We start from the raw sequence: 57,671 nt of genomic DNA, 5'->3' as shown, positions 1-57,671 counted from the left end.
TATTATAAGGTCCAAGATGTTTATTAGTACGAGTAGGATCATAATGTCCACCTGCTGCGCCACCCATTACACCGTCTTTCATGCCACATGAAGGATTTTCATGCACATGAAAACCGTGCAACCCCTGTGGTAAATTGAACAAATTTGGTGTAAAAATCAAACCATGTGTGTTTTCTTCAATTTTAATTATGCCAATAGCTTTTTGTATATTGTTTTGCTCTAAGGCATAAATCTTTACTTTAATAGATTTTGCTAATGCAACAGAATAAGAATTGAAAGTTACCAATAATGATACGAATATAAATATAAGTTTATTTAACACGTTTTTTCTACTTATTATCTAGTTAAACTATAAAATTATTTTCTGAATTGTATTTTATAAAACAGCATTATAATTGATAGATAAATATGATTAAGAAAAAGACTCTATAGTATTCAAAATACATATTTCATAGTACTTTAAGTTTACTAAAAACTTATCTCTTAAAAATTTCAAAAACAATGCGCACTTTATGGACCGGTATATATAGTTCTTCTTCATTTTTTCAAGAGGAGATTCTCAATAAAAAACAGATTTTTAAAGCACTCGTGAAAAATTAAGTAAGAATTTTTTTGATAATTTAGTACATATTATCATCGATAATATGGTACAAAATACATAAAAATCAGCAAGTTATAATGAGTTGTTTTTTTCTTATTATGTATACAAATCTTCTATAAAAGCATAAAATGTACCGACCAAAATACCTATTATTGATCCGATCATTGCACCAATGATCATTCCAATGGAAAATGCTATACCTATACCCATGGTAATAATTGGACCAAATCCTGGTAGAGCAATATAACCATAAGTTGCTAGAACGGCTGCGATTAACCCTGATAGAGTACCATTTAAACTTCCAATAAAAGCAGGCTCTTTAAGAGAATGATAGGTTCTTTTGAAAAAAGCTCTCTCACAATGATAAGAGCCAATATTGCTATCAGTTTTAAAATCAATCATATTTTTTTCTTTTATTTTGAATGCTAACGGTTCCAGAATAATCAACTGATATGAGAAAATGACTTCTTTTAAATTCTACTAAAGCACGCCAAATACCCTTATCATCTAAGCGTAATCGCTTAATATTTGTAAAACCATTTTGCATAAGACAGTTTTTAATTTGCGAAGCAGTAAACGAATTTTGTCCTTGTTTAGTAATGTCTTTTGTGAAGCTATATGCAGAAACTTGACAATAGGGAGCATAAAAAAAACTTTTTATTGAAGCCATAACTATAGATGATAGGCATATAATCATCATAAAAAAAATACTGGATTTTAAAATTTTACTTAATTTCATCTTGTTGGCATCTGTTGAAACAATACTTCATTAACTCTCGTATTGCTAACAAGTTCCCAAGGCTATAAGTATTTGAAATATTATAGTTAATGAAGAAATGATGGATTAAAATCGTTTTTTCTTTTATTCTCTTAAAGTGCAAGATATGATTGACAAAAATGTCTTACCGCTATGGATTTTATGAGATCATTTATAACTAATCTTATTCTGTCGATTACTTTTTATCAGTATATCTCACTTTTTATATTTATATAGAGCTCTAAGAGACATTTCCTTAATATTCTTTGTGAGGCTGTATCTTATTGTTTTAACTTTATCAGTACCATCTATTTTTATTATATCAATGGAGCCGTGTAGGTAATTTGGTTTGGAATATTTGCATAATTTCTTTAAGGCCGTAACCAGGATGCATTCCTTCTCGCATAAATAGATTACGTAATGGTGAGCAATTACGTAATAATCCAAGTCCTACACTTCGTATAATATGAATAGGCAACATATTAGAAAGTAAAGAAAAGTTGAGCATATGAACAGATCCACTTCGGATTAATATATCAGGTCGGCGGCATTTATTATAATTTGTAACAATCATTTTGCAGTGAAAATCAGATATTTTTTTAGGTAAAATATCAATCAAAGTTTGCACATCACGAAATCCTAAATTTAATCCCTGAGCTCCAATAGGAGGAAAAACGTGGGCTGCTTCACCCACTAAAATCGTCCGATTAGCAGCAAAACAATGAGATATAAGTCCTGAAAGTGGCCAAGCTTGAATTGATGTTTCTAATGTTAGTTTTCCAAGCATTGATTGCATTTGGTTTTCCATTACTTTTTCAGTTTCTTTTTTCTCCATATTTAATAATTCTTCGGCACGAGAGGGATGAACGACCCATACGAGACTTGATCTTTTTCCTAGGAGTGGAACCTGTGTAAATGGACCATGTTCTGTATGAAATTCAGTTGATGTATTTTGATGAGAAAAATCATGGGAAAAATTGAGAACAAGTGCTTTTTGTGGATAATTCCACCGTCTAGTACCTATACCTGCAGCAGTTCGTGCTAGAGAGTGGCGCCCATCGGCAGCTACAACAAGAGATGTTTGAATAAGCTGCCCATCTGTAAGAGTAATACATATATGGCTGTTTTGCTGTTGAAAAGACTTTGCCGAAGAGAGAAATCTTATAATATTAGGCATATGTGTAATAGAGGAAACTAAAGTGTTGTTCAGCTCTACATTCGGGATATTATAACCAAAAGCCTCCTCACCAATTTCAACAGAAGAAAAATTCACACTAGGAGCATGCACAATTCTAGAAGTTATATCTATAATTCTAATGAAAGATAAAGCTGCTGCGTGCCTTTTAAGATTATTCCAAATATTAAGTTTTTCAAGGGTACGTACTGCTGGCATCATAAGAGCAGTGGTTCGTAATTCATCCGCATGAGCAGGTGGCCCAATAAGGTAAACAGAGTAGCCCTTATGTGCAAGACAAAGCGCTGCCAACATACCGACTGGACCAGCACCAATAACAGCAATATTTTTGTACTCATTTTTTTCACATGTCACAATGACTTAAACCTTTTCCCATTTATTAATTTTAACATTTCTAAATCTAAAATCTCTTTTTGTTATATGAAGTTTTTCTATTATATTATGTAATCAGTGATACGATATAAAAAAGTAACTTTTTTGTGATTTTTTTTACGATAAATTATACCATAAATAAAAAACAGTGTGTTGGTAAATGAATAAAGACTTTAAAAATGAGGCTAAGAAAACTTTGAAACGTAAGCTAACAAAAAAAATAAAAACAAATGCTGATCTTTTGCGTCACAAAAAAGTAACAATGCCACAAGCAAAGGCCTTTTCGGTTCATTTATTAACAGCTTCAGGCTCATTTTTGGCATTTCTTTCTCTCATATCAGCATCTCAAAAAGAATGGACGGCTATGTTTTGTTGGCTTGGGCTTGCACTTCTTGTTGATGGTATAGATGGTCCAATTGCACGCAAACTTGATGTTAAATACGTACTTCCGACATGGTCTGGTGAGCTTTTGGATAATATTATTGATTATGTCACTTATGTCTTAATTCCGGCTTTTGCACTTTATCAAAGTGGTTTAATGAGTTCAGGATTATCATTTTTATTGAGTGCTATTATTGTCATTTCATCAGCTATTTACTACGCAGATACTGGAATGAAAACAAAAGAAAACTTTTTTAAAGGATTTCCTGTAGTTTGGAATATGATGGTTTTTATTCTTTTTGTCATAAAGCCTGGAGAGTGGATTACTTTTACTATTATTGCCTTATCGGCAATTATATCTTTTTTACCAATTTATTTTATTCATCCAATAAGGGTTATCCGTTTGCGTAAACTTAATTTTTCAATTTTTCTCTTATGGTGTTCTTTTGCTGTTGCTGCATTTTTTTACAAACTGAATGCTCCTTGTTGGGTTAAGATAGGGATTTCAATTACAGGAATTTATATCTATTCTATTGGTGCTATCATGCAAATATTCCCCCAATTAGGAGTAAAAAAATGTGATAAAATAAATAAGTAGATATTTGAAAACAGGAATAATTTATGCAAATTGACTTTGGAGCAGGTGGGGACATTTCTTTTACAAAAAAAGGGCGTGCTGGTATTATAAAGCTTACACGCCCTTCAGCATTAAACGCTCTTAATCGACGAATGGTTTTTGCTCTTAAAAAAGCTCTCAGTACATGGGAAACAGATAATGATGTATCTTGTGTCCTCGTTGAAGGAGAGGGGCGTGCTTTTTGTGCTGGTGGAGATGTTGTAGAAATCTACCATATGGGGAAAAAAACTTCTTCTTATCAATACTTTAGTGATGAATATCGCTTAAATGCTTATATTAAACGTTTTTCAAAACCTTATATTTCTTTTTTGAATGGTATTTGGATGGGAGGAGGGGTAGGTATTTCTTTATACGGATCACATCGGATTGTTACAGAAAATACACTCTTTGCTATGCCAGAGGGCGCTATTGGTTTTTTTCCAGATGTTGGTGCAAGCTTTTTCTTACCATCTCTGCCCAATCACTTTGGTATTTATCTTGCCTTGACTGGTGCACGTATAAAATGGGGAGATTGTTTAAATTTAAGGTTAGCAACTCACGCGGTTCCTGAAATTGAATTAGCCTCTATTAGAAAAGCTATTATTGAGCAAGGAGATCCTAAATTAGCTTTAGATAAGCGAGCAATTACAAAAGACTATGAAACAAGTCATGAAATACGCTGTGTTATCAACGCATGTTTTGGTACCAATAGGTTGGAGGAATGTCTTGAACTGCTTCATAAAAAAAGTAATGAAGGTGTTTTATTTGCTAAAGAATGTTATGATATTTTGCTATCACGTTCTCCTACAAGTTTAAAAGTTATCTGGAAACAAATGAAACAAAATCAAAAAACTTTAGAAGATTGTATGAAAATGGAAAATCGCATTGCACATCATATGATTAATTCACATGATTTCTATGAAGGTATACGTGCAATGTTAATTGATAAGGATAAGACACCGAAATGGCAACCAAATAAACTTTCAAATGTAACAGATCAAATGATAGATATTTATTTCCAACCTGTTGAAAAAGAATTATTATTTTGAAAAATAATCGTCCAAAACAAATTTCAAAAATCACATTAATTTATAATTGTTATTTGCGATTTTTAGCGCTTATTTGCTTAAGTTTAAGTATTTTTTATTGGATACGTCTTGTTGGTATAGTGCCTGGTGCTTTATGGCGTTTTGATCTTATGCCATGGCATTGGCAGTTTGCATCAGCTACATTGGCTATTGTTTATCCTATCGCCTTAATTGGTCTCTGGATGTATTCGCTGTGGGGAATTGTTTTATGGTGTATTGCAGCATTTATAGAAACATTAACGATGTATTATTCTAATTCTATTGACCAATCCTTTGTACTATTATTTCATGGAATATTGTTTTTGATTTTTGTAGTGTTACAAATCACGATATTATTAAAGAAACCATAAAAAAGACTACGAGATTAAAAACTAGAAAACTATTGCAATTAAGTTTTCGAGTCAATTTCTTGACCCGAAAACTTCAATTTTAAAAGGTTTTTCTTAACAAAAAGGCACCCACCACAAATCCCAAGGACTAGTCGCTTTTGCGGAAAATATCCATAATAATGATGCTACTGCTCCCCAAATTGCTGCTGCAGTCATAAAATATACCTTTCTATATCTATAAAAGTTCCATAATATATATTATGCGATAATATGACTAAGAAGGTTAAGAAGGTCACGACCAAATATATGAACAATATGAACCATACTTTAGACATGTTAGTCATATTAATGACGCATATGCCTATATATAAACAAAATTATGGCAATAATTTGTTAAAAATTTTTATCTATTTGAATAATATAGAAATTTAGCTTTAAGTAAAATTTACTTAAAGCTAAAAAAACGATTTGATATAATAAATGAAAAAAATTATTGTGGTAATTTACAACGTTTCACACGTGCGAGATCACTCAAAACAATATTACGGTTGTTTAAAGCTGAAATTTCATTGCTTTCACTTGACTTTACATCCATAAAAAATAAAGCAGGTAAAAATACAACACCTGCTGCTGCTAAGGCTGCGTTTTTGCTTCTTGCTTTAGAACGTTCTCCAATTGTATCATTAATCTGGCGTTTATTGGCGTAAAACTCTCGTTGAATATCGGCGCAGCTCATTGCTCCATCATGTAATGTTGTAACTGAAATATTTTTTTCTAAGCGCCCTCCGCATGCTGACAAAGAAGTAGCTAAAACTACAATACATATTCCCCGCTTCAAATATTTATACATAAAAAAAACCTCTATTTAAACATAAAAAAGACATAATTATAACAAATGGAATACAAAGAAAAGATAAGATTTTTAGAGAAGCTTTTAGTCAACAAAAAATATTTGATTATAAGGCTTTTACATCTGTTTCAAAAATGAGACCTTGATATGCAGGCTTAACATGGGGTGGAACATAGTTTGCCACTTTATTGTAATCCAGTGATCTATCCATATGTGTAAGGATTGCTTGTTTTGGCTGTAAGTATTTTATCCATTGTAATGCTTGATCAACAGAAAAATGGCTTGGATGTTTTTCAAATTGAAGAGCTTCAATAATGAGAACATCCAAATTCATAAGTTTTAGTAATGTTTTTTCAGGAAATTTACTCACATCTGTACAGTAAGCAACATTACCAATACGAAAACCTAAAGAATGAATATTACCGTGACATTGTAAATGTGTACTGACAGCTATTGCTCCACCCTGCCCTTGAATGATGAATTGACTATCTTCATTGATGATATGTGCTTTTAAAATGGGTGAATAAGAGGAACCTTTTGGTGTTTGGAAACAATATCCGAAAGCATTTTTTAAATGTTTTAGAGTGAATATATCTGCATAGATATCTATTAAACATTTTTGTGCAAGTGCATAACTGCGCAAATCATCAATACCGTGAATATGATCCGCATGAGAATGTGTATAAAGTGCGGCATCAAGATGGTTTACGTGAGCATTGATCATTTGTGATCTAAAATCTGGACCAGTGTCAATAACCACTGTTGTTTTTTTCCTGATGGTTTAATGCGTTCAACTAACAAAGAACTTCTATAGCGTTCATTCTTAGGGTTGTTTGGATCACAAGCTCCCCAGTCACCATTGGGGCGTGGTACTCCTGGAGAGGGACCACAACCTAATATCGTGAATTGGTACCGATCAGACATACCTTTTGCCTTATTTCATTTTGTTAAACAAACGAAAAGCATTACGCGTTGTAATTTGAGCGATCTCTTCCATGCTTAAACCAATTGTTTCAGCCAAAATAGCTGCTGTATAGCATACAAAAGATGGCTCATTTGTTTTACCTCGATGAGGAACAGGGGCTAAAAATGGTGCATCCGTTTCCACCAATAGATACTCATGCGGTACAATTTTTGCTATCTCACGAATTTCAAGCGCATTTTTAAAAGTCAAAATCCCTGAAAAAGAAATATAACCACCAAGTTCAATACCAACACGAGCAAGTTGCATCCCAGATGAATAACAATGAAGGACAAATGGAAAAGTAGCTTCTTTTATTTGCTCACGTAATATTCTTTCCATATCTGAGTCGGCATTGCGTGAATGTATAACAAGAGGAAGCTGTGTTTCTCGAGACGCAATAATATGTTCTTGAAAAACCTTTTTTTGTTCTTCTGGTGAGGAATAATCGTAATGATAATCAAGGCCAACCTCTCCAAAAGCAACAATTTTAGGATGCTTTGAGAGGTGGATAAGCTCTTTAGCGGTAATATTTTGTTCTTCATGGGCATGATTTGGATGCGTGCCAACGGAACAAAATACTTGGTCATAGCTTTGTGCAATTGCCAACAACTTATCTAATTTACGGACATGCGTAGAAATTGTTATCATACGTTCAACACCAACATCTAAAGCCCGTCGAATTACATCATCCAAGTCTTGTGAAAAATCTTCAAAATCAAGATGGCAATGTGTATCAATCAGCATGATGTATCTCATCTTTTCTTAAGATATAACGGGGAAAGATTGGTTCCGGTGGCGGAATATCAAGACCTTCTTGAATTCTTGTATGACTGATATGATACAGTAACCTCTTATCTTCAGCAATCGCAAGGCTATCGAGAAGCTTGCTTGCTGACTGTGGTATGAAAGGCAAAAGCATAATTCCTATGCGCCGAAGAATTTCTACAGTTGTATAAAGAACCGTACAAAATCGCTCTGGATTATTTTTTCGTAAACTCCAAGGCTGTTCGCTAGCAAAATAACGGTTAACGTCTGCTATGAGTGAAAAAATAACTGAAAGTGCTAAATGTATCCCGTGAGAAGACATCGCTTGGCGCACAAGTGAAAGCGTTTGAAGAGACTGTTCTAAAAGCTGCTTATCTTGAACTAAAAAAGCTGCAGGTTGGGGAACTTTTGCATGGCAATTTTTGGCAATCATAGACAAAGAACGCTGTGCTAAATTACCAAGATCATTAGCAAGATCTGCATTAATGCGATTTACAAAACCATCATGGCTATAACTGCCATCTTGTCCAAATGGTACTTCTCGAAGCAAAAAATAACGAAACTGATCAAGGCCATAATGATCAACCATTTCAAAAGGATCAACGACATTTCCAATGGACTTTGACATTTTTGCACCGCGATTGAGTAAAAAACCATGCGCAAAAATATGTTTAGGCAATTCAATTCCAGCGGATATTAAAAATGCTGGCCAATAGACCGCATGAAAACGAAGGATATCTTTACCAATAATATGCGTATTTGCAGGCCAAAAATTACGTTTTTTTGAATTTTCATCAAAAAAACCAATAGCTGACAGATAATTTGTAAGCGCATCGACCCAAACATACATCACATGCTTTGGATTATTGGGAACAGCAACACCCCAATTAAAATTTGCCCGCGAAATAGAAATATCTTTTAAACCTGATTTGATAAAACTAATGACTTCATTACGTCGCTCAAGGGGAGCAACAAAATTAGGATGTTTTTCATAATGTTCTAGAAGAACTTTTTCATAGCGTGAAAGCTTAAAAAAATAACTTTCCTCTTCATTCCATTCAACAGGAGAGCCTAACTCCTTTTCGCGGCGGACATTGTCTTCTCCAATTTCAGTATCTTTCTCTTCATAATATGCTTCTTGGCGAACTGAATACCAACCCGTATAACGACCAAGATAAATATCGCCATTCGCTTCCATCTTTTTCCAAATTTCTTGACAGGCTTTATAGTGGCGCTCTTCTGTTGTGCGGATAAAATCATCATTAGAACAATTTAAAACTGCAAGCATTTTTTGAAATACAGCGCTATTACGATCTGCAAGTTGCTGAGCTGTCATACCCAACGCTTCTGCCGTTTGTTGCATCTTTAAGCCGTGCTCATCTGTACCAGAAAGAAAAAATACATTTTTCCCATCTAATCGTTGAAAACGAGCCAAAACATCACTTGTAATTGCACTATAGGCATGTCCAATATGTGGAGTGCCATTAGGATAAAAAATTGGAGTTGTTATATAATATGTGTCACGCATGTCATACTCATTGTAAAACGCAATAAAAGATTACACTGAGACATAACGTCTGTTAATGGCATTGTCACGGAAAAAGCTCACTCATTGTGAATGACCTTATGAACTTTTAAAAGCAAATTAATCATAAATTGCTTCTTATCAAGATTAAATGATTGCATTTCTTCTATTTCTTGATGAATCTCCTGCCACGCTTGCGCACATTTCTTTGAGAGAGCTAACGCTCCTCTTTCAGCAAATAGGATAGCTTTTTTTTGAATTTTATCAAGAATTTCATCACAAAATTGTTGAAACTGAAGTGTAGAAGAAAGGGATGAAAGTGTTTGTGCAAGAGTGTGTACAACAGCAAAGTTACAAATAGATTGCTCTAAAAAAGTATCAATGGTTTTAATAATTTCAAAACCACCATGGCACATAAGTAAAGCAGCTTTTCGAGGGCTTCCTTTGGATCTTTCAATAATCATTTCAATGATTTCTTTATCAGGTAAATTCTGATTTGAAAAAATATGCGTAATGACTTGTTTCATCTCATCATCATGTAATGGCCGCAAAGAAATCTGTTGGCATCGTGAACGAATTGTTGGAAGCAATTTTCCTAAAGAGTGTGTAATAATGATGAATAAAGTCTTTGCAGGAGGTTCTTCAAGCGTTTTGAGAATTGCATTAGCTGCACTTCTATTCATATCCTCTGCAGGATCAATGATAACAATACGCCATCCATTATCTTGCGATGTTTGGTTTAAAAAATGCATCACATCGCGGATATCATCAATGAGTATACCTGTTTTGAACTTTTGTGTTTTAAAATCAAAGCGGCGCGAAATATGCAAAAGACCAGGATGACAGCCTTGCATAATTTGATTCCATGTAATGGAATTATGCTCTGGCTGCAAAAAACTGCCCTTTTGAGAGCTTAGAATATTCCAAGCAAGATGAAATGCTAATGTAGCCTTTCCAATTCCATGTTTTCCTTCAAATAACAATGCATGGTGCAAACGTCCCTCTTCACGCATGCACGCCAAAAGATGACGGGCATCCTCATGACCAAAGATGACATTATTCTGTGAAGGTGATAAAACTGTATCAATATCATCATATTGGTGTAGAATATTTACGTCACTCATGAGCTTGATCCAACAATAGCTGATGACAAATATTTTTTATTTTTTGTGCAATAATTTCTATTGCAGCTGTGGCGTCAATCACTCGGAATCTATTAGGCTCCTGTTTTGCTAATTGCAAAAAAGCTTGGCGCCTTTGCTCTTGAATCTTTAAATTATCTTTTTCAAAATAATCAATCGTTTCTGTTTTTTTTCTTCGCACTTTTGCGCGTTCCATACCATATGTTGCTGGTATATCTAATAAAAATGTTAGATGAGGTATTATCCCATTGAGAGCAACAGATTCTAAAATGGTAAGAATAGAAGAATTGACCCTATCATTGAGTCCTTGATAAACGCGCGTAGAATCAATAAAGCGATCACATAAAATGATTTTGCCTTTTTGCAGCGCTGGTATAATAATTTCGCTAACATGATCAGCACGTGCGGCTGTAAATAAAGCTGCTTCAACGAATGCCCCATATTGTTGGGCCTGACCCGACAACAAAATATAACGTATTGCTTCAGCACCTTCTGTTCCACCTGGCTCTCGTGTTGTAATAACATTGTAGCCTTTGTTAGAAAGATACTGAGCGAGCAAAGAAATTTGCGTTGTTTTCCCTGCCCCTTCCCCCCCTTCAAATGTAATAAAATAACCTGACACGTATAAACCTCAACCCTTATTGAGCACACACTATAAATATTTCTGTAACCAGCCAATTGTTAATTCATAGAGTGCGTTTTTTACTTTTATAAAAAAGCTTCCTTCCTGAACATTATTTCCAGCAAAAACTGTTTTTTCGAGAAGAATCTTTTTATCTTCTAAAATTTGCAAAACACCAACCGGTTGTCCTAAAATGATCGGAGCTTTTAAGGGGCCATGATATTTAATTTTTGCTTTAACATTCATTTTTTTTCATTCGAAAGCATAAGATTTATAGGCTCTTTAACAATAACAGAAACAGAATTTTGCATCCCACCATAAACAGAAGCATGGCCAATAGTCTCTCCTTGTGTGAAAATCGTTTTAAAATCAAAAGCTGTCATACCCCATTGAAGAATACGCTCTATTTCTTTTGTGTGTCCTTTACCATCTCGCAAACCATTTATTGCCAAAAAAAGACGCCGATGATTTTTATAAACAGAAACAACCATCGAAAATCCTTCATCTTTACTGTAACCAAAAGTAAATCCTTCTACACCAATTTCTTTGGAAATGAGAGGATTTTTGTTACGTTGAAAAATATTATTCCAAGTAAAATGAGGTTCGCTGTAAAGCGTATAATAATCGGGATATTCATGAACAATATGACGCGCTAATATGATCATATCGCGCAATGACACAAATTGTCCTTCTTCAGGAAACCCCGTCGCGTTTACAAAGTGACTATGCGATAGCCCAAGTATTTTAGCTCGTTGATTCATGAGTTTTGCAAAATTAGCCTCGCTTCCCGCTATGCCCTCAGCAAGAGCAATCGCCGCATCATTTCCATTGACAATAATTAAACCACGCAAAAGATCAGAAACACTAATTTCTGTCTTTACTTTTGCAAACATAGTGGTGGTACCAGAAATTGCTCCACCTTTGTGCCAAGCATTTTCACTAATCTTGAATTTTTGTGTACTGCTTAATAAGCCTTCTTTTAATTGATGAAATATGACTTCAGCGGTCATCAATTTTGTTAATGAAGCTGGAAAAAAAGTAATATCGCTTTGTTTTTCAAAAAGTATTGTATCTGTATCATTATCAAGTAGCAGTATTTGTGATGCAGAATTTTGAAAATCTTGCGCTCTCCCCCACCCGTCTAATGTCAACATCCAAACTAAGGTGAATAAAACCCTTAATGTCGTGTGCATAGCCGCTCCTCTCATATTTGGAGAAACAGCATAAAGAATCTTCTTATACAAGAAAAGACTTGTTTTTCTGCCGACTAAGAATCATATCATGAAATTAAAACAGGTTTCTATTTTGATTCAGTATCATCAAAATAAACCAATATATTTTTTCTTTTATTTCTCATGTGGGATTTATTTCTTATGTTCTAAGATAGGCAAAGCATCATACTGCTTTAGAATAAGAATTAATCTTACTTTTTTACAGGTAATGAAGACCTTATTATAGCAAAAAATCCTGATCATCTATAGTCTTTAAATTATAGATGATCAGAAACAAATATTATTTTTCTTTCAATAGCTGCAATTAGTTAACTGTTATTTTTTAGTTAGCTTATTTAGTAAAGCGACTTGCTCAAATAATGTTGGCTTATTAAGCAAAAGCGGACCACTTTCTGGCAATCTTACTAAAGAATTTTTATAAGACTGCTTTTGTACAATAATAGAATCCCTTGATCCTTTTAGACTATTTGTAGCAAATCTTTTTAGCATGGTATTTTCTTTTTCTTTCGAAATATCTGCCAAGGCGCGTGAGGATGATGTGTTATTCCCTGATGTATAAGAAGCCATTAAATAAGCACCATCATAATAACCAACAGGTGCTTCAGAAACATATTCCACTTTAACATTTGCTACACCTGCATTGGCATAACCAAGTATTTCCGCCGCTTGTTTTGATAAATCAATAATTCTATCTTTCATAAAAGGACCGCGATCATTCACTCTAACAATGAGTGAAGAACCATTTTTTAGATTTGTAACACGCGCATAACTAGGTAAAGGCATTGTGGGATGAGCAGCAGTCAAGAGATTCATATCATAAATCTCACCGTTTGCTGTTAGACGTCCATGAAAATCTGAACCATACCATGATGCCTCTCCAACACGCTGATAGGTTGGATCATTTTGGGGATAATACCATCTCCCTTTTATTTGGTAAGGTTTACCGACAACAGCTCGCCCATTTTTTTTCTTTTCTTTTGACTGATTTTGCTCACTTGGATTTTTTTTAGAAAGAACAGCAGTTTTTGCGTCAGCCTCTTTATTATTGTAAAAACTTTTCATGACAAAATGTGCTGTTTGGCTTGCACAGCAAGATACTAATAACTGGGATACAACGACTATAGAAAGAAATTGAAATGTTGAATTAAGAATGAAAGTAAGTTTTCTTTTGCTATTTAAAAGCATTTGTCAGCCCGCTTATTTCTCATTGAGTATTTACTGTAAAAAATCACATCGCATCTTCTGTATACGATAAGGAAATTCACATTTTTTGATGATTCCCCTCACGGCGGCTATAATAAACCTAAAATTAACCATTTATCAAGAATTAATATATCGTTAATATTTTTATGTTTCCACAAAATATGTCTGTCATAGAAATGATGAATGAATTTTAAAAAATAAAAAAATCAATATCTTTATAAAAAAGATGTTTTCTATAAATGCAATGAATCATAAATAGCCAGTTATTTTGATTAATGAGAGAACAACTATATTCTCACAGTATTACTTTATACTCAAAGCGCTGAAAAAATGCTTAGAATAGAATCAATAAAACATTAAAAAATTATGCGATAAATAGAAAAGTAAATTTAAAGAATCAAAGCAACAAAAATTCCTAAGTTTTTGTATAGCTAATTGATTTCATTTAAAGTTGGTGAGCGCGCAGGGATTCGAACCCTGGACCTACTGATTAAAAGTCAGTTGCTCTACCAGCTGAGCTACGCGCTCCCACAAAAGCTATTCTGCTCTGTAGAAAGTTAACGGAACATACGGTTGACTTTTCATTTGGTCAACACCTTTTGAAAAAAAAATTATTATTCCGTTTAAGTTATCAATAATTTTTTTGCTTTTTTCCTTTCTCGATCACTGTAGATACAATTTTTTTTCCATTCTAATTTCGAATAAGAAAGAATTTAGACATAAAAGACCTCATAACTTTTCAAACACGAAAGAGTGCATATTCTCAAATTATGAGAAGAACTGAAAATATATAAAAAAACGGTAAACTATGGTTAATCAATACCGTAAAAACAACAATATGCTCCATTACTAAGTTTAATGAATAGAGCAAAAGAAAAAAATACATGGGCTGGAAGTGAGGTTATTATATCCTATTGCTAGAAATATAATTACCTATTCTTATATTTTTCTCACTTTTAAATATGAGTGCAGCTCTGATAAAGCACAATGGATATATAGAAAAAATCTATCATTATAGAGAAACAAAGCAAAGATAAACCGGAAGTTTAATACAAATTGAAAAATATTATTCATGAAAATAAAATTGTCGCTCAATGTTTTATTTTTAGATAATTATCGTGGAATAATATGTAATGTGCTACCGTTTCTAGCAAATAGGCAGAAGATCATGTACTTGGGCTCTTTATGGTAGAAATTACGAAATAACTTATTCTTTTTAAAAGTTTTTCTCTCAACAAATCACATAATTTATTTTGAGTTAATGCATTTTACAAAAGCGAGAAAAACATGTTTAAAAAACTCATTTCTTACGTATAATATTTATATATGGCATCTAATATAATATAAATATTTTAACATAGAAAAATAAAAATTATATTATAATATAATATATAATTAATACAAATAAAAATTATTACTTTATTAAAATTATTTATGAAATAAAAATAAATAAAATATTTTTATTTTATCTTATGATAAATTATATCATAAGTATAAACACGTATATTTTTTATTCTTTTGATTGGAATATTGAATGCTAACATGTAAACAGTATGAACTACTTTTGTTCATTCATAATCATATGAAAGCAACTGGTATTCCCCCTTCCTTTGATGAAATGAAAATAGCATTAGAACTTTCTTCAAAGTCTGGGATTCATAAGCTCATGATAGCCTTAGAACAACGAGGTTTTATACGTCGTTTACCAAATCGTGCCCGTGCAGTAGAAGTGATTCGACTTCCCGATAAAATAACATTTAATCTTTCTTTAGCGCGTAAAATTTCTCCTAGTATGATAGAGAAAAATAAAAGAAAAATATCAAAAAACTTTGGTGAGCTTGATAACTTTGAGGAAGAAAAAACAAAAAATGTCACTCTTCCTATTATGGGCCGCATTGCTGCAAATATACCCATCTCCGCACTATTGCAACAAATAGACACGCTCTCCTTACCAGCAGATATGATTAATTCAGGCGAGCACTACGCATTAGAAGTCAGAGATAATTCTATGGTTGAAGCTGGCATTCTTGATAAGGATATTATAATTGTCAAACGTCAGAATACAGCAACATCAGGTGAAATTGTTATTGTATTTATTGATAACAAAGAAGCAGCTTTAAAACGTTATCGACGCAAAGGAGCTTTTGTAGTACTAGAAGCAGCAAACCCTCATTATGAAACGCGAATGTATGAATCTGAGCGTGTACAGATACAAGGTAAACTTATTGGACTTATTCGCAAATATTAAAAAATAAAAAAATTATTCAGTACATTCGCACACTGAGTAAAAAGTTATTGGGTATTTTATTTGTATTGTGGCACATTTAGTAATAAAACGTATGTACACGTAAAACAATTTAGTAAGAAAAAATAGCTTTGTAATAAATTCTATTGCATATGTATCAAAAAATTAAAGACCATTTTTAATTTAAAACAGCAAATAACAATTTAATCATTATGATTTTGCAGGATTATTATGACAGCACCTCGTATTAGTTTTGTCTCCCTCGGATGTCCAAAAGCACTGGTAGATTCTGAACGAATTATTACCAAACTCAGGTCTGAAGGTTATGAAATCTCACGGAAGCATCAGGGTGCTGATGTTGTTATTGTAAATACTTGTGGTTTTCTTGATTCTGCACGCAATGAATCATTAGCGAATATTGATGAAGCCCTCAAAGAAAATGGCAAAGTTATTGTGACTGGCTGTCTTGGTTCTGATCCTGACATTATTCGTCAAACCCATCCTCATGTATTAGCCATTACGGGGCCACAAGCTTATGAAAGTGTTATAGAGGCTGTTCATGCCGCAATTCCTCCAGTTCATGAACCCTTTATTGATTTAGTTCCTCCACAAGGAATTCGTTTAACACCTCGCCATTATGCTTATTTGAAAATTTCTGAAGGATGTTCTAATCGATGTAGCTTTTGTATTATTCCTACTCTACGTGGTAATCTTATTTCACGTCCTATCAGTGATGTTCTTCGCGAAGCTGAAAAACTTGTACAAGCCGGTGTAAAAGAGCTTTTGGTTATCTCACAAGATACGAGTGCTTATGGTATTGATCTTAAATATCTTGAAAATCCTTGGAAAGACCGTAGCGTAAAAACCAAATTTTTTGATCTTTGTCGTGAACTCGGTGATATGGGTATTTGGATACGTATGCATTATGTCTATCCTTATCCTCATGTGGATGAAGTTATTGAGCTTATGGCTGGAAAAAAATTCTTCCTTATCTGGATATTCCTTTTCAACATGCGTCACCCGTTGTTTTACGTAATATGAAACGTCCTGCTGTTATGGAAAAAACAAATCGTAGAATTGAAAAGTGGAGAGAAATTTGTCCAGATCTCGCTTTACGATCAACATTTATTGTTGGCTTTCCAGGCGAAACAAATGAAGATTTTAATATGCTTCTCGAATGGCTAGAAGAAGCAAAAATTGAACGCGCGGGATGTTTTAAATATGAAAAAGTAAAAGGCGCTGTCGCTAATGATTTGGGACTAGAAAATGTTTCTGAAGAAGTAAAAGAAAGTCGCTGGCATCGCTTTATGGCAAAACAACAACAAATTTCTACCCATCTTTTAAAGAAGAAAATCGGAAAAAGACTCCAAATCCTCATTGATGAAAGCCAAGGGAAAATTGCTAAAGGCCGTAGCCAATATGATGCTCCAGAAATAGATGGTGTTGTGCACATATCATCACGACGACCACTGCGTGTCGGTGAATTTGTCACAGTAAAAATTGAAAAATCAGATGCCTATGATCTTTATGGTATTGCTGTTTAAAGATAAAATTTAAGACCTAACGATGCTTAATTTAGCTTGATAATAAGTTTGCAAAATCAAAAAAATTTTTATCAAGTAAATGGCTTGGACGAACATTTGTTAAGGCACGAATCATAGTGTCTTTACGTCCTGGCATTCTTTTTTCGATATCTTTTAGCATTTCTTTCATTGCATTGCGTTGTAAACCATCTTGGCTGCCACAAAGATTGCAAGGAATAATAGGAAACCGCATTGCTTGTGAAAATTTTTCCATATCTTCTTCAGCAGCATAAACAAGAGGGCGCAAAACAAAAAGATCTCCCTCGTTATTTATAAGCTTTCCAGGCATGGCTGCTAATCGACCACCATGAAATAAATTCATAAAAAACGTTTCTAAAACATCATCACGATGATGCCCAAGAAGCAATGCTGTACATCTCTCTTCACGAGCAATACGATACAAATTACCGCGTCGCAACCGAGAACAAAGCGAACAATAAGTTTGTGTCTCTGCTAATTTATCTGTAACAATGGAATAAGTATCCTGATACTCAATGCGATGTGGAATTTGATAAGAATTTAAAAAATCCGGAAGAATATGTTTTGGAAAGCCTGGTTGTCCTTGATCAAGATTACAAGCCAGAATTTCAACAGGTAAAAGTCCCCGCCATTTTAAATCTAAAAGAAGTGCAAGCAAACCATAAGAATCTTTTCCACCCGATAAAGCAACAAGCCATTTTTTTCCTGAAGAGAGCATAGAAAAATCATCGAATGCTTGTCGTATATGGCGTAAAAGCCTTTTACGCAGCTTATGAAACTCTACAGTTGAAGGAGCCTCCCGAAAAATCGGATGACAATCATTAACCTCCCTCAGCAAAGAATTCTTGTTATCTCCATTCTCTTCGATTGCTTGATACTTGACTGAAATATTATCCATAATAGCACAATTCTGCACAATAAATAGCTTCTTCTGCAAGAATGACAGAAACAATAACAAGCATCATACAGCTTAAAAAAAGATATGGAGCTATAAAATGAGATAAGCAAAAAAGAAATGAAGCTACACAAGTAATATTATTATAAATATAAAAACAAACTTGATATAGCGCCATTCATAAAAATTACTTGTTAACTTTAAAGACTATAAAGAAGCGATCTTCTTTGAAGATATAATAGAACAAAAGAGAGCAGCATACCCCTATAGCGAATTTAACGAGAATAAAACTCAACAACCAAATTCGGTTCCATTTGCACAGCATAAGGAACATCTGCAAAAGCAGGAATACGCGTAAATATTGCTTTCATCTGTTTATGATCTGCTTCAATATATTCAGGGACATCACGCTCTGCTAGCTGTACAGATTCCAGTACCAGAACAAGCTGTTTTGATTTTTCACGAACCTCAATAACATCACCTGGTTTACAACGATATGATTGAATATTTGTGCGACGCCCATTTACATTAACATGACCATGATTGATAAATTGACGGGAAGCGAAGATTGTAGGCACAAATTTCGCACGGTAGACAACAGCATCCAAACGCGCTTCCAAAAGGCCGATGAGGTTTTCACCAGTATCACCACGACGACGAGCAGCTTCTTCATAAGTTTTACGGAATTGCTTTTCTGAAATATCACCGTAAAACCCCTTTAATTTCTGCTTAGCCCGCAATTGCACACCATAATCAGAAAGCTTTCCTTTACGGCGTTGCCCATGCTGTCCTGGACCATAATCACGGCGATTAACAGGAGATTTTGGACGGCCCCAAATATTCTCTCCCATACGGCGGTCAATTTTATACTTTGTTGTTTCACGTTTACTCATCGCATTTCCTTTAAAAATAAAAAAACAAGATCTCACAGTAAGATCTCAAGGAAACGCGCCCTCCTCTGCCTTCGGATATAAAGACTGACAGGATATTTTTACATATTATATAGGCAAAACTACCCACGGGACACGTCAATTATTGCTATTTTCTTGAGAGAAAAAGCCAAAAATGTTTTTATTGATCTTACACCCCAAAGTCAACTCCTTTCATAATATTTAAGTAAAATTCTTTTAACAAACGTTCCGTTGAAGAAGTTATATTTTGCGATGTAAATACAGCAAAATCTTTATGTTTCTTTATGATGTTTTTGGAATGCATTCTTTTTGGTAATAATGAGCGTGTGTGTTTGGCTATAGCTTTTGCTGGATCAATCCATTCAACAGTCCATAAAGCTTGTTGGCGAAAAAAGTTAAGCAAAAAAGGATAATGCGTACAAGCTAAGACAATAATATCGGTATATTTACCATTTTTTTTAACAAAGCACGGAAGAATTTCATGACGTAATTCTTTCAAATCTATAGGCTTTCCACGTAAATAATCTTCAGCAAATCCAGCAAGTTTTTCACTGCCAACAAGCTGAACATGACATTGCGCCGCAAAAGAATTGATTAATTCATGTGTATAAGCACGCTTAACTGTTCCAGGAGTGGCTAATACTGAAATAAAACCAGATTTGGTTTGTTCTGCTGCTAATTTAATTGCAGGAACGGTTCCTACAAAAAGAGTATGTGGAAATTTTTCTCGTAAATCTGTCATCATCAGTGTAGAAACGGTATTGCATGCGATGACACATAAGGTAGGATTATAGAGCGTTAAAAGATTTGTAAAAATCTTTAAAATTCTGTCTTTTAAGACATTTTCTTCCCAATTTCCATAAGGAAATCCAGCATCATCAGCAACATAAATAAATTGCATTTCAGGAATAAGAATGCGTACTTCCCTTAACACTGTTAAACCGCCAATACCACTATCAAAAAAAAGAACAGGCCGTTTATCCATCAATTTTCCTATTTTTTTTAAATTTTTTACGTTCACGATCTGCAGGCGCACCACTTCCTCGCGGTAATTGAGGAGAAAAATGATCTAATGAAGAAATAACACCCCTTAGTAAGCGAACCTCAGACTCACTAAAATGAGCACGCGTAAAAACAGAACGCAGATTTGCAACCATCACTTCTTTGCGTTCTCGTGGTCTAAAATATCCACGAATATCCAAAGCTTCTTCTAATTGAGATAAAAAACCATGAAATGTTTCTTTATTGGCTGGTTCCATCTCTATAGCACGAAAAACGGTATCGCTCACATTCTCCAAACCTGACTTCATCCATTCGTAAGACATCAGCAAAACCGCTTGTGCAATATTGAGAGAGGCAAAAGCAGGATTAACTGGAAAAGTGATGATTTCATCAACAAGACTGATTTCATCATTTTCTAATCCCCACCTTTCTCTTCCAAATAAAATACCCGTCTTATGCCCAATATTTTCATGCTGACGGAGTATTTCTGCTGCCTCAACAGCACTTTTTACGGTTTTAAAGCCACATCTTTCACGTGCTGTTGTGGCAAAAACATAATGCAAATCTGCAACAGCCTCACGCAATGTATCAAAAATGACCGTATGATTAATGACATGATCCGCTTTACTCGCCGCTGCTCTGGCTTTTTCATTTGGGAATGTTTCTCGAGGCGCAACTAACCGAAGTTTAGAGAGTCCAAAATTTGCCATCGCCCGTGCTACCATACCAATATTCTCGGGCAGTTGTGGTTCGACTAAAATAATAATTGGCCCCTTGGTTAAATTTTTACGATTCTTATTGGTTCCAGCCATCAATCCTACCTAATTCTATGCGTTATGCTCCTATAGCTGATTTTTTTAAACGCAACCTTCTAAAAGAATACTCCCCAAAATAACCTTTTTCATAACACATTGTAGCCCATATTGTCTTTCCATTTAGAGTTTATGATGAAGATGATTAATAATAAATTGTGTAAGAAAAAAACTTTTATTTTCAGCTCTTCGAGCAGTTATGCAAAGCGCCTTTAATGTTAACGGTGTATTCTTAAATGCTATAATATTTGCAAATCACAATCTGAGTTGAATTATACAATCATACATTCTAGGATAAGGAATATGTTTTTTATTCCAAAACTTTTTCCTGCAAAACTTATCCGTCGTTATAAACGTTTTCTTGCGGATATTGAATGGGACGATCAACAGATCTCTACCGTATCAGTCCCTAATACAGGATCGATGCTTGGATTAATAAAGCCAAACTCTAATATTTGGCTTTCATATCATAACAGTTCGAAACGAAAATATGCATATCAATTAGAAATTGTTGAAGCAAATAATACTTTGGTTGGGATCAATACAACTCTCCCAAATAAGCTTGCATTAGAAGCAATTCAAAATGGACTATTGCCGGAGTTAAGCACATACAAAACAATTTTCAAAGAACAATATTATGGAACGCAATCACGGATTGACTTTCTTCTGTGTGATGGCATCTTCCCTGACTGTTATTTAGAAGTAAAAAATGTTCATTTTATGCGCAAAAAAGGGTTAGCAGAATTTCCTGATACCGTGACGAAACGTGGTGCACGTCATCTTGAAGAACTTATAAAAGTCGTGCAACAAGGAAAACGAGCCGCTATGCTTTATATCATTCAACGAGAAGATTGCTCATCTTTTACAGTCTGCCATGAGCTTGACCCAACATATGGACGCAAATTTGATTTAGCATTAAAATCAGGGGTAGAATTTTATGCCGTAAAATGCCACGTAAGTGTAGAAGGTATTTTTCCGATTCACCGAGTGAAAATAGAAAACAGAAAAAGCAATGACTGACTATATTGAATATAATAAGATACCCTTAAAATTTAATGGACAAATCCGCATTTTTGATGAGTATGCTTTTGCTAAAATGCGTGAAGTTGGTCAGATTGCTGCGGAATGCCTTGATGCACTTGCAGATGTTATTAAGCCTGGTGTTACTACTCAAGAAATTGATGATTTTGTCTTTATTTTTGGTGCCCAAAAAGGCGCTCTTCCTGCAGATCTAAATTACCATGGATATAGTCATTCATGCTGTACATCCATCAATCATGTTGTGTGCCATGGTATTCCCAACAAAAGAACTTTGCAAGAAGGCGATATCGTTAATGTTGATGTGACCTTTATTCTCGATGGCTGGCATGGAGATTCAAGTCGCATGTATCCTGTTGGAAAAATTAGACGTGCTGCGGAACGTCTGTTAAAAATAACCCATGAAAGTCTTATGAGAGGAATTGCTGTCGTCAAACCTGGTGCCACAACAGGTGATATTGGTGCAGCTATTCAAAACTATGCAGAAGCTGAGCGATGCTCAATTGTAAGGGACTTTTGCGGACATGGAATTGGTCAGCTTTTTCATGATGCACCCAATATTCTCCATTATGGAAATCCTAGAGAAGGAATAGAACTAAAACAAGGTATGATGTTTACCATTGAACCAATGATCAATCTTGGAAAACCACAAGTTAAGATTTTATCTGATGGCTGGACTGCTGTTACACGGGATCGTTCTCTTAGCGCACAATACGAACATACAATTGGTGTCACAAATGAGGGATGCGAAATTTTTACACAATCTCCTAAAAATATTTTTTATATTCCAAGCTCAAGTGCGTAAATAAATGTAGAAATGTCATGGCTGAAAAAATAAATAAAAAGGGAGACATAAAAAATGATCACTTTGCATTGATATCAACTTCACCACTTAATCCAATATCAGAAATAAAAACGAAAAAGCTGCAAAAAAATACACAGATACAAAAGCATTACCAAGGACATCGTGAACGTCTCCGTAAGCGCTATTTAAAATCCAAAGGAAATGCAATTGAAGATTATGAATATCTTGAATTATTACTTTTCCGTACGATTCCTCGAGTAAATACAAAACCAATAGCAAAAAGCTTACTAGCGCGTTTTGGTTCATTAGCAGACGTATTGGGTGCTGATATTCATCGACTTCAAGAGATTCAAGGATGTGGGCCAGCAACTGCGATTGATTTAAAAATTATTTCAGATGTTGCTGGACGCCTTGCTCGTGCAGAGTTGTTTAAACGCGATATTTTTTCATCATGGGATAAAGTATTGGCTTATTGTAAAGCCGTTATGGCTCATGAAACACGTGAACAATTTCGTATTTTATTTCTTGATAAAAAAAACGGCTTGCTTGCTGATGAAGTGCAACAAACTGGAACCATCGATCACACCCCTGTCTACCCGCGTGAAGTTATATCTCGCGCTTTAGAATTATCCGCATCAGGACTCATCCTAGTGCATAATCACCCTTCTGGTGATGCAACACCTTCTAAAGCAGATGTAACAATGACACATATGTTAAAAGATGCAGCAAATGCACTCGGAATCACCATCCATGATCACCTTATAATCGCGCGAAACGAATACACGAGCTTTAAAGCATTAAAGCTCATATAAACCTAATTACATTAAAAAGGGATCTATCCAATTCCCCATAACGAATCAACTTCCTAAATCAATATCCAATATGGCCATTGAGAAATTATAAGATAATTCATCCTCATCTTCATCTCGATAGATAATACCTAAAAACTCATTCCCAATGTAAAGCTCACAAGAATCATCCTTTTTAGGCCGTGCTTTTACTTGCAATGCTGAATTTTGGAATATGTTTTTAAAATAACTATCAAGTTTTTTTATTTCATCAGCATTCACTATGCTCTCCTGTCTCTTAAGACTCTCAAATTAAATTCTGAAAGGCAAATAAGGTACTCCTAAGGCTCTGTAAAGATAGTAAATCTTGGTTTCAATTTTTAATTATATTATCTCTACCTTAAATAACACTATCTCAACATATTTACTAAAGCACCTTTACTAAAAGGGTCTATCATTGCTAAATATAACGTATAGATTGAAAAGTAAAAAAACAGTTAGCAGATCATAAATTTTAAACAATTTTTATTTTATCTGCAACTTCAGCATTTGTGCTTACAAGCATATTCCGATAAAAAATTGACTGAAAACTTATATTTTTTTCTATTAAAAAATAGAGTTCTATAGAATAGAGCTACACCCCTCTTGTACAGTTTTCTTTTTTGCTGAAAAATGATGTTCAATAATTAAAAAAGAATTATTTTAAATTTATTCATTGTAGTATAGTCGGTTTATATAAGAAAGAAACTTTATTCCTAATACAAGATACAGTAATGAAACTTATTAATTATTAAATCTTTTCATAAAGTTTCACAGCAAAATAACCAAGTTTTTGAAGATGCTTTTCATCTTATTCAAAATGAGAAATATTGAATATTTTTATAAGCTCTCAAACCTATGAATAATTTTCAATGATAGGATAACGAGAAAGAAAATCAATAACGCCCTTTTTATAAACTTTATCTCCCACAGCAAGCATATGATCTCGACCAGGAATCGACAATGCTTCACCACAAGGCAATAAAGCTGCTAATGGCTCTGCTTCACCGCTAATTTCATCTAGAGAACCAACAGCAACAAGCGTTGGTTGTTTAATTTTGTAAATCTCAGACGCTGTTAACTCTTGTTTTGATGTCACAATACAAGCAGCCAAAGCACGTCTATCGCTTTGCGTGTGATCTGCAAATTTACGAAACATCAAACCACGTGGATTATTAATAGTAGAAATGTCTTCCGCCAAAAGTGCTTCTGCAACAGGTTGCCAATTTCCTGCTCCTGTCACCATGCCAATACCTAAGCCACCAAAAATAACGCTGTGCACATATGTTGGATATAAAAGAGCCATAAATGCGCTAATACGAGCTCCCATAGAATATCCCATAACATGTGCTTTAGATAAGCCTAAATGCTGCAATAATCTCACCGCATCACCAGCCATAGCTTGAGGCGTATAAAAGTCAGGATCATAACTTTTTACTGAATTTCCATGTCCGCGGTTATCAAGAGCAATAACACGATATCCAGCTTCAGTAAGAGTACGAAACCAACCCGTCGCATACCAATTCACACGCGCAGAAGATGCGAAACCATGAATCAATAAAATAGGTGTCCCATGCCCCTCTTCTCGATAAGCAAATCGCAAACCATCATATTCAAAAAAAAGAATATTTTCCGCTGTCATTTTGTATCACTTTCGCATTTTCCGCAAATTTCAGGATGAAGAAAACGCTGTCCTTTCTCTATTTTTTTTTCAGAAACTTCACCAGCATTAACTTCAATGACAAAAGTTGCAGGTACTCTCGATGAAATAACATCTGTTGAAAATGGAGAGGTTTTTTCAACAATCGATACGATAATTCCTTCAGCATTCAAAAAAATCATGTCCAAGGGTAAAGGTGTATTCGCCATCCACATAAACATTTTCTGCTCATCATTGCTTGCCTGATTTCTAAAAATCATTGCGCGATCACGTGGAAAATTAGTACGGTACATTAAACCAGCCGCCGCCTGAGACGGCGTAAAAGCAATTTCTACCCTGTAAGAGATTACACCTTGCTTTGTCTGTATTTTTAAAGGAACAGGATGAACAGGGATTTCCATAGGTTTCTTCGCTACGGCTACACTCACTTCTAAAATACAAAAGAGTGCTAATATAATAATGATCCCTCGTCTAAAAAGCTTTAACATTTTTATCTCCATTACAGCAAAATTTTTAATTTTATTGTATAAAATAAAAAGCATCAGAACTTAAAAATGAAATATAAAAAGCGATATTCTTATTACTTTCAATGCAATATTAGGCAACACTGACTATCTGCTTTATTTGATTTAACAACTTTATAGATAGATTCCGCTGGTCATGTCACTTTAGAGCTACTTCTGCTTACCCCCATGCGAAACTCTCTTTTTAAAAAAGAGAGTCGACAAGACTACAAAAGCGCAATTTAGTGTGTAGCAAACGGAATCCCTATATCCGGATAAATTTCCGCTGTCATCAAGCCCTTTTCTCCCTTACCAAAACGCACAAGAACAACTTGACCAGAACGAAGCTCCGCTAGACCAAAACGGCGCAACGTCTCCATATGAATAAAAATATCTTCTGTTCCCTGCCCACGGCTGAGAAAACCAAAGCCTTTATCGCGATTAAACCATTTGACAATTGCGCGTTCTAAACCACTTTCCGGAGTAACAACAACATGCGTACGGGCTGGAATTTCCGACGGATGAATTGCTGAAGAACAATCTATAGATTTCACTTGAACACACTTTAATCCCCGTTCAGTTTTTTCCACAGCACAGATAACTTTAGCACCCTCTAAAGCTGTTTGAAAACCATCCCTACGCATCACCGTAACATGCAATAATATATCAGGGAAATGAGGCAAATCAGGGACAATGAACCCATAACCCTTACTACCATCAAACCACTTAATGACACCGCTAATTTCAATAATCTCACCACAAGCGCCTATACTGTCCTCAGCTAGGGAACAATCTCTTAATGTATCCTTACTTGTCATAATAAAACGTGATCCTGTAGCTCTAAATTTACGAATATTGATTCTCTGCTTTTAAGTAAACATTGCTCTTGCCTCAACACGCAAGCCCCAAGATAAGATTTCCCCATATTGTCGTATCCCTTAATGTTAATATCAACATAAATATTGACAAAAATGTCTGATCCTATACTCCAATATCTTACAGCAAGCACTCAAGAAATTATATAACAGGTTTTTCACACAATGATATTTTCATGAATGTGTAACTTGCATGATGAAGAGGTTCAAGATAAAGTGCAAAAATCACAACTAATTTAAGGAAAGTGCATAATGCAATTGAAGAGAATCCTTACTACGCTCGCAGCTGTCATGGCACTTGTAGCAAATGTCTATGCGAGTGAACCTATTAAAATTGGTGTTTACCTCCCATTAAGTGGTCAAAATGCATTTGGAGGCCAGCTTGAAATTAGAGGTATAGAGTTGGCACATAAAAAAGTTCCAGAGATATTAGGGCGTAAAGTGGAACTTATTATTATTGATAATAAGTCTGATAAAGTAGAAGCTGCAAATGCTGTTATGCGTTTAACTGCAAGTGAAAAGGTGAATGGAATCATTGGTAGTTATGGCTCTTCACTCTCATTGGCTGGTGGAGAAATATCTGAAAAGGCAAAAACTCCAAGTATTGCGACGTCTTCAACAAGTCCACTTGTTACACAGGGTAAAAAATATTACTTCCGCACTTGCTTTATTGATTCCTATCAAGGTATAGGCATCGCAACTTATGTGAGCCAAAATTTACATGCAAAAAAAGCAGCTATCCTTAAGGATATATCGAGCGATTATGCGATTGGCCTTGCTAGTTATTTCACACGTGCCTTCAAAAAATTAGGTGGCGAGGTTATCTCCAATTTGAACTATAATTCTGGAGATCAGGATTTTTCAGCAGTTCTTACACAGATTATAGCACAAGAACCTGATGTCTTATTTATTCCATCTTATTTTTCTGAAGGTGCCATCATCATGAAACAAGCACGCGAATTAGGTGCAAAGTTTAAAATCATGGGTGGAGATGCTATGGATAATCCTGAAACTATTGCAATTGCAGGAAAAGCTGCTGAAGGTTTTTTACATACGACCCTTCCCTACAGTGAAGACATGCCAAATATGTCAGCAGCTGCACAGGAATTCACAAATGAGTGGAGAGCAGCTTATCCTGATAAAGAACCAAATATCAATTCTGTTTTGGGTTACACGAGTTATATGATGTTTATGAAAGCTATTGAAAATGCTGGCAGTGCTGATCGTGAAAAAATTACCATTGCACTTAGCCAGTTAAAAGATTTTCAAACGCCTTTTGGCAATATGTCTATGGATGAAAATCATAATCCTAAAATTCCTATTGGTATAATTGAAATAAAGGATGGAAAACGTGTCTATTTAGAGGAAGTTAAACCTGCTTTTTAAAGTGAGCGTTTTATTAATCAAAATACAAGAATTAGTTGAGGATTTTTTCCTCAACTAAAGTCTAAAAATTTCTTGTTTTGTCCTATATGAATTAACAAATGTGGAAGGATGAGAGATGAGCACTGAAATGTTCATCCAGTATTTTTTTAATGCACTGGCATTGGGATCTCTTTATGGACTGATCGCTATTGGTTACACCATGGTCTATGGTATATTGAGACTCATTAATTTTGCTCACGGCGACATCTTTATGTTGGGAGCATATTTTGTTTTCTTTTCCACCATCAGTTTTATGCCTGCTTGGGCGGCAATTCTTCTTTTGTTGCTTGCTGTTCTCATCTATTATTCGGTGTTCATAGGTTTCAAAAGGCGCCCTTCAATTTATTGGATTGCTATTTTTTTAATTCTTGCGTTAGGATTTGTTTATTATTTTAAAATTTCCCCACAAGATTTTACACCGATCTGGGTTTTAGCTCTTTGTTTTTCCATTTTTATTACAAGTGCAGTGGGAATTATTGTTGATCAATTTGCTTATAAACCTCTTCGCCATGCTCCGCGTATCTCGGCACTTATCGGCGCAATAGGTGTTTCCTTTTTTATTGAAAATCTTGCAACCGTACTCTTTAGCGGTGTTCCAAAAGGTGTAAAACAGCCAGATTTTCTTGTAAAACCATTCTTATGGCATTTAGAAGCAGACAAAGTCATTAGGATTGCTCCCATGTCTCTTATTGTTCCTATTGTTTCGTTTATTCTTATTATTTCGCTGCTGTGGATTATCCACAAAACAAAACCTGGTCTTGCTATGCGTGCAATCTCCCATGATATTGAAACAACACGTTTGATGGGCGTCTCTGTCAATAAAGTCATTGCATTTACATTTGGAATAGGCTCAGCACTTGCCGCTATCGCGGGTATTATGTGGTCACTGCGTTATCCTCAAATTCATCCTTATATGGGCGTTCTTCCAGGGCTTAAAGCATTTATTGCCGCTGTTATTGGAGGTATCGGTTCAATTCCAGGAGCAATGTTAGGGGGATTATTGCTCGGATTTATTGAAATTATGATTATCGCATTCTTTCCTGCATTATCTGGCTATAGAGATGCCTTCGCTTTTATTTTATTAATTCTGATTTTATTGATAATGCCCACGGGCTTAATGGGTAAAAAAAGTCAGGAGAAAATCTAATGGGAAAATCAGCAACAACGTTTTTATCGTGCGTCAGTATTTTAGTTCTTATCGGTTTTTTGTTTTATGCTGATAACCATTTTAATGATTACACACTTCGTATCATCAATCTTGTTGCTATTAATGCGATATTGGCAATTTCGCTTAATTTGATTTATGGTTTTACTGGAATGTTTTCTCTCGGACATGCTGGTTTTATGGCTATTGGTGCTTATGTCTGCGCAATTTTACTTCTTTCCCCCGAACAAAAAGAAATGATGTGGATTCTTGAACCTATAGCTGAACCATTATATCACTTGCAGTTACCTTTTTTTCTCACTGTTGTTGTAAGTGGTTTATGTGCTGCAGTTGTAGGTTTATTGGTTGCTCTGCCAATATTGCGTCTTGGTGGTGATTATCTTGGAATTGCAACATTAGGATTTGCAGAAATTATCCGTATTGTTATTACAAATGCTACCTCGTTAACAAATGGCTCTTTGGGAATTAAAGGAATTCCTCAAGAAGCAACATTATGGTGGAACTATGGTTGGTTAGCATTTACAGTTCTCTTTATTGTTCTCTTACTGCGAAGCAATACTGGTAACGTACTGCGTGCTATTCGTGATGATGAAATTGCTGCAAAAACCATGGGAATTAATGCTTTTTTTTACCGTAGTTTTTCCTTTACTGTCGGTGCATTTTTTGCAGGTGTAGGAGGAGCATTGATGGCTGCTCTTATTTCTACGATCGATCCCAAAATGTTCAACTTTCTGCTCACTTTTAATATTTTGATGATTGTTGTTGCCGGTGGTCTTGGCTCAATTACAGGAAGCATTATTGGCAGCATTATTATTACAGTCATGCTTGAATGGCTTCGTATTATTGAAAGTCCGTTTGACTTAGGTTTTATACATATTCCAGAGACACCAGGACTCCGGATGATTATTTTTTCTCTTTTATTGCTCGTTATTATCTTATTTTGGAGAAAAGGTTTGTTGGGACAACGTGAATTCTCATGGAATGGAATTTATCACTTTTTAACACGCAAGAAGCTCTCTAATACTGAGGGAAAGCTATGAACGACACTATCCTTTCACTCAATGATATTGTAATGCGTTTTGGTGGTTTAGTTGCTGTTAATAATATTAATATGGCAATTAAGCGAGGAACCATTACTGGATTAATTGGTCCCAATGGCGCTGGAAAAACAACAGTTTTTAATATGATTTCTGGCTTTTATGCCCCCACAAGTGGAACCATTCTGCTTGATGAAGAAAAACTTTCTGGAGCTCCTCCTTATATTATCTGTCGACGCCATATTGCACGAACATTTCAAAATATTCGTCTTTTTGCAGGTCTGACAGTCTTACAAAATGTTATGGTGGGTGCGCATGTTCGGCAAAAACATCCATGGTTTTCTTCAGCTCTGTTTTTCCCAAAAGCAGTAAAAGAAAAAAAGAAATTTATAAAAATGCAATAGAGCTTCTTGAAAGACTCAAACTTGATCACCTTGCCAATCAACCAGCAACGTCTCTGCCCTATGGAGTGCAACGACGTTTAGAAATTGCGCGCGCGTTAGCAACAAAGCCAAAATTGCTTCTTCTTGATGAACCGGTTGCTGGTATGAATCCACAGGAAAGTGAAGATCTCAGGAAATTCATAGCAAAAGTGCAAAAAGACTTTGATCTTACAATTCTGCTTATTGAACACGATATGAAAGTTGTTATGGGGCTTTGCCAATATATTATTGTAATGGAGCATGGTTGTTGCATTGCCAATGGCACACCAGATGAAATTCGTAACAACCCTAAAGTTATTGAAGCTTATCTTGGCGGAGATGTTTATGGATATTCTTAAAATTAAAAATCTTCACGTTCATTATGGTGCCATTAAAGCTATCCAAAATCTTTCTCTGTCTATAAAAAAAGGAAGTATAGTCACTTTGATAGGTGCCAATGGAGCAGGAAAAAGCAGTATTGTGCGCTCTATTACAGGACTTAATCAATCTGTTTATGGAGAGATTAGCTATAAAGGTGAATCAATTATTAAAAAGTCACCAGAAAAAATTTTGCAATTAGGGATTGCACTTAGTCCTGAAGGACGTCGCATTATGCCCCATTTCACTGTTTTAGAGAATCTCCATCTAGGTGCTTATATTCGTCATGATAAATCTGGAATTGCACGCGATATTGAATGGATATTTGAGCTTTTCCCGCGCTTGCGTGAAAGAGCAAAACAATTGGGGGGTACAATGTCAGGTGGGGAACAACAAATGCTGGCTGTAGGCCGTGCGCTTATGAGCAATCCTGATATGATAATATTAGATGAACCCTCTCTGGGGCTAGCACCACTTCTTGTAAAGGAACTTTTTTCGATTATCCGGAAAATTAATGATATGGGAAAAACTGTTCTTCTTATTGAACAAAATGCATTTGCAGCACTTTCCATTGCTGATTATGCTTATATTTTAGAGGTAGGACGTGTTTTATTTCATGGTGAAGGTAAAAGCATGCTTTCGGATCCACGTGTTAAAGAAGCATATCTTGGTGGATGAAAAATACAGAACGTTTAAAAATTAGCAGTTTATTCTTCTCAAAAGCATTCCTCTAGTATAAAGAGGAATGCTTTTTTTAAGTGGATTTTTTTTGTGTTTATATCCACCACTTTTCAGCGCTGAACGTCCCAGCAGCTTGTTCTATAATGTATGCTATTTGAAAAATAACTTCTTCAGCAAAAGGCTTACCAATCAATTGTAATCCTAATGGTAAGCCATTTGATGAGAGACCAGCAGGAATAGAGATCCCTGGTAAACCAGCCATATTAACTGGTACAGTAAAAATATCATTGAGATACATCGCTACAGCATCATTTTTAATTCTTTCATCAGCAATACCAAATGCTGGTGTTGGTGTTGCAGGTGTGAGGATAGCATCAACGCCAGAGGCAAAACATTGATCAAAATCACGCTTTACGAGTGTTCGTACTTTTTGTGCTTTAAGATAATAAGCATCATAATAACCTGAGGAGAGAACATAAGTACCAACCAAAATACGCCGTTTAACTTCATCACCAAAACCCACTGAACGGGTATTTTCATACATTTCAATGACATCTTTTCCTGGTATACGTAAACCAAAACGGACACCATCATAACGCGCTAAATTAGAAGATGCTTCTGCAGGAGCGACAATATAATAGGCAGGTAAAGCATATTTTGTATGGGGTAATGAAATATCGTGTATTTCAGCACCCGCTTCTTTTAGCCAATTCATGCCCTTTTGCCAAAGCTCAATAATCTCAGGAGACATTCCTTCCATATGATATTCTTTTGGAATACCAATTTTCATTCCTTTGATTGATTGACCAAGGTAACTTTCATAATTTGGAACCGGTAAATTCACGGAAGTAGAATCTTTTTCATCAAAAGAAGCCATGGATTGAAGTAAGATAGCACAATCGCGCACATCCCGCCCTATGGGCCCTGCTTGATCAAGTGATGAGGCAAAAGCTATAGTTCCCCACCGTGAACAACGTCCATAAGTTGGTTTAATCCCGACCGTCCCAGTGAATGCTGCAGGTTGGCGTATTGAACCACCTGTATCTGTTGCTGTTGCACCAGCACAAAGACCTGCTGCAACAGCAGCTGCAGAACCACCTGAAGAACCACCCGGCACAAGCTTTTCATGGGAACCTTTTTTTCTCCATGGGCTTATAACTGGGCCATAATATGATGTCTCATTGGAGGAACCCATAGCAAATTCATCCATATTAAGCTTCCCTAACATAACGGCTCCATCTTGCCATAAATTAGCGGTCACTGTTGATTCATAATGCGGTTTAAAATGATCAAGAATATGAGAACAAGCTTGCGTATGAACACCACATGTTGCAAAAAGATCCTTAATTCCTAGTGGAATTCCTTCTAAAAGTCTCCCCTGCCCTTTCGCCAAACGGCACTCTGATTCAACAGCCATTTTTCTTGCTTGTTCTGCTGTTATTGCTACATAAGCGTTCAAAGTTGGATTAGCCAGTTCAATTGCTTTTAAATAAGATTCTGTCAATTCCGTTGCTGTGAATTCTTTATTTATGAGAGCATCACGAGCCTGTGCAATTGTGAATGTTGTTAAATCGGTCATATTGGTTCTCAAGCTTTTTAAAATATTAAAAATTACTCAACGACTTTTGGGACAAGAAAAAAGTTTTCTTCCGTAACAGGTGCATTTGCTACAATATCTGCTGCTTTATCACCATCTGTGATATTATCTTCACGCATTCGTAAAGTCATTGGTATCACGGATGTTAAGGGTTCAACATTCCCAACATCGACTTCATTTAATTGTTCAACAAAACCTAAAATGACATTGAGTTCTTTTGTCATACGTTGTACTTCATCATCATGGACAGCAATACGCGCTAAATGTGCCACCCGCTTGACTGTTTCTTGATCAACAGACATACTGTGCCTTTCTGCTTTTTTGATATTTACTTACTGGCTATACAAGGCTGCGTTTGCAAACGCAAGAATGTTGATAAGGCAAATAAAATAGAACTATGAACAGGAAATACTAAAAAGACTTAAATATCAATCCCATGAGTGTTATTAACATAAATGAAATTATAATACATCTCTTGCCTAGCCAAACAATAGCAGGTTTAGATTTGGGCACAAAAACTATCGGAATTGCAATTTCTGATATGGGGTTGACTTTTGCAAATCCGCGTCCTGTATTACAGCGAAAAAAATTTATGGAAGATGCCCATACACTTATAAAAATTTTTGATCGTGAAAACGTAGGAGCAATTGTCATTGGCTTACCTCTTAACATGAATGGAAGTAGTGGTCCTCGTGCTCAGGCAACCAGAACTTTTGTAAGCAATATGAAAACACTTACAGAAATTCCATTTATTTTTTGGGATGAACGCTTATCAACAAGTGCCGCAGAACGCACTCTTCTAGAAATGGACGTATCACGTGCTAAAAGAGCAAACCGTATTGATTCGGCTGCAGCTGCTTTCATATTGCAAGGTGCTCTCAATAGGATTCGAAGCCTTCATCATATAGATGGATAAAGAACATTGAGCAAATGTCCCGCATTATATCGCGCAATAAGCATTCCGTAAGAAGATCTCCATTGCCCACCAAGACGGCTTTCCATATAAGCATTTGCAACATGTTCTATATCTGTAGAACGCAATGATGCAGCTGCAGCTGCATATGCCACTTGTTCAATAAAAAATCTTCCAGCTCCCTCATTTGCTGATGCCATTTCTACAGCAGATTTAATGATCTCAATTGCCCGTGGGCCTGCTGGACCAATATCAAGAGCAATTTTTTCTAACAATTTATGGAACAATCCTGGTGCTTTTTCAGCAATGAGAATTGCATCCTTTACTAATTGATTAGCAGAAATATTTCTCACAATTCGTGCAGGGCTATTACATAACATTTGTGACAATGGATTGTCCTCTACAAAACTTTCAATGCCAAGTTGTGCAATAATTTCACCAAGAATAGGCACCACTAATTGGCTTGTGTGATAAGCAATAATAGGAGTCATAATTCTTGCAAAAGCAGCTTCAGAGCGATCATTTGCAGCATTGTCAAAGGCCCGTGCTAAACGCAAAACCAATGCTTGTGCAGCAGCAATATCCAAAGCAATATCTGCAAAAATACGTTCTGTTAGCGGTGACAAAGGCTGATCGGACCTTTTTTGTCGAAAAAAATCTATGCCAAATTGAAGTGCAGCCCGCAAAACACCTGCCGATACAACAGATTGATCAAAACGCATCATCGTTTCTATATCTTTAATGACTTTAGGTCCTTCTCCAATATTTCCCAAAAGCCAACCATAATTCCCTTGAAAATCAACAACACCTTCTGGTGTTAAAAATTCTCCGGAACGCCGCAGCAAATGACGAATTTTAATAGATCCATTTAATGCGCCATTCTCTTGTATACGTGGAACTAAAAAGCAACTCAAATGGCCATCTAACTCTGCACTCACAAGATATCCATCCACTATAGGATTAATAACATTGGTTTTTACAACATCTAAACGATAGAGATCTCGCCCCATTTTTTCATCAAAAGAAATTTTCTTAACACTAGGAAAATTGAAAGCGTATTTTTCTCCTTGTTTAACATCATCAAAAGCACAGGTCAGTGAAGCCGCTTTTTTGCTGTGAATAGGCTTTGAGGATAAATCATATTGGCGTGATAAGAGTATATTTTGCCATTTTTTGAAAAGCTCAGCATCACTAATTAAGACGGCAATAGCCGCACTTGTTATAATAACCTCATTCAAATGTCCTGTTTCCAAACCAGCAGATAAAGCCAAGCGAATGGCACGCGCTTGATAGCGTACTCCGTTTTCTGAGGTCGAATTTTCCCAAAGCGAAGTGACCAAACCTGCTTGTCTAGAATATTGTTGAAGAGCCTGATAAGAAGAATGTATTTCTAGCTTTTCCGCTTGCTGCCCCCATTCATCATTATAGCGTAAGAATGGGCGATAACGATTCGCCAAACAGGAAAGCTCCCATGCCTCATGACTTGCTACAAAATCTCCTATCTCCTCAAAACTTGCTAATAAGAATTTAGGCAAAGTAGAAGCAATACGAAACATCAGCGTATCACTGAGAAATGCATTTTTTCGACGAGCAGTTTGCGCAGATACAGCATTCATAGGTATATTCCATTATTCAAATCATAGACTATTCATAGACTATTTGTCTTTTTGCAGTTAAAAAACATTTATCATATTCAAACAAATGCTTGTTTAACCTGTTTAAAGAGAGATAAAATAGAATGCTATGACTCAAAATATTTTTTTTCCACTTTTCCCCCACCAACATCTTTTGGGTATTAAAGATTTGAGTGTACAGGATCTCTCTACATTGCTTGATCGCGCCGATACAAATGTTACTTTTTCTAAAAAAATTGATAAAACAAAATCGATCTTATATGGACGAACTCAAATTAATCTCTTCTTTGAAGCTTCCACGCGAACACAATCTTCTTTTGAATTAGCTGGCAAACAATTAGGAGCCAATGTGATGAATATGGCCATTGGCAATTCATCTGTAAAAAAAGGAGAAACATTGATTGATACTGCTACAACCCTCAATGCAATGAAGCCAGATATACTTGTCGTTCGCCATAGTAGCGCTGGAGCTGCTGCTTTGTTAGCACAAAAAGTTAATTGTTGTGTCATTAATGCAGGCGATGGTGCTCATGAACATCCAACACAGGCTCTCTTAGACGCTCTGACCATTAAAAGAACAAAAGGTCGTATTGAGGGATTAACGGTCGCAATTTGTGGAGATATTTTGCACTCACGTGTCGCGCGGTCCAATATCCTTAGTCTTAATGCTTTAGGCGCCCGCGTTCGTGTTGTTGCCCCTTCTACACTCTTACCCAAAGGAATTTCCAATATGAGTGTTGAGGTTTTTAACACGATGAAGGAAGGCCTTAAAGGCGCTGATGTTGTCATGATGCTACGCTTACAGCATGAACGTATGACAGGTTCTTTTATTCCATCGATTCGTGAATATTTTCATTATTTTGGCTTGCATAAAGAAAATTTGGCTTATGCTAAAAATGATTGCATTATTCTGCATCCTGGCCCAATAAACCGTGGTGTAGAAATAGCATCTGACATAGCAGATGGACCACAAAGTATGATTCATAAACAAGTAGAAATGGGAATTGCTGTGCGTATGGCTGTCATGGAGGCTTTATTGGCTTCACGTCTGCAGCCAAGTGGAGAAAAAGAATGATAAAGCCAATTGTCTTTCAAAATGCCCGTATTATTGATCCTTCACGCACAATGGATGAAATTGGCACTGTTATCGTTGAAAATGGACAGATTACAGCTGCTGGAAAGGAAGCCTTGAATCAAGGAACTCCTGAGGGGGCAGAAATTATTAATGCACAAAACAAAGCAATTCTCCCTGGACTTGTTGATGCTCGTGTCTTTGTTGGGGAACCAGGAAATGAACACCAAGAAACACTCGCCACAGCAAATCAAGCAGCAGCAGCAGGTGGCATTACTTCCTTTCTTATGATGCCAGACACAAACCCAGTTATTGATAATGTAGCACTTGTTAAATTCATTACACGTACAGCAAGAGAAATGTCATCGGTTAATATCTATCCTGTTGCAGCAATAACTCAAGGTTTTAACGGGCAAGAAATAACCGAATTTGGCTTACTAAAAGATGCAGGAGCAGTTGCTTTTAGTGAAGGAAAAAAAACACTTCAAAGTTCATCTGTTATGCGGCGTGCAATGACTTATGCACGCGATTTTGATGTTCCATTGATGCATGAAACACAAGATAAAGAACTCACAGAAAAAGGTGTTATGAATGAAGGGCTGCTCGCCAGTTGGCTAGGACTTTCTGGCATTCCTCGTGAAGCAGAAGTCATTCCTCTCGAAAGAGATTTACGACTAGCAGCTTTAACACAAACACGCTATCATGCCGCACAAATATCGACAGCACTCTCTGTTGATGCACTTCGCTTAAACAAACAGCGAAATGCAAAGATTTCAGCTGGTGTGTCCATTCACCATTTATCTCTTAACGAAAATGATATTGGTGAATATCGTACTTCTTGCCGCCTCATACCGCCATTGCGTGCAGAGGAAGATCGTATAGCACTGATTGAAGCAATAAAAGATGGGACAGTGGATATTATTGTCTCTTCTCATGATCCTCAACATGCTGATACAAAACATTTACCATTTGATGAAGCCTCTTCAGGTGCTGTTGGTATGGAAACCTTGCTAAGTGCAGCTTTACGTCTTTATCATGATGAAACCATATCTCTTTTACGATTAGTCGACCTTTTATCAACGGCACCCGCAAAACTCTTTAACCTTAATGCGGGAACACTCAAAAAAGGTGCTCATGCAGACCTTATTTTGGTAGATCTTGAAGAGCCATGGGTCGTTTCTAAAGATAGATTGTATTCGCGTTCAAAAAATACACCTTTTGAGAATGCACGTTTCCAAGGACGCGTTCTCCAAACCTTTCTTAAGGGACAATCAATTTTTAAGCTTCATGAGATTGTTGATGAATAAAATAGAAACGCTTTTTCAGTTTACTCCATGGTTTATCTTTCTGTTATCCTATCTCATTGGCTCTATTCCATTTGGTCTCATTTTTACGCGATTGGCCAAGCTTGGTGATGTGAGAACAATTGGTTCTGGAAATATTGGAGCTACAAATGTTCTACGAACAGGAAACAAAAAAGTTGCTGCCCTCACACTTCTTTGCGATATGTTGAAAGGGACGGTTGTTGTTCTTGTTATAAAATTTTTAAGTGATCCAGTAGAAAACAATATAATTATTTCTTTCGCAGGTTTTTTTGTTTTCTTAGGACATCTTTTTCCCATATGGTTGAAATTCAAAGGTGGTAAAGGTGTTGCTACCTATCTTGGAGTCTGCTTGGGATTCTACTGGCCAGCAGCAATTGTTTTCGTCGTTGTGTGGATGGGAATTTTTTTGCTTACACGCTATTCTTCTTTATCTGCACTTATTGCTGTTGTGATGACTTCAATATTTGTTTTTTATCTTTCTGACCCTCATTTTTATTGTATGCTGATGGCTATGAGCATATTTGTATATATAAAACATCATACAAATATCACTAGATTGTTTACTGGGAAAGAAAGCAAGATTGGTATGCAAAACGGGAATGAATAAAGGAATTCTACTTACTGATCGTCAACGTCTAAATTGGTTGCGGTTATTACGCAGTGAAAATATCGGAGCAGTAAGTTTTCGTAATCTCATTGATCATTATAAAACAGCAGAAAATGCTCTAGCAGCACTTCCTGAGCTTAGTAGAAAAGGGGGACTTTCTACATCTATTCGCATAACAACGATAGAAGATGCGGAAAAAGAAATGCAAGCAGCTGAAAGGTTAGGTATTCGGTTTATTGGTGTAGGGGAACCGGATTATCCTCCCTTTCTTAAAGTGATGGAAGCATCACCACCTCTTATTGCCATAAAAGGCAATATTTCGGTTTTTCAGAAACCTTCTGTTGGAATTGTAGGCTCTCGAAATGCTTCAGCGGCTGGCAAAAAACTTGCTGCTCAATTTGCTCATTTTCTTGGAAACGCTGGCTTTGCAACCATTTCTGGGCTTGCTCGTGGAATTGATAGCATTGTGCATCAAGCAAGCCTATTAACAGGTACAGTTGCGGTGATGGCTGGAGGAATTGACCATATCTATCCTCCTGAAAATAAAAAGTTATACGAAGATATTGTTGCCAATGGTGGAGCAATTATTAGTGAAATGCCCATTGCTTGGAAACCACGCGCTATCGATTTCCCAAGAAGAAATCGTATTATCGCAGGTCTCTCACTTGGCCTGCTAGTGGTAGAAGCTGCCCTACGATCAGGGTCTTTAATTACAGCACGCCAAGCTGCAGAAATCGGACGATTAACCTTCGCCATTCCTGGCTCTCCACTTGATCCAAGATCCGTTGGTACAAACAATCTCATCAAGGATGGAGCACAACTTACCACTCATCCTTCTGATATCATAGAAACGCTTACACCATTAACACCACCACCTCAAAATTCTCAACTCAACTTTTTTGAGGAAGGAGAAGCTGCCTCCATAGAATTTGAAAAAAAGCAAGTTAATGAATCTAATGAAAAAGACAATAAACCTTCTGCTCTTAAAAACGATAAAGAACGTGCAGCTGTTTTTTCCGCTCTTTCCACAACGCCAATTGACTTAGACACACTTAGTACTCATTCAGGTGTTTCACTGCCAAACCTCTACCTCTTACTGGTCGAGCTTGAGCTTTCTGGAAAGCTTATTCGGCACTCTGGTGGTTATGTGTCATTGTCGAATTCTGATCTTCTCCAAGAGCATCAGCGCTATTAATAATGCTTTGCCCTTCTTTGGCGACCATATCCAAAAGTAGTGCTAAAAGCGGGCTGTGCGCTTGACGCGCCATTTGATTCATTTGTTTTGACATATCTGTAATATATTGGATAACTTTTAAATGATTTATAAACATAATCCTCTATCCTTGAGCATTTCCCCTCCTACTTCTCAACAGATGTTCTTTTAATATTCTGCCATATGTTTTTGTATTCGCAGTGGAAAAATAAATCGTGCAACTCCATATAGGGGGTATTTTAACAATAACAATCACAAGTTGTACAAAATTAATGTTTTTTGTATGACAAATATTTTTTTATGTGCTCTTTATCAATTGTCATTAGCTATTCGCATGAAAGGTAGTTATAAAAAGACTTTTTATTTCAACATTTGGGTAAAATTATGGATATCGTTATCGTTGAATCTCCAGCAAAAGCAAAAACAATTAATAAATATCTTGGCTCCCAATACAAAGTGGTCGCATCATTTGGACATGTTCGTGATTTGCCCGCAAAAGATGGTTCCGTTCTGCCTGATCAAGATTTTTCTATGAAATGGGATATAGATTCTGCTGCTGCTAAACGTTTAAATGAAATAGCGAAAGCCGTTAAAGAAGCCGATAGTTTGATCCTAGCAACCGACCCTGATCGAGAGGGGGAAGCTATTTCATGGCATATTTTAGATGTTCTTCGTCAGAAAAAAGTTTTAAAGGATAAGCCTATTAAACGGGTAGTGTTTAATGCCATCACTAAAAAATCTGTACTTGATGCCATGAACAAACCACGTGATATTGATACATCACTTGTAGATGCCTATCTTGCACGTCGCGCTCTTGATTATCTCGTCGGTTTTACACTCTCACCTGTTTTGTGGCGGAAACTCCCCGGTGCACGGTCTGCTGGTCGCGTTCAATCTGTTGCTTTGCGTATTATTTGTGATCGTGAATCAGAAATAGAACATTTTATCAAAGAAGATTATTGGTCTCTGACAGCAGAATTAAAAACCATCCGAAACGATAGCTTCCAAGCAAGATTAACAACGTTTAATCAAAAGAAGATTGGCAAACTTGATATTAAATCTCAAGAACAAGCAGATCAAATTCGTCTTATGTTGGAGGAAGCAACATATCATACACTCAGTGTTGAAGCAAAGCCGACAAAAAGAAATCCTTCTCCTCCGTTTACAACATCCACTTTACAGCAAGCTGCTTCTTCAAAATTAGGATTTTCAGCTTCTCGTACTATGCAAATTGCTCAAAAGCTTTACGAAGGCGTTGAAATTAATGGCGAAACGACAGGACTTATTACCTATATGCGTACCGATGGTGTACAAATAGCACCTGAAGCCATTGATTCAGTACGAAAAGTGATTCATGAATCTTTTGGCAGTAATTATATTCCTGAAAAACCACGTTTTTATTCGACAAAAGCAAAGAACGCACAAGAAGCACACGAGGCAATCCGCCCAACAGATTTTCAACGCACTCCCCATCAAGTACGAAATTTTCTCGACAGCGATCAAGCAAAGCTCTATGAACTCATATGGAAGCGCGCTATTGCCAGCCAAATGTGTTCTGCTGAAATTGAACGCACAACCGTTGAAATTGAGGCACAGCAAAGAGAAAATCGTGCTAATCTACGTGCTACAGGTTCTGTTATTCGTTTTGATGGCTTTATTTCTGTCTACACTGATCAAAGAGAGGAGGAAAACAGTGAGGAAAATGAAACAACACGTTTGCCACAAATAAATACTGATGAAGTGCTAAAAAAAGAAAAAGTTGAATCTATACAACATAGTACAGAGCCACCTCCCCGTTATTCTGAAGCTTCCTTAATTAAAAAGCTTGAAGAGTTAGGAATCGGTCGTCCTTCAACTTATGCATCGACATTGGCTACGCTCTGTGATCGTGGATATATTATTATTGATAAAAAAAAGCTTATTCCTGATGCCAAAGGCCGTATCGTTACAGCTTTTCTTGAAAATTTCTTTAATCGTTATGTAGAATATGGTTTTACAGCAGATCTTGAAGAAAAATTAGATCTTATATCAGATGGAAAACTTTCTTGGAAAGGTGTCATGCGCGATTTCTGGGATGGGTTTAACGCATCTATTACCAATATCAAAGAACTCCGTATAACCAATGTCCTTGACGTTTTAAACGTAACATTAGCGCCTCTCGCTTTTCCTGTTCGTGAAGATGGAAGTGATGTCCGGTCCTGCCCACTTTGTACAAACGGTGAATTATCTTTAAAATTAGGGCGTTATGGTGCATTTGTTGGCTGCTCCAATTATCCCGAGTGCAAATATACACGCCAACTTGGAACAGATACTGGAGAAGAAAAAGAAATCATGCAGAATGATGAGCCTGTTATACTTGGTGTCGATCCTAAAACAGGAAAAGAAATCTCTCTTCGCAATGGCCGTTTTGGTCCCTATATTCAACTTGGTGAAAAAAAAGAAACCAAACGTGCAGGGTTGCCAAAAGAATGGAAAGCAGCAAATATCACTCTTGACAAAGCCTTGGCTTTACTATCCCTGCCCCGTGAAATTGGTACGCATCCTGAAACAGGAAAAATGATTACAGCAAACATCGGACGCTATGGTCCCTACCTTACGCATGATGGTAAATCTGCTCCTCTCCTTCATGCAGACGAAGTTTTTGATATTGGAATCAATCGTGCCGTTACAGTGTTGGCTGAAAAGCAAGAAAATAAAACAACACGCAGCAGAACAGTCTCTGCAGCACTTGCAACATTAGGAGAGCACCCTGATGGAGGAACTATCACTGTGCGCAATGGACGTTACGGTCCGTATGTTAATTGGGGCAAAATTAATGCAACATTGCCAAAAGATAAAGAACCAATTAGTGTGACTCTTTCAGAAGCATTAGAACTTATAGCGGCTAAAACATCTGGGAAAAAAGCAACCGGTAAAGCTTCTAGTAAAAAAGTAACTACAAAACGAGCTCCTTCTAAAAGAAAAGAGACATAAACTTTGGCTAAAGGCGAAAAAAAACAAAATATTTTCAATCATTCAATATGGAACGCTTACCTAGCAAGGCGGAAATTCTTTCCTTTATTCATGAAAATCCTGACCAATCAACTAAACGAGAAATCATCAAAGCTTTTAACTTAAAAGTTGATTCTCGTATTTGGTTAAGGGGCATATTACGTGAGTTGAAAAATGAAAACCTCATATCAAAACAGCGAAAAAAAGCAATAAACAAAAGAAAATTACCACCCATTGCTTTGGTAAAAATTAGTGGACGCGATGAAGATGGTAGTTTCATTGCGCAACCTCTTGAGTGGGAAGAGGGCCAAAAACCAAATATTGAAATACACTCTTTTCATCGCATAAAAGGAGCAAGCATTGGTGTTGGAGATCATATTCTTGTAAAAATCTTTCGAAATAAAACATCTCAAAGCTCCCCTTATACAGGACGAATCATCCGTAAAATTGATGTGTCACCAAAGAGCATATTTGGTGTTGTACGAAAACTAAAAAATGATCAATGGCATCTTGACCCTATAGAGCGAAAAACCAACGAATTCATTATTGATATTTTCGAGACATCTTCAAAAATAAAGATCGAAACGGGTGATCTTGTTGAAGTCGAAATTAAAAAAAATACCGGTTATGGACTGAAAAGTGCACAAATAAAAAAGGTTTTAGGACATATTGAGAGTGAAAAAACACTCTCAATGATTGCTCTCCTTTCAAAAGGAATTCCTTATATTTTTCCTGAAGATGTTCTTGAGCAAGTCAAACATATAAAACCTGCCAATAGAGAAAATCGTGAAGACTGGCGCCAATTACCGCTTGTTACAATTGATCCACTAGATGCAAAAGATCATGATGATGCCGTTTATGCAACAAAAGATGAAGATCCTGCCAATCTTGGTGGTTGGATTATTGTCGTCGCCATTGCAGATGTTTCTTTCTATATCAAAACGGGAAGTGCTTTAGATAAAGAAGCATTAAAACGAGGGAATTCTGTTTATTTTCCTGATCGTGTCGTGCCAATGCTGCCAGAACGCATTTCCAATGACTTGTGTTCTCTGCGTGAAGGAAAAGAAAGACCAGCTTTAGCCGTTCGTATGATTTTTGATGCAAATGGGAATAAACGAAAACATAGTTTTCATCGTGTTATGGTGCGTGTAATAGCCAAGCTCTCCTATCAAGAAATGCAATTAGCAATTGAGGGAAATATAAATGAAAAAACTGCGCCCTTTTCTGAGAGGGTTTTGCAACCATTATGGGAAGCTTATCAATGCCTTAACATCGCACGGAAACGTCGACAACCTCTAGAATTAGAAATAGCAGAAAAAAAGATTATTCTTGATCAAAACGGGTGTATCAAAGATGTCGTGAGTGAGCCACACTTAGACGCCCATCGTTTGATTGAAGAATTCATGATACAAGCCAATATTGCAGCTTCTGAAACATTAAAAGAACATCGCCAACCTTTCATTTATCGTATTCATGATAAACCTTCTCTAGCTAAACAAGAAGTCTTACGAAATTTTCTTCAAAGTTTGGGGATATCTCTTTCTCGAGGTGCAGAGCTTACATCCGCTCGTCTTAATAGCATTTTAGCAAAAGTTATGAATAGCCAACAACAAGAATTGGTCAATCAAGTTGTTTTGCGCACACAATCTCAAGCAGAATATCACCCTCAAAATATTGGCCATTTTGGTTTAAATTTGCACAACTATACACATTTTACGTCACCAATTCGTCGTTATGCTGATCTTATTATTCATCGCGCACTCATTAAAGCTCTAAAACTAGGAAATGACAAACTAACACAGACACAAGAACAAAATCTTGCAGAGATTGCTACAGAAATTTCCCTATATGAGCGTCGTGCAATGATAGCTGAAAGAGAAACCGTTGATCGGCTTGTCGCGCATTATTTAACCAATAAAATCGGCCGTACTTTTACAGGTCGTATTTCTGGCGTCACCAAAGCAGGACTTTTTATTTCACTTGATAAACTCAATACAGATGGTTTTGTGCATGTTTCAACACTTAAAAATGATTATTATCATTTCGATGAAGTACAACATACTCTTGTTGGAAAGCACAGTCATAAAGGCTATCAACTGAGCGATATCGTAGAGGTAAAGCTTATAACAGTACAGCCTTTTGCTGGCGCTTTATGCTTTGAACTCTTAACAGAACCTCAGCCAATAGCCTTTTCCTCTAAATCCTACCATAAAAGTAAATTTACAACAAAAAAACAAAAATACGCTTCTTATAGAAGAAAGAATCTTCACCAAAACTAAAAAATATTATTATAATTTTTATTTAAAAGTCTCTAAAAACTTATAAAAGAAATTTCATATTTATTTTTAATCCATAAAACCAAATATTAATATAATATCGCAAGCTATTAAAAGTAAAAATATCTCTATTAATGTAGCTATCATTATATTATTTTAATATGTACAATTATTTTAATTTAGCATATAAATTCACGTTTATTATTTAAGAAATATTTATAAAAATATGGAAGAATTTTTTATATTTAATGCTAAGAAAAATTACAAAGGGTAAATTTGTATTTCTTTTATTTCCAATTAACTTTGCGTAAGACGAATAAATAAAGGCAAAATTAAGCCATCCTCATGATAAAAAATTTGAATCTTCACAATAATTCTTTGCGTGCAATCATTGCAGCAATTACAACTATTGGTACAGTTGGAATAGCATTGGGAATGGGAACACAACTTGTTTCACTTCTCATGACAGAGAAAGGCATTTCAAATAGTGTTATTGGTTATAGCGGAACAATTGGCGGGATCGCGACCATTATTGCTGCCATCTTTACCGCTCGAATTGCTCTATACTTAGGTATTACTCAAACAATATTGATCATGATGATCATAGGATATTTGAGTTTCTTAGGATTCTATTTTTTTGACTCCCTATGGATTTGGTTCATTTTAAGATTTATATTACATTTCACTATGACAGTTCTATTTATTCTGTCAGAGTTTTGGATCAACAGTTGTGCTCCATCGAAAAGGCGTGGTTTAATACTTTCCATTTATGCTATTATATTAGGACTAGGATTTGCAGTAGGTCCTACACTATTAGTAAAAGTAGGAACACAAGGATTTACACCTTTTGCTATCGGAGGCATTTTTATCGTGCTTGCTTCTATACCGATTCTTGTAGCTTGGACGTTAAGTCCAGAATTTAAAAAGAATCAACATGCGCATTTTTTCCCTTATCTTTTTTGCGTCCCAAGTTCAATGATGGCAGTTTTTGTTTACGGTGCTGTCCAAATGGGAGCATTAACACTTATAACGCCCTTTAGTTTATCCATTGGCTATAATGAAAATGAAGCTGCAGGGTTTATGACAACACTCGCACTGGGGAATATTTTTCTCTTAATCCCTATCAGCATTATAAGTGATTATGTAAAAGATCGACGTTATCCTCTTATGGGCTGCGCTATCTTAGGTTTTTTTGGAACTCTTATGATACCGTGGATAACAAAACTTCAATGGTTTTTGATGATTGATTTCTTTCTCCTTGGAGGTGTTTCTGCGGGTCTCTATACAATCGGGCTCGCACATCTAGGTGCACGTTTTAAAGGACATGAACTTGCGTATGCTAATTCTGCTTTTATTTTTTGTTATGGAATCGGTATGCTTATTGGACCGACTCTTATTGGTCAGAGCATGGACATCTTCAAACCCTTTGGTTTTTCAATAGCTATAACTGTTTTTTTGGGCTTATATGTGATTTTAGTGTTTGTACAACTTATGAGAAAATTAATCAGCTCTTGACTTTTTTTATAACATCCTTAGTGTTGCCGCAGAATTTAATTACACTAAAGATAAATTTTAGTAGCAAAACAATATTGTTTTCAGTACAAATAGGAAACTTAAATTATGGCTAAGGCAGCAACCATTAAGATCAAGCTTTTGTCAACTGCAGATACTGGTTTTTTCTATGTAACAAAGAAAAACAGTCGTACAATGACAGATAAAATGAGCAAACTTAAATATGATCCAGTTGTAAAAAAACACGTTGAATTTAAAGAAACAAAAATTAAATAAGTGGTTACCTCGTTTAATCGATAGTTTCTACAATGTAGAGAAATATAGATTTTTGCATTTCAGAATTATTTTTTGAAAGGTTTTCTTTATTTTTTTAGTAGAAATACGATCTATCTATAGTTATATGCCTTTGTATAAAATAGAGTGGTTTGTTGTTTGATTGTCTATCCGTATTACTGCTCATAGATCTTATCAAAATAGTGTATCTGAGCTCTTTTAATATGTAGCGGAAATAATGTGGGATATAATGAAACTTCTCCATGAAAATGGAGCGGTGTTTGTATTGAAGAATTGGAAGTTTTTTACAAAGATTATAAGCAATTTGCAGTAAATTAAACATATTATAGTATTATTTCTTTTAATTTCATGACAAAAAAATCTTTTTATTTAAATCAAAGAATTTTGAATCTAAAGGTTATTGCTCTTGGTATTTTTATTGCTATTGCCATTATAACAGTTTACTTTAAATACACTCAAAGGATTCCTCTAAAAGAAGATTTTTCTTCTAAAACAGTGATAAAAGGTCATGCATCGATTATTGATGGTGACTCAATCGTGATTTCTTCTGTGATGATTCGTCTTATGGGGATTGATGCGCCTGAGCTTCAGCAATTTTGTGGTAAAACTGAAGCGCGCTACCTATGTGGACTTGAAGCAAAAAAATACTTAGAAGAGCTCATAGCAAATCAGCCTGTTACATGTTATTGGCAAAAAAAAGATAAATATCGCCGAATTCTTGCAACATGTAAAACAAAACGGATTAGCAATATCAATGCCATGCTTGTACGTAATGGCTGGGCTGTAAGTTATTATGATTATCCTGAAGAAGAGCAAGAAGCAAAAGAGAATAAGAATGGGATGTGGCAGTCACATTTCCAACGTCCAAGAGAATGGCGAAAAGCACATCCTCGAACAGAATAAAAATATTCTTTAATTTTCTTTGACAATGAAACAACCATGCCATAACCAAATTATCAAACTTGAAAAGAAAATTTATTCCTGTCGTGTTTGTAGTCAACAACCACTTTATCTTCCTCCTCTTCCTCATGAAGCAAAACCCGTAGTTTATTTATCCGATACGGCTTTGATTGCAATCGCAGGGCAAGCACCAGGCTTGCGTGTTCATGAAACTTCTATCCCTTTTAATGACCGTTCTGGTGAAAGATTGCGTGATTGGCTTAATGTTACGAAAGAAGAATTTTATAATAGATCTCTTTTTGCACTTGTTCCTATGGGATTTTGTTTTCCAGGCTATGATAAAAATAAATCTGATTTGCCACCAAGGCGTGAATGTCGAGAAATATGGCATGAAAAAATATTTCAAGCGATGCCGCAAATAAAGCTTGTGCTTGCTATTGGAAGTTATGCGCAAAAGTGGCATATTACAGAACTAAAACATAAAACCGTTTCAGCAACTGTCAAAGATTGGAGGAATATTCTTTCCATACATCAACCTAGAGGTTATAATGTCATGCCTTTACCTCATCCGTCATGGCGTAACAGTTTTTGGTTACAGAAAAATCCATGGTTTAATGATGAGCTTGTTGTGTACTTACGCAGTTTAGTGCGTAAATTTTTATAAACTGAATATTGAGAAAAAATATGGATCGTCTTGATCGAAAAATTTTACATCTTTTACAAGAAAATGCCACTCTTTCTGTTGCTGATATTGCTAAAAAAGTTGGACTTTCAACCACTCCTTGCTGGCGCAGAATTCAAAAACTTGAGGAAGATGGCGTTATTCAGCGTCGTGTTGCTGTTCTTTCTCCAGAAAAAGTAAATGCTCACCTTACTGTTTTTGTTTCTATTCGTACAAACACACACAGCCATGAGTGGTTTAAGCGTTTTTCAAAAATTGTCCAAGAATTCCGAGAAGTCATTGAGTTTTATCGAATGAGTGGAGATATTGACTATTTACTGCGTATTGTTGTTCCCAATATTGAAGCTTATGATCTTTTTTATAAGAAATTAATTACTAAAATTGATATCCGAGATGTTTCATCTTCTTTCGCAATGGAACAAATTAAATATACAACCGAACTCCCACTCAATTACATAAAATTGCAAGATAAAACGACCGAATAAAACTCTTGAAAGCTTTTTAACATATAATTATCGCTCTAAGCAATTAAGTCTTCTTACTCAAAAACAGCCATTTGTGTATGTGTTAAAACAGCTGCCTTGACAATACCAGCTGCAATAGCTGCTCCTGTCCCTTCACCAAGACGCATTTTCAAATCTAAAATCGGCTCTTTATCAATCTTTTTTAAAAGTTTACGATGTACTTCCTCAGATGAAACATGGCCAACAAGGATATGATCAAGCGCTCTTGGATGCATTTTATAAAGAATTGCAGCAGCTGCCGTTGCTACAAAACCATCTAAAATAACCGGCACTTTTTCCATTCTTGCTGCTAAAATGGCACCAACCATAGCAGCAATTTCACGTCCTCCAAGGCGGCGCATTATTTCAAAGGGATCATGAAAATGATCTTTATGTAAAGAAAGTGCTGTTTTGACCGCTGCTATTTTACGCTGATAAAATTCTCCCTCCGATCCCATAGCACTTCCTGTCCATTCCTCAACGTCGCCACCAAATAACGCTAAACACAAAGCTGAAGCTATCGTTGTATTTCCAATACCCATTTCACCTATACATAAGAGATCTGTTCCACCAGCAATAGATTCCATTCCAAAGGCCATTGTAGCAGCTGCACTACGCTCGTCCATTGCTGCATCTTTGGTAATATTCATTGTGGGATATTCTAATGCTAAATCAAATATCTTCAATCCAAGATCATAAGCTATGCAAATTTGATTAATAGCAGCGCCACCAGCTGCAAAATTTTCCACCATCTTTTGTGTCATAGATTGCGGAAATGGTGTAATATTTTCCTCTGTAACGCCATGATTACCAGAAAAAATAGCAACTAAAGGCCGCTTTACGATAGGCTTCTCTGTCCCTCTCCATCCTGCATACCAAACTGCAATATCTCCCAACTTCCCTAAAGCTCCTTGAGCTTTTGTTAATTTTTTTTGCCGCCTTTTGGCCAAAGTTATAGAAAATGCATCAGCAGTGGGTAAATTTGTGAGTAAAGCACGAAAATCATCAAATGGATGAACAGTCATGAAGATACCTTTTCAAATCTATAATGGTTCATGAGAATCTCGTCATATATACAGGATATGAATAATTTGTTGGTTTTTTTAAATATGAAATATTATTTGCTAAATTGTTTTGCAGTTTAATTTTCTAACAAAATGGTTATTCTAGATAATTTGCTTATTATAAAATATTATCAATATGTTATTTTATGTTTTTAAACCATAATCTTAAGGTTTTTTCATTATTGAATAACATGTGATGAGCATATTGTTTAACATGGTGTATCCTTTTAACAAAGATAATAAGCTGCCAAAATTTGCGATCTAAGTTTTTTAAATCTTTGTAAAGAATCATAATTTTAGAGAATCTAAGATTCAACATAGATGAATCTGTAAACTTTTGTTAAATGATGGCAGAAAAAGCTTCTTTCAAAACATGAATGCCCGCATCATTTTTTGTTGCATCATTTGACAATATTTGCCGCCATCGACGAGCCCCATTGCGACCGTGAAATAAGCCAATCATGTGACGTGTCACATGAGAAAGCCGCCCTCCTAATGCGATATGTCGATCAGCATAATCACACATAACTTCAATAAGAGCATCATCACTCAGATCATTTTGTTTTTCACCATATATTTCAAAATCGACATATTTTAACAAAGTTGGATCATGATAAACTTGTCGCCCAACCATGGTAGCATCACACAAGGTTAAATGCTCTTTGATCTCAAAAATAGATTTAATTCCACCATTTATTCCAATGAATTTATGAGGATATTTATGTTTTAACTTATAAACTCTTTCATAATTTAAGGGAGGAATATTGCGATTTTCTTTCGGACTTAGCCCTTGTAACCATGCTTTGCGTGCATGTACCCAAAGTGCATCACATCCAGCATTCCAAACTTGACGCGCTAAAAGATCTAAAGCCAGTTCTTCATCCTGCTCGTCCACAGCTACACGACATTTCACAGTTACAGGCACGCTCACTACTTTTTTCATTGCCTCCACAGCACTTGCCACAATATCAGGATGCAACATCAGACAAGCACCAAATACGCCTGCTTGAACACGATTTGATGGGCAGCCAACATTGAGATTTATTTCGTCATAACCAAATTCTTCAGCAATTCGTGCAGCCTCTGCCAATTTTTGAGGATCAGCTCCTCCTAACTGCAAAGCAATTGGATGTTCTTGATGATTCAAAGCTAAAATTTGTTCGCGAACACCATGAATTAGAGCATCGGCTACAATCATTTCAGTATAAAGAAGTGCTTTTTTTGTTAAAAGGCGATACAAAAATCTGCAATGCCGATCTGTCCACCCTAACATTGGTGCCACTGCAAATTTTGTTAATGATGGAGGACTATATAATATCATAAAAAAATTACTTTCTCATCTCCATTAAGCACCTCTCATTCATAATACAAAGTCTCTATTTTTTCTAATCTATAGAAAAATTGTTTCCCTTTACCGACACTTAAAAACGTAGAAACATATTCTCTCTCATTGTTTTTCTCAATTGATCTAAAATTTATCAAACTCCATATTCTACTATAAGAAAATATAATATACTGCTTCTAACACAATGATTTCAGATATTATATCCATGTAACTAAAGCTATAAGATGAGAAACTGTAAAAACCTCTTTAAGCAGCTTTTCTTGCCATTCATATGATCTTTTTAAATTATATCTGTGTTATCTCACACAATCTCTAAGATATTTTGAAGCTGATAAACAATAAGCAAAAATATTAATAGAATCAAATTGTTATCGTTTTTTTCCCGTAAATATTTAATTATTGTAAAAACAAAGGCGACTTAAGATACTTTGTTCTCCTTATCTCTCAATACTTCTTCCTGCCACATTCTCTAAGCAGATTAGCTCTCATCAAGTTGTTTTTTCCTGCTAATCACTCTATGCATTTCATTTTGTACAATCTGCAGGTAAGTTTAACATTTTATATTTGACTGATGTCAAAGGCGAAAAATCATATAGAAATATTTCCTATATCCCCACCCCGAAGGAAAATATTTACAGCACTGCAGAGAAACTTTGTTTTATAATGAATTGATATTATTATAAAGCGTGTTTGATTTATGTTTGATTTTGCATATAGGCAGAAAGAGCATCAGTCTCCTTTTTATTAAATAAAAGCCCAAGTTTTGAACGGCGCCACAACACATCTTCACATGTTTTTGCCCATTCCTTTTCCATTAACCATTTGACTTCGACTTCGTAGAGTCCATGTCCAAAATCTTTTCCTTTATCTGCTTTAGCCTTTGCAAATATTATCAGAGCTTCTGAACCATAAGACCGTGCAAGTCTGCGATATGTAAAAGCATCTAGATCTGGAATCAAAAGAGCAATTTTACTTTCAATTACATCTAACCCATTATATGGAAAATCACCCCCAGGAAGTGTTGAATTTTCTGTCCATGGTGCCCCCTTTTTTCCAAGTGCTTTTTCAACAAATTTCATGGCATCTTCTGCTAACTTGCGATAAGTGGTAATTTTTCCACCATAAAGATTAAGAATCTGTGGCACATCTTCTGTGCCCATTTCTTTTAGAACGTAATCTCGTGTAATTTCTTGTGCTTTTGAAGCTCCATCATTATAAAGCGGGCGAATTCCAGAATAAGTCCAAACAATATTCTCAGGCAAGATCGGTTGTATGAAATATTCACTTGCTGCTGTACAGATATAATTAATCTCAGCATCTGTAATATGAACATTGGCAGGATCGCCCTGATAGTCACAATCTGTGGTTCCAAGCAATGTAAACTTTTCTTGATACGGAATAGAAAAGAGAATACGCCCATCACCATTTTGAAAAATATAAGCACGATCATGGGTATAAAGCTTGGGAACCAGAATATGAGATCCCCTGACAAGTCGTACAGGGGAGTTCTCTTTATAGTCTAATACATTTGTTAGAACATGATTAATCCAAGGCCCCGTCATATTCGCGACATAAGAAGCCGTGACAGAATATTCTTTACCGCTTAATTTATTTCGAAGACTTATAAACCATTTTTTTTCTTCTCTTTTTAAAGAGAGAACTTCTGTCCGTACTTTTATATCAGCACCATACTTTTCTGCATCACGAGCATTAGCAATTACCAAACGTGCATCATCTACCCTTGCATCAGAATATTCAAAACCTTTACAATATTTTTCCTTAAGTATAGAGGGAAATTTTTTTGAAAAATTCACTGTTTTACTGCGCCACAGTTTTTGATTCCAGTTGCCCAAATAATCATAAATGAAAAGTCCAAAACGTAACATCCAAGCAGGACGTAACTCTTTACGATAAGGAAGAAGAAAACGCAAAGGACGTACGATATGGGGAGCCATATGCCAAATGACCTCACGTTCTTTTAATGCTTCACGAACCAATCTAAACTCATAGTGCTCAAGATAACGAAGTCCTCCGTGAATAAGCTTTGTCGAGGCACTTGATGTTCCTGATGCAAGATCATTCATCTCCGCTAATCCCACTTTAAACCCGCGTCCAGCTGCATCTCTTGCCAACCCACACCCGTTTATCCCTCCACCAATGATAAACAGATCATAATGCGCTATAGTTTTCATAATTTCACTTTTCATTATTCAAATTAATTTTTTCACTGTACTCAGTAAAGCAACAGTAAAAAGTGAATACAAGTGTTTTTAATTGGATTATCAATGTGCCTTTTCCCATAACAACATGCATAAAAAAATCTATAATAATTGTATAAATAGTAACAACGTTGATAAACATAGAAAAAATTTATCTCTAAAGAAACATAATCATCGCAAATATGCACCAAATAGAACTTTCTTTAAAAAATAATATTTTTTTTGTAATCCACTAGCTTTACATAAGTGTTAAATTCTTTATTGTGTATAAGTAGTACTTTCCGTATAATTCACGTAAAATAACAATGAAATATGAATCCATATCAATGATCCATCAGCCTAAACATTCAAAAATAACTCTCGTTACAAAGTTTTCAGTGATAATTATGCTGAGTGTTTTGATCTTTTCATCTTCTTTATCAAACGCAACAGCAAACGAGAAAGCAGCCCCCAAAGACCTTAAAACACTACTTCTAAAAGATCCTACTTTTTTATCTGAACTTAAAGAAAAGATTACCTCCCCTCTTAATGAAAATGATATTCAAAAAATTGTAAGAGATTATTTACTTAAGAATCCAGAAATTATAATTGAGATGCAACTTGCTCTGCAAGAAAAACTGGAAAAAAGAAATGAGCAAAACACTCAAAAACAGGCTTCAGCCATTAAGTTACTGAAAAAAGAAATTTTTTACTCTCCTCATGATGCTACTTTAGGAAATCCGAATGGCAAAAGAGTGCTTGTTGATTTTTTTGATTACAATTGTAGATATTGTAAGCTCTCCTATCCATACATAGAAAACTTAATAAAAGAATACCCAGATCTGCGAGTTATTATCAAGGATTTACCAATTTTAGGACCTGATTCTATAGCGGCACACACTGTTGCTTATGCTTTTCGGAAACAATTTCCAGAAAAATATCCTCAGTTTTATAAAGCGCTTTTAACGAATAAAAGTCGTGTAAATGAAGCTATAGCGATAAAAATAGCAGTTTCATTGGGAGCAGATGAAAAAGCCCTACGCAATGCAATAAAGGACCCTAATATCAAAAATTTCTTTAAAGAAAATATTCAAATTGCTTCGCAACTCAACATTACAGGAACGCCTTCTTATATCATTGATAATAAAGTATTCATAGGAGCCATAGAACAGGATGTGCTAAAAGCTTCTATAGAAGCGATAGAGTGAAACTGTTTTTTTACTGCGTTAATTTTATGAAGAATATCATCAATGAAATAATTTTATGCTTTCTCTTTTTTAACAATAAGCTTATAAATGCAAACCCACCTAGTAGGTATTGCTTTTAAATTGCAAAATAATTCTAAAAAAGTTCTCAAAGGGTCATCCGCAATCTAGAAATATTCAGTCATAAAAATTAAATAAATAATGGCGGTTTTCATTGATCAAGGAGTTGGAAATAAAATGACAACAAAAAAGATAGATGCGGCAAAACATACCGCAATTGATACGAAAATTATCCGTGACCTTGCTGAAATTTTAAATGATACAAATTTAACGAATATTGAAATTGAACAGGGTGAACTTCGTATTTGTGTGTCACGTCAAAATACCTCAGTTACTCCTGAACAAACAATTTATACCCCCATTTCTCCTACTGTTGCCGTATCTTCTTCCCCTGCCCCAACAACGGTAACTTCTATACAAGAAAACAAATCAAAAAACGCAATAACATCTCCAATGGTTGGGACGGCTTATCTTGCACCTTCGCCAGGTGCACAGCCTTTTATAGAATTAGGGCAAAATGTTGTGGAAGGACAAACTTTACTCATCATTGAAGCAATGAAAACAATGAATCAAATTCCATCACCACGCTCAGGCAAGGTGAGTAATATTCTTGTTAAAGATGGCCAACCCGTTGAGTTTGGTGAACCGCTTATTGTTATCGAATAAGACGAGGAGCAGCTATGATTCAAAAAATCCTCATCGCTAATCGGGGAGAAATTGCTCTTCGCGTTCTGCGAGCCTGTAAAGAACTAGGTATAAAAACAGTAGCAGTTCATTCCACTGCTGATGCTGATGCAATGCATGTTCGTCTTGCTGACGAAAGTGTCTGTATTGGTCCTCCCCCTGCACGCGATTCTTATTTAAGTATTCATCAAATTATTGCTGCATGTGAGATTACAGGAGCTGATGCTGTTCATCCTGGCTACGGTTTTCTTTCTGAGAATGCCAAGTTTGCAGATGTTTTAGAAGCTCACAATATTACCTTCATAGGTCCAACGGCGACACATATTCGAATTATGGGCGATAAAATCGAAGCGAAGAAAACTGCTAAAAAACTTGGAATCCCTGTAGTTCCTGGTTCAGATGGCGCGGTCAGTGAAGAAGCAGATGCTTTACGCATTGCTCATGATATTGGTTATCCAGTTATTATTAAGGCTTCTGCTGGTGGCGGTGGACGCGGTATGAAAGTTGTTCATTCTGAACAAGAGTTCGCTATAGCTCTCAAAACGACTCGTTCAGAAGCAAAAGCAGCTTTTGGGGATGATGCAGTTTATATCGAAAAATATTTGGAAAAGCCCCGTCATATTGAGATTCAAGTTATAGGCGATGGCGCTGGAAATGCTATTCATTTAGGAGAACGCGATTGTTCACTTCAACGGCGTCATCAGAAAATATGGGAAGAAGCGACATCACCTGCACTCAATGAAACTGAACGAAAAAAAATTGGTAATATTGTCGCAAGTGCCTGTGCGCAACTTGGATATCGTGGTGCGGGTACCGTTGAGTTTCTTTATGAAAATGGTGAATTCTATTTTATTGAGATGAATACACGTTTACAAGTAGAACACCCTATAACTGAAGCAATTACAGGCATAGATTTAGTTCATGAACAAATTCATATTGCATCAGGAAATAAACTTTCAGTTGCACAAGAAGATATCTGCTTCTTTGGTCATGCTATTGAATGTCGTATTAATGCGGAAGATCCTCTTACCTTTACACCATCACCGGGAACTATTACACATTTTCATACACCGGGAGGTTTAGGAATCCGTGTTGATTCAGGTGCTTATTCAGGCTATAGAATTCCTCCCTATTATGATAGCATGATTGGAAAACTGATTGTTCATGGACGTACCCGCTTGGAATGCATGATGCGTTTACGGCGTGCTTTAGATGAATTTGTGGTTGATGGGATAAAAACCACATTGCCCCTCTTTCGTGATCTCATTAACAATCAAGATGTTGCAGACGGTAATTATAATATTCACTGGCTAGAAAAATACCTTTCTAAGCAATCAACCTGTTGAGATCGTGATCCGATAACAAAATACGAACGCTCACCAGCGCTTCTATATGGCATTATACGTGAATAATAACATCCAACATCATTGTAAACTATGGTAAAAAATAAAGTAACTGATTATTTTATAATTTGTAGTAAAAGTTTTTTAAAATATGCACAAAACTGATAATTTTCTATTTTCCTTTTTGTGAGTTTGTGCTACCTCATACGTGGTTGTGCCCTTATAGCTCAGTTGGTAGAGCACCTGATTTGTAATCAGGGGGTCGGGAGTTCGAGTCTCTCTGGGGGCACCATATTCTTTTACTTATCCTATAACTTACTGATTTTATTTATGTTCTAAGAGGTGAGGGAATAAAATTTTGCAACATA

General features: G+C 35.8%; 51 protein-coding genes, 2 tRNA genes and 4 pseudogenes (1 of these 57 only partly in view). 29 read left to right on the top strand and 28 right to left on the bottom strand.

The features are described from left to right. The 4 genes from sodC to BN202_RS00845 form a co-directional block, all read right to left on the bottom strand. Positions 1 to 307, bottom strand: the 5' portion of a protein-coding gene (gene sodC, locus BN202_RS00860) for a superoxide dismutase family protein (protein ID WP_156792105.1). Its footprint begins 209 nt before the window's first position; only the first 307 of its 516 coding nucleotides appear in the window; the start codon lies at positions 305 to 307; its stop codon lies off the left edge, out of view. Positions 308 to 697: 390 nt separating this feature from the next. Continuing rightward, complete coding sequence (locus tag BN202_RS00855; protein ID WP_034987024.1) at positions 698 to 1,018, bottom strand: hypothetical protein; 321 nt, start codon at positions 1,016 to 1,018, stop codon at positions 698 to 700. Then, complete coding sequence (locus BN202_RS00850; protein ID WP_019218625.1) at positions 996 to 1,340, bottom strand: hypothetical protein; 345 nt, start codon at positions 1,338 to 1,340, stop codon at positions 996 to 998. Before BN202_RS00850 ends, BN202_RS00855 begins: the two co-directional genes overlap by 23 nt. A gap of 340 nt (positions 1,341 to 1,680) precedes the next feature. After that, positions 1,681 to 2,907: a UbiH/UbiF family hydroxylase gene (locus BN202_RS00845; protein WP_019218624.1), complete on the bottom strand. Its 1,227-nt coding sequence runs from the start codon at positions 2,905 to 2,907 to the stop codon at positions 1,681 to 1,683. A 178-nt stretch (positions 2,908 to 3,085) separates the two neighbouring features. Between BN202_RS00845 and pcsA the strand changes: the two genes are divergently transcribed. From pcsA to BN202_RS00830, 3 genes are read left to right on the top strand one after another with little or no spacing between them, the layout of a single operon-like run. Beyond that, positions 3,086 to 3,904, top strand: coding sequence for a phosphatidylcholine synthase (gene pcsA, locus BN202_RS00840; RefSeq protein WP_019218623.1), 819 nt, complete (start codon positions 3,086 to 3,088; stop codon positions 3,902 to 3,904). Positions 3,905 to 3,927: 23 nt separating this feature from the next. Further along, on the top strand, positions 3,928 to 4,971 hold the full coding sequence (locus BN202_RS00835) for an enoyl-CoA hydratase/isomerase family protein (protein WP_019218622.1): 1,044 nt from the start codon (positions 3,928 to 3,930) through the stop codon (positions 4,969 to 4,971). Continuing rightward, entirely contained in the window at positions 4,968 to 5,360 is a 393-nt protein-coding gene (locus tag BN202_RS00830; RefSeq protein ID WP_019218621.1) for a DUF6163 family protein, read from the top strand. Before BN202_RS00835 ends, BN202_RS00830 begins: the two co-directional genes overlap by 4 nt. A gap of 469 nt (positions 5,361 to 5,829) precedes the next feature. Here the strand turns inward: BN202_RS00830 and BN202_RS00825 are convergent, their stop codons facing one another. The 9 genes and pseudogenes from BN202_RS00825 to BN202_RS00785 all read right to left on the bottom strand — a co-directional run bounded on the left by BN202_RS00825 (position 5,830) and on the right by BN202_RS00785 (position 14,170). After that, positions 5,830 to 6,189, bottom strand: coding sequence for a hypothetical protein (locus BN202_RS00825; protein ID WP_019218620.1), 360 nt, complete (start codon positions 6,187 to 6,189; stop codon positions 5,830 to 5,832). A 106-nt stretch (positions 6,190 to 6,295) separates the two neighbouring features. Then, a pseudogene (locus tag BN202_RS00820) lies at positions 6,296 to 7,113 on the bottom strand (MBL fold metallo-hydrolase). 10 nt (positions 7,114 to 7,123) lie between these two features. Further along, on the bottom strand, positions 7,124 to 7,897 hold the full coding sequence (locus BN202_RS00815; RefSeq protein ID WP_019218618.1) for a TatD family hydrolase: 774 nt from the start codon (positions 7,895 to 7,897) through the stop codon (positions 7,124 to 7,126). Further along, a complete protein-coding gene (gene metG, locus BN202_RS00810) occupies positions 7,887 to 9,446 on the bottom strand; it encodes a methionine--tRNA ligase (protein WP_019218617.1) in 1,560 nt (519 codons plus the stop codon). Before metG ends, BN202_RS00815 begins: the two co-directional genes overlap by 11 nt. Positions 9,447 to 9,523: 77 nt before the next feature. Continuing rightward, positions 9,524 to 10,567, bottom strand: a complete 1,044-nt coding sequence (locus BN202_RS00805; protein WP_019218616.1) for a DNA polymerase III subunit delta' — start codon at positions 10,565 to 10,567, stop codon at positions 9,524 to 9,526. Continuing rightward, a complete protein-coding gene (gene tmk / locus BN202_RS00800) occupies positions 10,560 to 11,207 on the bottom strand; it encodes a dTMP kinase (protein WP_019218615.1) in 648 nt (215 codons plus the stop codon). Before tmk ends, BN202_RS00805 begins: the two co-directional genes overlap by 8 nt. A gap of 30 nt (positions 11,208 to 11,237) precedes the next feature. After that, positions 11,238 to 12,400, bottom strand: a pseudogene (locus BN202_RS00795) (D-alanyl-D-alanine carboxypeptidase family protein). A gap of 354 nt (positions 12,401 to 12,754) precedes the next feature. Then, entirely contained in the window at positions 12,755 to 13,624 is an 870-nt protein-coding gene (locus BN202_RS00790) for a septal ring lytic transglycosylase RlpA family protein (RefSeq protein WP_019218614.1), read from the bottom strand. 470 nt (positions 13,625 to 14,094) lie between these two features. Continuing rightward, positions 14,095 to 14,170: transfer RNA gene (locus BN202_RS00785), tRNA-Lys, on the bottom strand. Between the two features lie 1,006 nt (positions 14,171 to 15,176). Between BN202_RS00785 and lexA the strand changes: the two genes are divergently transcribed. Together lexA and rimO are read left to right on the top strand one after the other, a co-directional pair. Further along, positions 15,177 to 15,890 (top strand): transcriptional repressor LexA, encoded by a 714-nt coding sequence (gene lexA / locus BN202_RS00780; RefSeq protein WP_034986851.1) that lies wholly within the window; start codon positions 15,177 to 15,179, stop codon positions 15,888 to 15,890. A gap of 228 nt (positions 15,891 to 16,118) precedes the next feature. Then, positions 16,119 to 17,431: pseudogene (gene rimO, locus BN202_RS00775) on the top strand (30S ribosomal protein S12 methylthiotransferase RimO). A 31-nt stretch (positions 17,432 to 17,462) separates the two neighbouring features. Here the strand turns inward: rimO and ttcA are convergent. From ttcA to BN202_RS00750, 4 genes are all read right to left on the bottom strand, one after another. Then, entirely contained in the window at positions 17,463 to 18,347 is an 885-nt protein-coding gene (gene ttcA / locus BN202_RS00770; protein WP_019218612.1) for a tRNA 2-thiocytidine(32) synthetase TtcA, read from the bottom strand. 272 nt (positions 18,348 to 18,619) lie between these two features. After that, positions 18,620 to 19,237 carry a 30S ribosomal protein S4 gene (gene rpsD / locus BN202_RS00760; RefSeq protein WP_034986846.1) on the bottom strand — a complete coding sequence of 206 codons (618 nt, stop codon included), beginning with the start codon at positions 19,235 to 19,237 and terminating at the stop codon, positions 18,620 to 18,622. A gap of 187 nt (positions 19,238 to 19,424) precedes the next feature. Beyond that, positions 19,425 to 20,240: a glutamate racemase gene (murI, locus tag BN202_RS00755; RefSeq protein WP_019218609.1), complete on the bottom strand. Its 816-nt coding sequence runs from the start codon at positions 20,238 to 20,240 to the stop codon at positions 19,425 to 19,427. Continuing rightward, positions 20,233 to 21,069 carry an RNA methyltransferase gene (locus BN202_RS00750; RefSeq protein WP_019218608.1) on the bottom strand — a complete coding sequence of 279 codons (837 nt, stop codon included), beginning with the start codon at positions 21,067 to 21,069 and terminating at the stop codon, positions 20,233 to 20,235. Before BN202_RS00750 ends, murI begins: the two co-directional genes overlap by 8 nt. 303 nt (positions 21,070 to 21,372) lie before the next feature. Here BN202_RS00750 and sfsA point away from each other — a divergent pair, with 303 nt between their 5' ends. The 3 genes from sfsA to radC are packed head-to-tail and all read left to right on the top strand — an operon-like array spanning position 21,373 to position 23,724. Then, positions 21,373 to 22,089, top strand: a complete 717-nt coding sequence (gene sfsA / locus BN202_RS00745; protein WP_019218607.1) for a DNA/RNA nuclease SfsA — start codon at positions 21,373 to 21,375, stop codon at positions 22,087 to 22,089. Next, positions 22,082 to 22,912 (top strand): type I methionyl aminopeptidase, encoded by an 831-nt coding sequence (gene map / locus BN202_RS00740; protein ID WP_019218606.1) that lies wholly within the window; start codon positions 22,082 to 22,084, stop codon positions 22,910 to 22,912. Before sfsA ends, map begins: the two co-directional genes overlap by 8 nt. A 17-nt stretch (positions 22,913 to 22,929) precedes the next feature. Then, on the top strand, positions 22,930 to 23,724 hold the full coding sequence (gene radC, locus BN202_RS00735; protein WP_019218605.1) for a RadC family protein: 795 nt from the start codon (positions 22,930 to 22,932) through the stop codon (positions 23,722 to 23,724). A 45-nt stretch (positions 23,725 to 23,769) separates the two neighbouring features. Here the strand turns inward: radC and BN202_RS00730 are convergent, their stop codons facing one another. From BN202_RS00730 to BN202_RS00715, 4 genes are all read right to left on the bottom strand, one after another. Then, the gene (locus BN202_RS00730) at positions 23,770 to 23,982 is read right to left on the bottom strand and encodes a DUF3126 family protein (RefSeq protein ID WP_019218604.1); all 213 of its coding nucleotides are present in this window, start codon (positions 23,980 to 23,982) and stop codon (positions 23,770 to 23,772) included. 613 nt (positions 23,983 to 24,595) lie between these two features. Beyond that, entirely contained in the window at positions 24,596 to 25,381 is a 786-nt protein-coding gene (locus tag BN202_RS00725; RefSeq protein ID WP_019218603.1) for an alpha/beta fold hydrolase, read from the bottom strand. Then, on the bottom strand, positions 25,378 to 25,887 hold the full coding sequence (locus BN202_RS00720) for a DUF192 domain-containing protein (protein WP_019218602.1): 510 nt from the start codon (positions 25,885 to 25,887) through the stop codon (positions 25,378 to 25,380). The genes BN202_RS00725 and BN202_RS00720 overlap by 4 nt, the downstream gene beginning before the upstream one ends. A 257-nt stretch (positions 25,888 to 26,144) precedes the next feature. Next, positions 26,145 to 26,720: a cold-shock protein gene (locus BN202_RS00715; protein ID WP_019218601.1), complete on the bottom strand. Its 576-nt coding sequence runs from the start codon at positions 26,718 to 26,720 to the stop codon at positions 26,145 to 26,147. A 309-nt stretch (positions 26,721 to 27,029) separates the two neighbouring features. On the opposite strand from BN202_RS00715, the gene BN202_RS00710 reads away from it, so the two are divergent. From BN202_RS00710 to BN202_RS00690, 5 genes and pseudogenes are all read left to right on the top strand, one after another. After that, the gene (locus tag BN202_RS00710) at positions 27,030 to 28,163 is read left to right on the top strand and encodes an ABC transporter substrate-binding protein (RefSeq protein WP_019218600.1); all 1,134 of its coding nucleotides are present in this window, start codon (positions 27,030 to 27,032) and stop codon (positions 28,161 to 28,163) included. A gap of 115 nt (positions 28,164 to 28,278) precedes the next feature. Further along, complete coding sequence (locus BN202_RS00705) at positions 28,279 to 29,349, top strand: branched-chain amino acid ABC transporter permease (RefSeq protein ID WP_019218599.1); 1,071 nt, start codon at positions 28,279 to 28,281, stop codon at positions 29,347 to 29,349. Next, on the top strand, positions 29,349 to 30,407 hold the full coding sequence (locus BN202_RS00700; RefSeq protein WP_019218598.1) for a branched-chain amino acid ABC transporter permease: 1,059 nt from the start codon (positions 29,349 to 29,351) through the stop codon (positions 30,405 to 30,407). The genes BN202_RS00705 and BN202_RS00700 overlap by 1 nt, the downstream gene beginning before the upstream one ends. After that, a pseudogene (locus BN202_RS00695) lies at positions 30,404 to 31,185 on the top strand (ABC transporter ATP-binding protein). Before BN202_RS00700 ends, BN202_RS00695 begins: the two are co-directional and overlap by 4 nt. After that, entirely contained in the window at positions 31,172 to 31,882 is a 711-nt protein-coding gene (locus BN202_RS00690; protein ID WP_019218597.1) for an ABC transporter ATP-binding protein, read from the top strand. Before BN202_RS00695 ends, BN202_RS00690 begins: the two are co-directional and overlap by 14 nt. A 97-nt stretch (positions 31,883 to 31,979) precedes the next feature. Here BN202_RS00690 and gatA read toward each other — a convergent pair whose 3' ends face one another. Next, a complete protein-coding gene (gatA, locus tag BN202_RS00685; protein WP_019218596.1) occupies positions 31,980 to 33,464 on the bottom strand; it encodes an Asp-tRNA(Asn)/Glu-tRNA(Gln) amidotransferase subunit GatA in 1,485 nt (494 codons plus the stop codon). 32 nt (positions 33,465 to 33,496) lie between these two features. Further along, on the bottom strand, positions 33,497 to 33,784 hold the full coding sequence (gene gatC, locus BN202_RS00680) for an Asp-tRNA(Asn)/Glu-tRNA(Gln) amidotransferase subunit GatC (RefSeq protein ID WP_019218595.1): 288 nt from the start codon (positions 33,782 to 33,784) through the stop codon (positions 33,497 to 33,499). 134 nt (positions 33,785 to 33,918) lie between these two features. On the opposite strand from gatC, the gene ruvX reads away from it, so the two are divergent. Then, complete coding sequence (gene ruvX / locus BN202_RS00675; protein WP_019218594.1) at positions 33,919 to 34,398, top strand: Holliday junction resolvase RuvX; 480 nt, start codon at positions 33,919 to 33,921, stop codon at positions 34,396 to 34,398. Here ruvX and BN202_RS00670 read toward each other — a convergent pair. Further along, positions 34,383 to 36,011, bottom strand: a complete 1,629-nt coding sequence (locus BN202_RS00670; protein WP_019218593.1) for an acyl-CoA dehydrogenase family protein — start codon at positions 36,009 to 36,011, stop codon at positions 34,383 to 34,385. The genes ruvX and BN202_RS00670 overlap by 16 nt on opposite strands. 127 nt (positions 36,012 to 36,138) lie before the next feature. Here BN202_RS00670 and BN202_RS00665 point away from each other — a divergent pair, with 127 nt between their 5' ends. From BN202_RS00665 to dprA, 4 genes are read left to right on the top strand one after another with little or no spacing between them, the layout of a single operon-like run. Next, positions 36,139 to 37,104, top strand: a complete 966-nt coding sequence (locus BN202_RS00665; RefSeq protein WP_019218592.1) for an aspartate carbamoyltransferase catalytic subunit — start codon at positions 36,139 to 36,141, stop codon at positions 37,102 to 37,104. After that, entirely contained in the window at positions 37,101 to 38,408 is a 1,308-nt protein-coding gene (locus BN202_RS00660; protein ID WP_019218591.1) for a dihydroorotase, read from the top strand. The genes BN202_RS00665 and BN202_RS00660 overlap by 4 nt, the downstream gene beginning before the upstream one ends. After that, the gene (gene plsY / locus BN202_RS00655; RefSeq protein ID WP_019218590.1) at positions 38,401 to 39,033 is read left to right on the top strand and encodes a glycerol-3-phosphate 1-O-acyltransferase PlsY; all 633 of its coding nucleotides are present in this window, start codon (positions 38,401 to 38,403) and stop codon (positions 39,031 to 39,033) included. Before BN202_RS00660 ends, plsY begins: the two co-directional genes overlap by 8 nt. Then, positions 39,008 to 40,228: a DNA-processing protein DprA gene (dprA, locus tag BN202_RS00650; RefSeq protein WP_482762590.1), complete on the top strand. Its 1,221-nt coding sequence runs from the start codon at positions 39,008 to 39,010 to the stop codon at positions 40,226 to 40,228. Before plsY ends, dprA begins: the two co-directional genes overlap by 26 nt. Here dprA and BN202_RS10155 read toward each other — a convergent pair. Next, positions 40,158 to 40,364 (bottom strand): hypothetical protein, encoded by a 207-nt coding sequence (locus BN202_RS10155; protein WP_083859146.1) that lies wholly within the window; start codon positions 40,362 to 40,364, stop codon positions 40,158 to 40,160. The two genes, dprA and BN202_RS10155, sit on opposite strands and share 71 nt — an antisense overlap. A gap of 266 nt (positions 40,365 to 40,630) precedes the next feature. Here BN202_RS10155 and topA point away from each other — a divergent pair, with 266 nt between their 5' ends. The 7 genes from topA (at position 40,631) to BN202_RS00615 (ending at position 49,386) form a co-directional block, all read left to right on the top strand. Next, positions 40,631 to 43,219, top strand: a complete 2,589-nt coding sequence (topA, locus tag BN202_RS00645; protein WP_019218588.1) for a type I DNA topoisomerase — start codon at positions 40,631 to 40,633, stop codon at positions 43,217 to 43,219. A 47-nt stretch (positions 43,220 to 43,266) separates the two neighbouring features. Then, positions 43,267 to 45,516: a ribonuclease R gene (rnr, locus tag BN202_RS00640; RefSeq protein ID WP_019218587.1), complete on the top strand. Its 2,250-nt coding sequence runs from the start codon at positions 43,267 to 43,269 to the stop codon at positions 45,514 to 45,516. Positions 45,517 to 45,858: 342 nt separating this feature from the next. Then, positions 45,859 to 47,028 carry an MFS transporter gene (locus BN202_RS00635; RefSeq protein ID WP_019218586.1) on the top strand — a complete coding sequence of 390 codons (1,170 nt, stop codon included), beginning with the start codon at positions 45,859 to 45,861 and terminating at the stop codon, positions 47,026 to 47,028. A gap of 105 nt (positions 47,029 to 47,133) precedes the next feature. Next, positions 47,134 to 47,301 carry a 50S ribosomal protein L33 gene (rpmG, locus tag BN202_RS00630; RefSeq protein WP_019218585.1) on the top strand — a complete coding sequence of 56 codons (168 nt, stop codon included), beginning with the start codon at positions 47,134 to 47,136 and terminating at the stop codon, positions 47,299 to 47,301. 366 nt (positions 47,302 to 47,667) lie between these two features. Beyond that, a complete protein-coding gene (locus BN202_RS00625; protein WP_019218584.1) occupies positions 47,668 to 48,222 on the top strand; it encodes a thermonuclease family protein in 555 nt (184 codons plus the stop codon). A gap of 25 nt (positions 48,223 to 48,247) precedes the next feature. After that, positions 48,248 to 48,883, top strand: coding sequence for a uracil-DNA glycosylase family protein (locus tag BN202_RS00620; RefSeq protein ID WP_019218583.1), 636 nt, complete (start codon positions 48,248 to 48,250; stop codon positions 48,881 to 48,883). Positions 48,884 to 48,903: 20 nt separating this feature from the next. Beyond that, on the top strand, positions 48,904 to 49,386 hold the full coding sequence (locus BN202_RS00615) for an Lrp/AsnC family transcriptional regulator (protein ID WP_019218582.1): 483 nt from the start codon (positions 48,904 to 48,906) through the stop codon (positions 49,384 to 49,386). A 53-nt stretch (positions 49,387 to 49,439) separates the two neighbouring features. Here BN202_RS00615 and cobT read toward each other — a convergent pair whose 3' ends face one another. The 3 genes from cobT to glpD form a co-directional block, all read right to left on the bottom strand. After that, positions 49,440 to 50,429 (bottom strand): nicotinate-nucleotide--dimethylbenzimidazole phosphoribosyltransferase, encoded by a 990-nt coding sequence (gene cobT / locus BN202_RS00610; protein WP_019218581.1) that lies wholly within the window; start codon positions 50,427 to 50,429, stop codon positions 49,440 to 49,442. Between the two features lie 379 nt (positions 50,430 to 50,808). After that, positions 50,809 to 51,789 (bottom strand): tRNA dihydrouridine(20/20a) synthase DusA, encoded by a 981-nt coding sequence (gene dusA, locus BN202_RS00605; protein WP_019218580.1) that lies wholly within the window; start codon positions 51,787 to 51,789, stop codon positions 50,809 to 50,811. A gap of 719 nt (positions 51,790 to 52,508) precedes the next feature. Further along, positions 52,509 to 54,023, bottom strand: a complete 1,515-nt coding sequence (glpD, locus tag BN202_RS00600; RefSeq protein WP_034986838.1) for a glycerol-3-phosphate dehydrogenase — start codon at positions 54,021 to 54,023, stop codon at positions 52,509 to 52,511. 335 nt (positions 54,024 to 54,358) lie between these two features. On the opposite strand from glpD, the gene BN202_RS00595 reads away from it, so the two are divergent. The 4 genes from BN202_RS00595 to BN202_RS00580 all read left to right on the top strand — a co-directional run bounded on the left by BN202_RS00595 (position 54,359) and on the right by BN202_RS00580 (position 57,595). Further along, complete coding sequence (locus tag BN202_RS00595; RefSeq protein ID WP_019218577.1) at positions 54,359 to 55,219, top strand: DsbA family protein; 861 nt, start codon at positions 54,359 to 54,361, stop codon at positions 55,217 to 55,219. Between the two features lie 234 nt (positions 55,220 to 55,453). After that, a complete protein-coding gene (gene accB, locus BN202_RS00590) occupies positions 55,454 to 55,942 on the top strand; it encodes an acetyl-CoA carboxylase biotin carboxyl carrier protein (RefSeq protein WP_034987021.1) in 489 nt (162 codons plus the stop codon). Positions 55,943 to 55,956: 14 nt separating this feature from the next. Further along, complete coding sequence (gene accC, locus BN202_RS00585; RefSeq protein WP_019218575.1) at positions 55,957 to 57,306, top strand: acetyl-CoA carboxylase biotin carboxylase subunit; 1,350 nt, start codon at positions 55,957 to 55,959, stop codon at positions 57,304 to 57,306. Positions 57,307 to 57,519: 213 nt separating this feature from the next. After that, a tRNA-Thr gene (locus BN202_RS00580) sits at positions 57,520 to 57,595 on the top strand. Positions 57,596 to 57,671: the final 76 nt, after the last annotated feature.

This window comes from Bartonella florencae, from assembly GCF_000312525.1.
Classification (GTDB): Bacteria; Pseudomonadota; Alphaproteobacteria; order Rhizobiales; family Rhizobiaceae; genus Bartonella; species Bartonella florencae.
The sequence above is the reverse complement of the archived record's forward strand: the minus strand, read 5'-3'. Positions and strand labels throughout refer to the sequence as shown.

Excerpts from the sequence above, each read along its gene's own strand:
- BN202_RS00635 (WP_019218586.1), top strand. The coding sequence starts at position 45,859 with ATGATAAAAAATTTGAATCTTCACAATAATTCTTTGCGTGCAATCATT.
- BN202_RS00665 (WP_019218592.1), top strand. The coding sequence starts at position 36,139 with ATGACTCAAAATATTTTTTTTCCACTTTTCCCCCACCAACATCTTTTG.
- BN202_RS00790 (WP_019218614.1), bottom strand. The coding sequence starts at position 13,624 with ATGCTTTTAAATAGCAAAAGAAAACTTACTTTCATTCTTAATTCAACA.
- BN202_RS00720 (WP_019218602.1), bottom strand. The coding sequence starts at position 25,887 with ATGTTAAAGCTTTTTAGACGAGGGATCATTATTATATTAGCACTCTTT.
- BN202_RS00670 (WP_019218593.1), bottom strand. The coding sequence starts at position 36,011 with ATGAATGCTGTATCTGCGCAAACTGCTCGTCGAAAAAATGCATTTCTC.
- BN202_RS10155 (WP_083859146.1), bottom strand. The coding sequence starts at position 40,364 with ATGTTTATAAATCATTTAAAAGTTATCCAATATATTACAGATATGTCA.
- BN202_RS00710 (WP_019218600.1), top strand. The coding sequence starts at position 27,030 with ATGCAATTGAAGAGAATCCTTACTACGCTCGCAGCTGTCATGGCACTT.
- gatA (WP_019218596.1), bottom strand. The coding sequence starts at position 33,464 with ATGACCGATTTAACAACATTCACAATTGCACAGGCTCGTGATGCTCTC.
- BN202_RS00850 (WP_019218625.1), bottom strand. The coding sequence starts at position 1,340 with ATGAAATTAAGTAAAATTTTAAAATCCAGTATTTTTTTTATGATGATT.
- ruvX (WP_019218594.1), top strand. The coding sequence starts at position 33,919 with ATGAGTGTTATTAACATAAATGAAATTATAATACATCTCTTGCCTAGC.
- BN202_RS00620 (WP_019218583.1), top strand. The coding sequence starts at position 48,248 with ATGAAACAACCATGCCATAACCAAATTATCAAACTTGAAAAGAAAATT.
- radC (WP_019218605.1), top strand. The coding sequence starts at position 22,930 with ATGGCTGAAAAAATAAATAAAAAGGGAGACATAAAAAATGATCACTTT.
- cobT (WP_019218581.1), bottom strand. The coding sequence starts at position 50,429 with ATGACTGTTCATCCATTTGATGATTTTCGTGCTTTACTCACAAATTTA.
- rpsD (WP_034986846.1), bottom strand. The coding sequence starts at position 19,237 with ATGAGTAAACGTGAAACAACAAAGTATAAAATTGACCGCCGTATGGGA.
- BN202_RS00705 (WP_019218599.1), top strand. The coding sequence starts at position 28,279 with ATGAGCACTGAAATGTTCATCCAGTATTTTTTTAATGCACTGGCATTG.
- BN202_RS00805 (WP_019218616.1), bottom strand. The coding sequence starts at position 10,567 with ATGAGTGACGTAAATATTCTACACCAATATGATGATATTGATACAGTT.
- map (WP_019218606.1), top strand. The coding sequence starts at position 22,082 with ATGACTGACTATATTGAATATAATAAGATACCCTTAAAATTTAATGGA.
- BN202_RS00700 (WP_019218598.1), top strand. The coding sequence starts at position 29,349 with ATGGGAAAATCAGCAACAACGTTTTTATCGTGCGTCAGTATTTTAGTT.
- BN202_RS00825 (WP_019218620.1), bottom strand. The coding sequence starts at position 6,189 with ATGTATAAATATTTGAAGCGGGGAATATGTATTGTAGTTTTAGCTACT.
- BN202_RS00615 (WP_019218582.1), top strand. The coding sequence starts at position 48,904 with ATGGATCGTCTTGATCGAAAAATTTTACATCTTTTACAAGAAAATGCC.
- gatC (WP_019218595.1), bottom strand. The coding sequence starts at position 33,784 with ATGTCTGTTGATCAAGAAACAGTCAAGCGGGTGGCACATTTAGCGCGT.
- BN202_RS00660 (WP_019218591.1), top strand. The coding sequence starts at position 37,101 with ATGATAAAGCCAATTGTCTTTCAAAATGCCCGTATTATTGATCCTTCA.
- accC (WP_019218575.1), top strand. The coding sequence starts at position 55,957 with ATGATTCAAAAAATCCTCATCGCTAATCGGGGAGAAATTGCTCTTCGC.
- rnr (WP_019218587.1), top strand. The coding sequence starts at position 43,267 with ATGGAACGCTTACCTAGCAAGGCGGAAATTCTTTCCTTTATTCATGAA.
- BN202_RS00625 (WP_019218584.1), top strand. The coding sequence starts at position 47,668 with ATGACAAAAAAATCTTTTTATTTAAATCAAAGAATTTTGAATCTAAAG.
- sfsA (WP_019218607.1), top strand. The coding sequence starts at position 21,373 with ATGTTTTTTATTCCAAAACTTTTTCCTGCAAAACTTATCCGTCGTTAT.
- pcsA (WP_019218623.1), top strand. The coding sequence starts at position 3,086 with ATGAATAAAGACTTTAAAAATGAGGCTAAGAAAACTTTGAAACGTAAG.
- BN202_RS00835 (WP_019218622.1), top strand. The coding sequence starts at position 3,928 with ATGCAAATTGACTTTGGAGCAGGTGGGGACATTTCTTTTACAAAAAAA.
- ttcA (WP_019218612.1), bottom strand. The coding sequence starts at position 18,347 with ATGGATAATATTTCAGTCAAGTATCAAGCAATCGAAGAGAATGGAGAT.
- BN202_RS00750 (WP_019218608.1), bottom strand. The coding sequence starts at position 21,069 with ATGGCTGGAACCAATAAGAATCGTAAAAATTTAACCAAGGGGCCAATT.
- BN202_RS00725 (WP_019218603.1), bottom strand. The coding sequence starts at position 25,381 with ATGACAGCGGAAAATATTCTTTTTTTTGAATATGATGGTTTGCGATTT.
- BN202_RS00815 (WP_019218618.1), bottom strand. The coding sequence starts at position 7,897 with ATGCTGATTGATACACATTGCCATCTTGATTTTGAAGATTTTTCACAA.
- BN202_RS00690 (WP_019218597.1), top strand. The coding sequence starts at position 31,172 with ATGGATATTCTTAAAATTAAAAATCTTCACGTTCATTATGGTGCCATT.
- topA (WP_019218588.1), top strand. The coding sequence starts at position 40,631 with ATGGATATCGTTATCGTTGAATCTCCAGCAAAAGCAAAAACAATTAAT.
- accB (WP_034987021.1), top strand. The coding sequence starts at position 55,454 with ATGACAACAAAAAAGATAGATGCGGCAAAACATACCGCAATTGATACG.
- dusA (WP_019218580.1), bottom strand. The coding sequence starts at position 51,789 with ATGATATTATATAGTCCTCCATCATTAACAAAATTTGCAGTGGCACCA.
- plsY (WP_019218590.1), top strand. The coding sequence starts at position 38,401 with ATGAATAAAATAGAAACGCTTTTTCAGTTTACTCCATGGTTTATCTTT.
- murI (WP_019218609.1), bottom strand. The coding sequence starts at position 20,240 with ATGGATAAACGGCCTGTTCTTTTTTTTGATAGTGGTATTGGCGGTTTA.
- metG (WP_019218617.1), bottom strand. The coding sequence starts at position 9,446 with ATGCGTGACACATATTATATAACAACTCCAATTTTTTATCCTAATGGC.
- BN202_RS00595 (WP_019218577.1), top strand. The coding sequence starts at position 54,359 with ATGATCCATCAGCCTAAACATTCAAAAATAACTCTCGTTACAAAGTTT.
- rpmG (WP_019218585.1), top strand. The coding sequence starts at position 47,134 with ATGGCTAAGGCAGCAACCATTAAGATCAAGCTTTTGTCAACTGCAGAT.
- lexA (WP_034986851.1), top strand. The coding sequence starts at position 15,177 with ATGCTAACATGTAAACAGTATGAACTACTTTTGTTCATTCATAATCAT.
- BN202_RS00715 (WP_019218601.1), bottom strand. The coding sequence starts at position 26,720 with ATGACAAGTAAGGATACATTAAGAGATTGTTCCCTAGCTGAGGACAGT.